Origin of the sequence: Nocardia brasiliensis (genome assembly GCF_042691675.1) — a bacterium.
Lineage (GTDB): Bacteria > Actinomycetota > Actinomycetes > Mycobacteriales > Mycobacteriaceae > Nocardia > Nocardia brasiliensis_D.
On the sequence record NZ_CP170507.1, the window covers coordinates 7638205 to 7695233 of the forward strand.

The 57029-nt window shown below is 66.9% G+C and carries 52 protein-coding genes and 1 tRNA gene (2 of these 53 only partly in view); 17 read left to right on the forward strand and 36 right to left on the reverse strand.

What is annotated here, in order from left to right:
• From ACFK0J_RS35230 to ACFK0J_RS35240, 3 genes are all read left to right on the forward strand, one after another.
• A protein-coding gene (locus ACFK0J_RS35230) for a CPBP family intramembrane glutamic endopeptidase (protein WP_378734024.1) crosses the window boundary here: on the forward strand, positions 1–154 show its 3' portion. The gene continues 716 nt to the left of window position 1, outside the view; 154 of the gene's 870 nt are visible here — the last part of the coding sequence; its start codon lies beyond the left edge, outside the window; the stop codon is at positions 152–154.
• A 104-nt stretch (positions 155–258) separates the two neighbouring features.
• Positions 259–465 carry a heavy-metal-associated domain-containing protein gene (locus tag ACFK0J_RS35235; protein ID WP_378734025.1) on the forward strand — a complete coding sequence of 69 codons (207 nt, stop codon included), beginning with the start codon at positions 259–261 and terminating at the stop codon, positions 463–465.
• A 256-nt stretch (positions 466–721) separates the two neighbouring features.
• Positions 722–2941: a heavy metal translocating P-type ATPase gene (locus tag ACFK0J_RS35240; protein WP_378734026.1), complete on the forward strand. Its 2220-nt coding sequence runs from the start codon at positions 722–724 to the stop codon at positions 2939–2941.
• A gap of 35 nt (positions 2942–2976) precedes the next feature.
• Here the strand turns inward: ACFK0J_RS35240 and rsmA are convergent, their stop codons facing one another.
• From rsmA to ACFK0J_RS35260, 4 genes are all read right to left on the reverse strand, one after another.
• A complete protein-coding gene (gene rsmA, locus ACFK0J_RS35245) occupies positions 2977–3858 on the reverse strand; it encodes a 16S rRNA (adenine(1518)-N(6)/adenine(1519)-N(6))-dimethyltransferase RsmA (RefSeq protein ID WP_378734028.1) in 882 nt (293 codons plus the stop codon).
• A gap of 165 nt (positions 3859–4023) precedes the next feature.
• Entirely contained in the window at positions 4024–5190 is a 1167-nt protein-coding gene (locus ACFK0J_RS35250) for an alpha/beta fold hydrolase (RefSeq protein ID WP_378734029.1), read from the reverse strand.
• 224 nt (positions 5191–5414) lie between these two features.
• Positions 5415–6542, reverse strand: a complete 1128-nt coding sequence (locus ACFK0J_RS35255; RefSeq protein WP_378734031.1) for a transglycosylase family protein — start codon at positions 6540–6542, stop codon at positions 5415–5417.
• 194 nt (positions 6543–6736) lie between these two features.
• Positions 6737–7564: a TatD family hydrolase gene (locus ACFK0J_RS35260; protein WP_378734032.1), complete on the reverse strand. Its 828-nt coding sequence runs from the start codon at positions 7562–7564 to the stop codon at positions 6737–6739.
• 80 nt (positions 7565–7644) lie between these two features.
• Between ACFK0J_RS35260 and metG the strand changes: the two genes are divergently transcribed.
• Complete coding sequence (gene metG / locus ACFK0J_RS35265) at positions 7645–9243, forward strand: methionine--tRNA ligase (protein WP_378734033.1); 1599 nt, start codon at positions 7645–7647, stop codon at positions 9241–9243.
• A 517-nt stretch (positions 9244–9760) separates the two neighbouring features.
• Positions 9761–10429, forward strand: coding sequence for a TetR/AcrR family transcriptional regulator (locus ACFK0J_RS35270; RefSeq protein WP_378734034.1), 669 nt, complete (start codon positions 9761–9763; stop codon positions 10427–10429).
• Between the two features lie 30 nt (positions 10430–10459).
• On the opposite strand, the gene ACFK0J_RS35275 is transcribed toward ACFK0J_RS35270, so the two are convergent.
• A complete protein-coding gene (locus tag ACFK0J_RS35275) occupies positions 10460–11212 on the reverse strand; it encodes an isocitrate lyase/phosphoenolpyruvate mutase family protein (RefSeq protein WP_378734035.1) in 753 nt (250 codons plus the stop codon).
• A 22-nt stretch (positions 11213–11234) separates the two neighbouring features.
• Positions 11235–12095 (reverse strand): 16S rRNA (cytidine(1402)-2'-O)-methyltransferase, encoded by an 861-nt coding sequence (rsmI, locus tag ACFK0J_RS35280; protein ID WP_378734036.1) that lies wholly within the window; start codon positions 12093–12095, stop codon positions 11235–11237.
• Between the two features lie 291 nt (positions 12096–12386).
• Here rsmI and ACFK0J_RS35285 point away from each other — a divergent pair, with 291 nt between their 5' ends.
• Positions 12387–13991 (forward strand): dolichyl-phosphate-mannose--protein mannosyltransferase, encoded by a 1605-nt coding sequence (locus ACFK0J_RS35285; protein WP_378734037.1) that lies wholly within the window; start codon positions 12387–12389, stop codon positions 13989–13991.
• Here ACFK0J_RS35285 and ACFK0J_RS35290 read toward each other — a convergent pair.
• The gene (locus ACFK0J_RS35290) at positions 13988–14347 is read right to left on the reverse strand and encodes a GntR family transcriptional regulator (RefSeq protein ID WP_218471666.1); all 360 of its coding nucleotides are present in this window, start codon (positions 14345–14347) and stop codon (positions 13988–13990) included. The genes ACFK0J_RS35285 and ACFK0J_RS35290 overlap by 4 nt on opposite strands.
• 7 nt (positions 14348–14354) lie before the next feature.
• The gene (gene arcA, locus ACFK0J_RS35295; RefSeq protein WP_378734038.1) at positions 14355–15653 is read right to left on the reverse strand and encodes an arginine deiminase; all 1299 of its coding nucleotides are present in this window, start codon (positions 15651–15653) and stop codon (positions 14355–14357) included.
• Between the two features lie 175 nt (positions 15654–15828).
• Here arcA and soxR point away from each other — a divergent pair, with 175 nt between their 5' ends.
• Positions 15829–16314, forward strand: a complete 486-nt coding sequence (gene soxR, locus ACFK0J_RS35300) for a redox-sensitive transcriptional activator SoxR (protein ID WP_218471667.1) — start codon at positions 15829–15831, stop codon at positions 16312–16314.
• Here soxR and ACFK0J_RS35305 read toward each other — a convergent pair.
• The 6 genes from ACFK0J_RS35305 to ACFK0J_RS35330 form a co-directional block, all read right to left on the reverse strand.
• Positions 16283–17107, reverse strand: coding sequence for an SDR family oxidoreductase (locus tag ACFK0J_RS35305; RefSeq protein ID WP_378734039.1), 825 nt, complete (start codon positions 17105–17107; stop codon positions 16283–16285). The genes soxR and ACFK0J_RS35305 overlap by 32 nt on opposite strands.
• 106 nt (positions 17108–17213) lie before the next feature.
• Positions 17214–18341: a glycosyltransferase gene (locus ACFK0J_RS35310; protein WP_378743256.1), complete on the reverse strand. Its 1128-nt coding sequence runs from the start codon at positions 18339–18341 to the stop codon at positions 17214–17216.
• A gap of 97 nt (positions 18342–18438) precedes the next feature.
• Positions 18439–19464: a GAF domain-containing protein gene (locus tag ACFK0J_RS35315; RefSeq protein ID WP_378734040.1), complete on the reverse strand. Its 1026-nt coding sequence runs from the start codon at positions 19462–19464 to the stop codon at positions 18439–18441.
• Complete coding sequence (locus tag ACFK0J_RS35320; RefSeq protein WP_218479333.1) at positions 19461–21278, reverse strand: bifunctional diguanylate cyclase/phosphodiesterase; 1818 nt, start codon at positions 21276–21278, stop codon at positions 19461–19463. The genes ACFK0J_RS35315 and ACFK0J_RS35320 overlap by 4 nt, the downstream gene beginning before the upstream one ends.
• A gap of 712 nt (positions 21279–21990) precedes the next feature.
• The gene (locus ACFK0J_RS35325) at positions 21991–22425 is read right to left on the reverse strand and encodes an effector binding domain-containing protein (protein ID WP_218471669.1); all 435 of its coding nucleotides are present in this window, start codon (positions 22423–22425) and stop codon (positions 21991–21993) included.
• Positions 22422–22865, reverse strand: coding sequence for a GyrI-like domain-containing protein (locus ACFK0J_RS35330; protein ID WP_218471670.1), 444 nt, complete (start codon positions 22863–22865; stop codon positions 22422–22424). Before ACFK0J_RS35330 ends, ACFK0J_RS35325 begins: the two co-directional genes overlap by 4 nt.
• A 376-nt stretch (positions 22866–23241) precedes the next feature.
• Between ACFK0J_RS35330 and ACFK0J_RS35335 the strand changes: the two genes are divergently transcribed.
• A complete protein-coding gene (locus ACFK0J_RS35335; protein WP_378734041.1) occupies positions 23242–23994 on the forward strand; it encodes a uracil-DNA glycosylase in 753 nt (250 codons plus the stop codon).
• Here ACFK0J_RS35335 and ACFK0J_RS35340 read toward each other — a convergent pair.
• From ACFK0J_RS35340 to ACFK0J_RS35375, 8 genes are all read right to left on the reverse strand, one after another.
• Positions 23960–24898, reverse strand: a complete 939-nt coding sequence (locus tag ACFK0J_RS35340; RefSeq protein WP_218471673.1) for a GlxA family transcriptional regulator — start codon at positions 24896–24898, stop codon at positions 23960–23962. The two genes, ACFK0J_RS35335 and ACFK0J_RS35340, sit on opposite strands and share 35 nt — an antisense overlap.
• A gap of 40 nt (positions 24899–24938) precedes the next feature.
• Entirely contained in the window at positions 24939–26738 is a 1800-nt protein-coding gene (locus tag ACFK0J_RS35345) for an NAD(P)/FAD-dependent oxidoreductase (protein WP_378734042.1), read from the reverse strand.
• An 18-nt stretch (positions 26739–26756) separates the two neighbouring features.
• A complete protein-coding gene (locus ACFK0J_RS35350) occupies positions 26757–27566 on the reverse strand; it encodes a TauD/TfdA dioxygenase family protein (protein WP_378734043.1) in 810 nt (269 codons plus the stop codon).
• On the reverse strand, positions 27563–28582 hold the full coding sequence (locus ACFK0J_RS35355) for an L-tyrosine/L-tryptophan isonitrile synthase family protein (RefSeq protein ID WP_378734044.1): 1020 nt from the start codon (positions 28580–28582) through the stop codon (positions 27563–27565). Before ACFK0J_RS35355 ends, ACFK0J_RS35350 begins: the two co-directional genes overlap by 4 nt.
• Before the next feature lie 527 nt (positions 28583–29109).
• Positions 29110–30312 carry an acyltransferase family protein gene (locus tag ACFK0J_RS35360; RefSeq protein WP_378734045.1) on the reverse strand — a complete coding sequence of 401 codons (1203 nt, stop codon included), beginning with the start codon at positions 30310–30312 and terminating at the stop codon, positions 29110–29112.
• A gap of 33 nt (positions 30313–30345) precedes the next feature.
• Positions 30346–31605 (reverse strand): KasA/KasB family beta-ketoacyl-ACP synthase, encoded by a 1260-nt coding sequence (locus tag ACFK0J_RS35365; RefSeq protein ID WP_378734046.1) that lies wholly within the window; start codon positions 31603–31605, stop codon positions 30346–30348.
• A 29-nt stretch (positions 31606–31634) separates the two neighbouring features.
• The gene (locus ACFK0J_RS35370; RefSeq protein ID WP_378734047.1) at positions 31635–32813 is read right to left on the reverse strand and encodes an acyl-CoA dehydrogenase family protein; all 1179 of its coding nucleotides are present in this window, start codon (positions 32811–32813) and stop codon (positions 31635–31637) included.
• Between the two features lie 10 nt (positions 32814–32823).
• A complete protein-coding gene (locus ACFK0J_RS35375; RefSeq protein WP_378734048.1) occupies positions 32824–33609 on the reverse strand; it encodes an SDR family oxidoreductase in 786 nt (261 codons plus the stop codon).
• A 298-nt stretch (positions 33610–33907) separates the two neighbouring features.
• On the opposite strand from ACFK0J_RS35375, the gene ACFK0J_RS35380 reads away from it, so the two are divergent.
• On the forward strand, positions 33908–35143 hold the full coding sequence (locus ACFK0J_RS35380; protein WP_378734049.1) for a cation:proton antiporter: 1236 nt from the start codon (positions 33908–33910) through the stop codon (positions 35141–35143).
• Positions 35140–35799, forward strand: coding sequence for an HAD family hydrolase (locus ACFK0J_RS35385; protein ID WP_378734050.1), 660 nt, complete (start codon positions 35140–35142; stop codon positions 35797–35799). Before ACFK0J_RS35380 ends, ACFK0J_RS35385 begins: the two co-directional genes overlap by 4 nt.
• Positions 35800–35813: 14 nt before the next feature.
• Here the strand turns inward: ACFK0J_RS35385 and ACFK0J_RS35390 are convergent, their stop codons facing one another.
• The 3 genes from ACFK0J_RS35390 to ACFK0J_RS35400 all read right to left on the reverse strand — a co-directional run bounded on the left by ACFK0J_RS35390 (position 35814) and on the right by ACFK0J_RS35400 (position 38078).
• Complete coding sequence (locus ACFK0J_RS35390) at positions 35814–37040, reverse strand: alpha/beta fold hydrolase (RefSeq protein ID WP_378734051.1); 1227 nt, start codon at positions 37038–37040, stop codon at positions 35814–35816.
• Positions 37037–37522, reverse strand: coding sequence for a MarR family winged helix-turn-helix transcriptional regulator (locus tag ACFK0J_RS35395; protein WP_378734052.1), 486 nt, complete (start codon positions 37520–37522; stop codon positions 37037–37039). The genes ACFK0J_RS35390 and ACFK0J_RS35395 overlap by 4 nt, the downstream gene beginning before the upstream one ends.
• 163 nt (positions 37523–37685) lie before the next feature.
• Positions 37686–38078 carry a nuclear transport factor 2 family protein gene (locus tag ACFK0J_RS35400; RefSeq protein ID WP_378734054.1) on the reverse strand — a complete coding sequence of 131 codons (393 nt, stop codon included), beginning with the start codon at positions 38076–38078 and terminating at the stop codon, positions 37686–37688.
• A gap of 189 nt (positions 38079–38267) precedes the next feature.
• Between ACFK0J_RS35400 and ACFK0J_RS35405 the strand changes: the two genes are divergently transcribed.
• Both ACFK0J_RS35405 and ACFK0J_RS35410 read left to right on the forward strand, forming a co-directional pair.
• Positions 38268–38870 carry a hypothetical protein gene (locus ACFK0J_RS35405; protein ID WP_378734055.1) on the forward strand — a complete coding sequence of 201 codons (603 nt, stop codon included), beginning with the start codon at positions 38268–38270 and terminating at the stop codon, positions 38868–38870.
• An 82-nt stretch (positions 38871–38952) separates the two neighbouring features.
• The gene (locus tag ACFK0J_RS35410) at positions 38953–39804 is read left to right on the forward strand and encodes a GNAT family N-acetyltransferase (RefSeq protein ID WP_378734056.1); all 852 of its coding nucleotides are present in this window, start codon (positions 38953–38955) and stop codon (positions 39802–39804) included.
• A gap of 33 nt (positions 39805–39837) precedes the next feature.
• On the opposite strand, the gene ACFK0J_RS35415 is transcribed toward ACFK0J_RS35410, so the two are convergent.
• Positions 39838–41223: an FAD-binding protein gene (locus tag ACFK0J_RS35415; protein WP_378734057.1), complete on the reverse strand. Its 1386-nt coding sequence runs from the start codon at positions 41221–41223 to the stop codon at positions 39838–39840.
• Between the two features lie 317 nt (positions 41224–41540).
• On the opposite strand from ACFK0J_RS35415, the gene ACFK0J_RS35420 reads away from it, so the two are divergent.
• Positions 41541–42701: an alpha/beta hydrolase fold domain-containing protein gene (locus ACFK0J_RS35420; protein WP_378734059.1), complete on the forward strand. Its 1161-nt coding sequence runs from the start codon at positions 41541–41543 to the stop codon at positions 42699–42701.
• A 93-nt stretch (positions 42702–42794) separates the two neighbouring features.
• On the opposite strand, the gene ACFK0J_RS35425 is transcribed toward ACFK0J_RS35420, so the two are convergent.
• Together ACFK0J_RS35425 and ACFK0J_RS35430 are read right to left on the reverse strand one after the other, a co-directional pair.
• Positions 42795–43838 carry an ABC transporter permease gene (locus ACFK0J_RS35425; RefSeq protein ID WP_378734060.1) on the reverse strand — a complete coding sequence of 348 codons (1044 nt, stop codon included), beginning with the start codon at positions 43836–43838 and terminating at the stop codon, positions 42795–42797.
• A 135-nt stretch (positions 43839–43973) separates the two neighbouring features.
• Positions 43974–45230: a cytochrome P450 gene (locus tag ACFK0J_RS35430; protein WP_378734061.1), complete on the reverse strand. Its 1257-nt coding sequence runs from the start codon at positions 45228–45230 to the stop codon at positions 43974–43976.
• 225 nt (positions 45231–45455) lie between these two features.
• On the opposite strand from ACFK0J_RS35430, the gene ACFK0J_RS35435 reads away from it, so the two are divergent.
• A complete protein-coding gene (locus ACFK0J_RS35435) occupies positions 45456–46394 on the forward strand; it encodes an esterase/lipase family protein (protein WP_378734062.1) in 939 nt (312 codons plus the stop codon).
• Here the strand turns inward: ACFK0J_RS35435 and ACFK0J_RS35440 are convergent.
• Positions 46382–46972, reverse strand: coding sequence for a hypothetical protein (locus tag ACFK0J_RS35440; protein WP_378734063.1), 591 nt, complete (start codon positions 46970–46972; stop codon positions 46382–46384). The two genes, ACFK0J_RS35435 and ACFK0J_RS35440, sit on opposite strands and share 13 nt — an antisense overlap.
• Before the next feature lie 129 nt (positions 46973–47101).
• On the opposite strand from ACFK0J_RS35440, the gene ACFK0J_RS35445 reads away from it, so the two are divergent.
• Positions 47102–47617, forward strand: coding sequence for a DUF3237 domain-containing protein (locus tag ACFK0J_RS35445; RefSeq protein WP_378734064.1), 516 nt, complete (start codon positions 47102–47104; stop codon positions 47615–47617).
• 29 nt (positions 47618–47646) lie between these two features.
• Here ACFK0J_RS35445 and ACFK0J_RS35450 read toward each other — a convergent pair whose 3' ends face one another.
• On the reverse strand, positions 47647–49440 hold the full coding sequence (locus ACFK0J_RS35450) for a sugar-binding protein (protein WP_378734065.1): 1794 nt from the start codon (positions 49438–49440) through the stop codon (positions 47647–47649).
• 238 nt (positions 49441–49678) lie between these two features.
• On the opposite strand from ACFK0J_RS35450, the gene ACFK0J_RS35455 reads away from it, so the two are divergent.
• Positions 49679–50851 (forward strand): serine hydrolase domain-containing protein, encoded by a 1173-nt coding sequence (locus ACFK0J_RS35455; protein ID WP_378734066.1) that lies wholly within the window; start codon positions 49679–49681, stop codon positions 50849–50851.
• 202 nt (positions 50852–51053) lie between these two features.
• On the opposite strand, the gene ACFK0J_RS35460 is transcribed toward ACFK0J_RS35455, so the two are convergent.
• The gene (locus ACFK0J_RS35460; protein WP_378734067.1) at positions 51054–51248 is read right to left on the reverse strand and encodes a hypothetical protein; all 195 of its coding nucleotides are present in this window, start codon (positions 51246–51248) and stop codon (positions 51054–51056) included.
• 98 nt (positions 51249–51346) lie between these two features.
• Positions 51347–52531 carry an alanine--tRNA ligase-related protein gene (locus ACFK0J_RS35465; RefSeq protein ID WP_378734068.1) on the reverse strand — a complete coding sequence of 395 codons (1185 nt, stop codon included), beginning with the start codon at positions 52529–52531 and terminating at the stop codon, positions 51347–51349.
• A 578-nt stretch (positions 52532–53109) separates the two neighbouring features.
• Between ACFK0J_RS35465 and ACFK0J_RS35470 the strand changes: the two genes are divergently transcribed.
• The gene (locus ACFK0J_RS35470; protein ID WP_378734069.1) at positions 53110–53358 is read left to right on the forward strand and encodes a hypothetical protein; all 249 of its coding nucleotides are present in this window, start codon (positions 53110–53112) and stop codon (positions 53356–53358) included.
• A 123-nt stretch (positions 53359–53481) separates the two neighbouring features.
• Here the strand turns inward: ACFK0J_RS35470 and ACFK0J_RS35475 are convergent.
• From ACFK0J_RS35475 to glp, 4 genes are all read right to left on the reverse strand, one after another.
• A tRNA-Ala gene (locus ACFK0J_RS35475) sits at positions 53482–53557 on the reverse strand.
• A gap of 104 nt (positions 53558–53661) precedes the next feature.
• Positions 53662–54873 carry a gephyrin-like molybdotransferase receptor GlpR gene (glpR, locus tag ACFK0J_RS35480; RefSeq protein WP_378734070.1) on the reverse strand — a complete coding sequence of 404 codons (1212 nt, stop codon included), beginning with the start codon at positions 54871–54873 and terminating at the stop codon, positions 53662–53664.
• A gap of 285 nt (positions 54874–55158) precedes the next feature.
• Positions 55159–55809 (reverse strand): GNAT family N-acetyltransferase, encoded by a 651-nt coding sequence (locus tag ACFK0J_RS35485; RefSeq protein WP_378734071.1) that lies wholly within the window; start codon positions 55807–55809, stop codon positions 55159–55161.
• Between the two features lie 12 nt (positions 55810–55821).
• Positions 55822–57029: the 3' portion of a gephyrin-like molybdotransferase Glp gene (gene glp / locus ACFK0J_RS35490; RefSeq protein ID WP_218471705.1), read on the reverse strand. It continues 52 nt past the right edge of the window; the window shows 1208 of its 1260 coding nt (coding positions 53–1260); its start codon lies off the right edge, out of view; its stop codon occupies positions 55822–55824.

The following is a 57029-nucleotide window of genomic DNA, read 5'->3' on the forward strand; positions in this document are numbered from 1 at the left end:
GGTCGCCGCGGTCGGGCACTGGTTGATCAACGTCGGGATCTATTTGACGGCGGGCGACGAGACGCTGGCCCGGCCGCAGGTCGTGTTCGTCGCGCTGGGAGCGGTTTTCGTTGCCGCGGTGACGCTCGCGGTACGAGCGCGGCTCGCCCGATAAACGGCGCACCGAGCACTTGCGCTCCATACCCTGCGGGGGTATGTTCAGTCGTGCCGGGGGTACCCCCGGGTCGTATGATGAGGTAACGAGCGAAGGAGTCGGAGATGCCCAGTTCCACCTACACCGTCACGGGGATGACCTGCGGACATTGCGTGAGCTCCGTCAAGGCGGAGATCGGCAAGATCGACGGTGTCACGAGCGTCGACGTGGATCTCGCCACCGGCGCGGTCAAGGTCGACAGCACCGCGCCGATCGCCGATACCGATATCGCGGCCGCTGTGGACGAGGCAGGCTACGAGGTCGCCGTCTGATGCGGGACCGCCGGATCACCGGACCGGACGGCGCACCAGCCGTCCGGTTCCGGATCCGGCAGCACAAGCTGCCGTTGGACCCCGGGGTCGCGTTCCACGGGCAGCCCCCAAGTGTGGGCGCGGATCGGCTGTATCTAAACTTCTCGCACGGCGGCGCGCTACCCAACGCCGAGTTCACCATGGAAGCAACTATGGTCGAATCATCCACAGGCCCATCCACATCCGGCGGCGCACCGCATCCGGGTGGCGGGCACTGATGTCCGCACCCGCCGACCTGCGCTCGATCGAGCTGACGATCGACGGGATGACCTGCGCGTCCTGTGCCGCGCGGATCGAGAAAAAGCTCAATCGCATCGACGGCGTCACGGCGACCGTCAACTTCGCCACGGAGAAGGCAAAGGTCCGTTATCCACAATCGATTTCGCCGGATTCGCTGGTAGAACAGGTTGTCGACGCGGGGTATGCGGCGCACGTATCCGCCTCGGGCACAACACAAACCGACCAGTACGCGGAGCTGACCGTGCTGCGGCGCAAGCTACTGATCAGCATCGTGCTCGCGGTGCCGGTGCTCGTGCTGGCGATGATTCCGGCGCTGCAATTCCAGAATTGGCAATGGGTTTCGCTGGCGCTCACCACTCCGGTGGTCATCTGGGGTGGGGCCGGTTTCCATCGCGCGGCGTGGGTGAACGCCAGGCACGCCACTGCCACCATGGACACGTTGATTTCGGTCGGCACCCTGGCCGCGTTCGGCTGGTCGGTGTACGCGCTGTTCTTCGGGCACGCCGGAATGGCCGGGATGAAGCACTCGTTCAGTCTGGCGATCCAGCGCTCGGATGCGGCGTCGAGCGTGTATTTCGAGGTGGCCGCCGGGTTGGTCGTCTTTATCTTGGCGGGTCGGTACTTCGAGACACGAGCCAAGGAGCGGGCGGGGTCGGCGCTGCGGGCGCTCCTCGAACTCGGCGCCAAGGATGTGTCGGTGCTGCGCGACGGAACCGAAACCCTGGTTCCGGTAGCGGATTTGCGGGTCGGTGAGTTGTTCCTGGTTCGGCCCGGCGAGAAGGTTGCCACGGATGGTGTTGTGGTCGAAGGTAATTCGGCTCTCGACCAAAGTCTGCTGACCGGCGAGTCACTGCCCGCCGAGGTCGGCCCCGGCGATCCGGTGGTCGGTGCCACCGTGAACGCGGGCGGCCTACTGACCGTGCGCGCCACCAGGGTCGGCGCGGATACCCAGCTGGCGCGGATGGCGGCACTGGTCGAGGACGCGCAGAACGGCAAGGCGCCGGTGCAGCGCCTCGCGGACCGGGTGGCCGGGGTGTTCGTGCCGATCGTCTTCGTCATCGCCACCAGCACCCTCGGCTACTGGCTCGGCACCGGCGCACCAGCGGCCGTCGCCATCGGCACGGCGGTCGCGGTGCTGATCATCGCCTGCCCCTGCGCGTTGGGACTCGCGACGCCGACGGCGCTGCTCGTGGGCACCGGACGCGGCGCGCAGCTCGGCATCCTCATCAAGGGCCCGCAGGTGCTGGAGTCCACTCGGCGCATCGACACCGTGGTGTTGGACAAGACCGGAACGGTGACTTCCGGGCGGATGGCGCTGTCCGACATCGTGCCTACCGAGGGGACCGACGCGGACGAGTTGCTGATGATCGCCGCATCGATCGAGCGCGGTTCCGAGCATCCGATCGCGCGGGCGGTGGTCACGCGCGCGACCGAATGCGGGCTCGTTCTGAAACCGCTTCGACGGTTCGTCAGTCACGGCGGCAAGGGTGTCGAAGGCTTCGTCGAGGAACGCGACGTACTGGTCGGCCGCGCCGAACTGCTTGCCAGTCGGTCGATTTCACTGCCCGACCCACTCGTCGCGGCGCAGAGCGCCGCCGAAGCGGCCGGTGGCACCGTGGTCGCGGTGGCCTGGGACGGCGTGGCGCGCGGCATCCTCGTCGTCGCGGACACGATCAAATCATCCAGCGCTCAGGCGATCACCGAACTCCGCGATCTCGGCCTGACCCCCATTCTGCTCACCGGAGACAACGCCGCCACCGCACGCACCGTCGCCGAACAGGTCGGCATCGACACGGTGATCGCCGAAGTGCTGCCCAGCGGAAAACTCGAGGCGATACGGAACCTGCAACGCGACGGCAAGGTGGTCGCGATGGTCGGCGACGGCGTCAACGACGCCGCCGCCCTGGCTCGCGCCGACCTCGGCATGGCCATGGGCACCGGCACCGACGTCGCCATCGAGGCCGGTGACATCACCCTCGTTCGCGGCGACCCGCGCACCGTCGGTGCCGCCATCCGACTCTCCCGCGCCACCCTGCGCACCATCAAGGGAAACCTGTTCTGGGCCTTCGGCTACAACATCGCCGCCATCCCGCTGGCCGCCGCGGGCCTGCTCAACCCCATGCTCGCCGGCGCGGCCATGGCCCTGTCCAGCATCTTCGTCGTCACCAACAGCCTGCGCCTGCGCTCGTTCCGCTGAACCGACCTGATTTCGGTGGCCGCGAGACCCGGTCGCTAGCCCTGGGCGGCCAGGCGGACGAAGGCGGCGGTGTCGAGGGTTTCGCCGCGGGCGGTCGGGGCGATGTCGGCGGCGAGGAGGCGGCGTTCGGCTTCGGCGGGTGAGCCTGCCCAGCCCGCCAGGGCGGCGCGGAGGGTTTTGCGGCGTTGGGCGAAGGCGGCGTCGACGACCTCGAAGACGCGGCGGCGGTGGTCGGTGTCCATCGGCCAGGGCGGTTCGGGGTAGCGGTCGACGCGGACCAGGCCGGAGTCCACCCGCGGGACCGGCCAGAAGACCTGGGTGCCGACGGCGCCGGCGCGGCGGACGGTGCCGAAGAATCCGGCTTTCACGCTGGGCACGCCGTAGGTGCGACTGCCGGGGGCAGCCGCGAGCCGATCGGCCACCTCCGCCTGCACCATCACCAAAGAGACAGTAATGCTGGGCAATTCGGCGAGCAGGTGCAGCAGCACCGGCACCGCCACGTTGTACGGCAGGTTCGCCACCAACGCGGTCGGCCGCACGGGTAGGTCCGCGGCGGCGACGCGCAACGCGTCCGCCTCGACCACCGTCAACCGGTCGGCCAGCTCCGGCGCCCGGTCCGCGACGGTTATCGGCAGATGCCGCGCGAGCACCGGATCGATCTCGACGGCGACCACCGAATCCACCACGTCGAGCAACGCCAGCGTCAACGAACCGAGGCCCGGCCCGACCTCCAGCACCACATCGTCGCGCCCCACCCCCGCCGCCGCGACAATCCGCCGCACCGTGTTCCCGTCGTGCACAAAGTTCTGCCCGAGCTGCTTGGTCGGCCGCACCCCCAGCCGCTCCGCCAACACCCGCACTTCGGCGGGCCCCAGCAACGCGGCACTTCCACGAGCGGCAACTTCAGGTTCGGACACCTCAAGAACCTATCAACCCCAGGCACCGACCCACGCCACCTCTCCCGTCACCATCGCGTTCCTCCGCCGCCGCACAGGTCCTCGCCCGCTGCGCGCGAACCAGTCAGCAATTGCAGGCGCGGCACGCTGAACGATGCGCGGCGCGAAGACGGACCGGCGGGCGACCTACTGCTGCGGTGGGGTTGCTTTGATGCGGTTCAGAAAGGCGTCGATGGCGTCGTGCATGGCGGGGTTGAGTTGGGTGTGCCTGCCCGTGCCGGTGACGGTGTGGAAGTCGACGGCGTTGGCGGCCAGTTGGGTGGCGAGGGCAGCGTGTAGCGGGGACGGGACGACAGTGTCGGTGATGTTGAGCAGCAAGAGGATCGGGGCGTTGTAGCCGGAAGTGGGGACGGTGAGGTAGGCGTCGAGGGCGGAACGGATGGGCTCGTCGGCGAGGGGTTTCGCGACCAGGTCGCTGACGCCGAGGCCTTTTACGCGATCGGTGATGCCGTCCAGGCACAGCGTGCCGATGCTGTCCAGGACCGCGCGGCCTTGCGGGGTGAGGTAATCGTCGACGTGCACGTCGGGGCGGGCCGCGCGCAGGCCCGCCAGGATGCTGACGAAGAAGCTCATCGCACCGTCACCAGCACGGACGACGGGGATGTTCGGCCCGGCCAGCGGCAGGACCTTCTCCACATCGGATTCGGGATCGATCGCGATGGTGCCGCGGAAATCGAGCTCGGGCGCGTAGGTGGCCTGGAGATGGCCGGTGCCGAGGGCCGCCTGACCACCCTGCGACACACCGAGCACCGCCCAGGTGCGCGACAGCTCGGGATGACTGGCGCGGGCCGCACGCAGCAGATCAATGGTGGCTGTGGCCTCGGTGGCGATCTCCAGATACGGGTGCGGGCCGGTGTCGAAGCGGCCGAGTCCGAGGTAGTCGGGCGCGACCACGGCGAAGCCCTGTCCGACCAGGCGCTGGATCAGCTGCGATTCTTTCGTCCGAATCTGCTGGTACGGATGACCTTCCGGATCGGACTGCCCGCCGCAGCCCGCGCCGAGTCCGCTGGTGCCGTGGTCGTAGGCGATGACCGGCCAGCCGGCTGCGGGCGGCGGGCCCGGCGGGACGAACAGTGCGCCGCTGGCCTGCCGTGGCGTGCCGTCCGAGCCGCGCATCCAGTACTCGACCACCGAACCGCCCGATGTTCCGTGCCAACCGTCCGCCTGCGCGGCAACCGAGATCACCGACCCCGGCACCACCGCCTGCGCGGGAGCAACGTTCACGCACAACGCGGCACCGGCCGACACCGTGGCCACCGCCACTGCCCGCTGGCACACCTGGACAACTCGCACCGAACACCTCACAGACCCGACCCGCACCGTCCCAAACCTGGACGAGTGTACAGATCAGCGTGATGCTGCCCGGCCCTCATGACGAGTCAGCGAATCAGAGGCAACACCCGGGAATCTCGCGGAACAACCCATCCTGCACGTCGCACGTCCTGATTCCCGCATACGGAATCTAATGCGAATCCGTATGCGGGAACTCAGAACTGTGCGGCTGGACGTCGTCGCGCTCAGCTGAGACCGAGTCGGCTGGTGCACGCGGGCCAGGCGCCCCAGCCCTGCCGAGCGCGGGTGACCTCGGCGATGGCGATCTGCTCTTCGCGGGTTGCCAGGTCGGCGCGGGGCGCGTACTTCAGTCCGCCCTGACGTTCCCAGGTGCTCTGGTCGAACTGGATGCCGCCGTAATAACCGTTGCCGTTGTTGATGCTCCAGTTGCCGGTGGATTCGCAGCGGGCCAGCGCGTCCCAGATCGCGCCGTCACGCACCGGCGGCACCTCGGTGCCCGGCTTGGCGCCCTTGCGAATGGTCTTCGGCTGCGCGGTCACCGTGACCGTCGAACTGACCGGCTTTCGCTCTACTTCCTGGCCGTTGACCATGGTGACCGCGAAGGTGACGTCCTGGACGCCCGGCGCACCGGGGGTCTCCACCACCGAGCGGCTCATGTTCATGGTGGGGTCTTCGATCACGTTCTCCGGCGGATCGAGCGGCAGCGTCTCCGTCCGGGTCTCCGTCCGCTTGCGCGTCACCGTGATCCGCACGCCGTCGGTCAGCGGGGTGGACGCCGGGGGTTCCACGGTGTCCTGCTCGATCAGCGGGATGCCCGCCACCGCAAGGAATTCGCCGACCGTCGGCGCGGCGAGCCGGACGTCGACCGGTGCGCCGATGCCGTCGAGCAGCGAAACCGATCGCGGCGTCGCCACCTTCAGCGCGGCACCTTCCAGCGGCAGCTTCGCTGTGCGCGCGGGCGATACGTAGACCTCGCTGGGCATGCTCAGCTGCTCGAGCGCCTCACCCGCGGTCAGCCCGGTGGTCCACACCTTCCGCACCTGGCCGTCGACCATCAGCTCGACCTCACGCGCCCGGTTGAGCGTGATGGTCGCACCGTCACCGATCCGCGCCGCGAGGGCGGGGGCCACCTTGTCACGCTCGGTCACGGCGAACCCGGCGGCCCGCAGCACACCGCGGACATTGAGCGACATCGTGGTCTCGACCCGCTTTTCGCCGTCCACGACGACCGTCACCGTCTTGCGGTTCACGATCGCCAGGCCGGCGCCGACGATCAGTGTCATCAGCAGCGCACCGACCGCCACGTACAGCAGCGGGGAGCGAGACTGGTTGATCCTCGTAAATGGGGACATGGTCACAGTACGATAACGAGGGGGTTGAGGGTCGACAAGCTTCACCAGCTTCAGCTGGGGCTATCAATATCACGAACAGATATCGACGCCGCAGGTTAATGCCGAAATGTGACCATCATAGTGATGTAGGACACACTGGGCATATCCAGCCCCCCTTACGGGTACGCCAAGTGCCGGAAAATAGCGGGCGACGCTCAGATGCCGTACACCCGGCGCGCGTTGGCCGTGGTGATCTTCGCCAATTCGGCGGGGTCCTGTTCGCGCAGTTCCGCCAGCGCGCGCACGGTGTACGGCAGGCAATACGGTTCGTTGGGAGCACCACGGAATGGATGCGGGGTCAAATACGGCGCGTCCGTTTCGACCAGAATCAGCTCGTCGGGCACTACCTTGGCGGCTTCGCGCAACTCATGGGCATTCTTGAAACTCACCGTGCCGGAGAAACTCAACACGTAACCCTCTGCCACGCAGGCCAACGCCATATGGGTGTCCGATGAGAAGCAATGGAAAATAACGGTCGACGGCGCACCCTCGTCCAGCAGCACCGTCAGCAAATCGTGGTCGGCCTCGCGATTGTGGATCATCAGCGGTTTGCCCAGCCGCTTCGCCAGGTCGATATGCCAGCGAAAACCCTCGATCTGCGTCTCGATATCGGCGCAACCGTCGAGCTTGCCCGGCCAGTAGTAGTCGAGTCCGGTCTCGCCGATCGCGACCACCCGAGGGTCGGCGGCGAGACGTTCGAGTTCGGCCTTCGCGGCCTCGTCCAGCGCGTTGGCTCGCGTCGGGTGCAGCGCGACGGCGGCGTACACGCGCGAGTCCCAATGCGCGGCCCGCACCGCCCATTGCGCCGCCGCGAGATCGTCGGCGACGGTGACCACCTGACCGACACCGACCGAGGCGGCGCGATCCATGATCACCGCCGTCGACGCCGCGTCCGTCGCGCCGCAAGCATCGAGGTGGGTGTGCGCATCGACAATCGGTGCCAGCGGTTCCGGCAAGTCCGGCGCCGGGCGCCGCCCGCTCATCGAAAACCGCCGGACACAGCGGTATCGGCACCGGCGGGCAGGGCCGCGGCGCCCCGGGAAACGGCACGGCGGATATTCGCGTGAGCGTTGGAAACCACGCGCATTACAGTAGACACACCATGACCGCAGCTGACCGCCCCGCCTTCTATATCACTACGGCCATCGCTTACCCGAACGGTGCGCCGCACATCGGGCATGCGTACGAGTACATCTCGGCCGACGCCATCGCCCGGTTCAAGCGGCTCGACGGGTACGACGTCTTCTTCCTGACCGGCACCGACGAGCACGGTCAGAAGATGCAGCAGACGGCCGTCGCCGAGGGCATCCCGGTGCAGGAGTTCGCGGCGCGCAACTCCGACGTGTTCGAGGCACTGGACAAGACTCTCGACATCTCCTTCGACCGGTTCATCCGCACCACCGACGAGGATCACCAGGCGGCCTCAGTCGAGATCTGGCAGCGGATGCTCGCCAACGGCGATATCTACCTGGGCAACTACTCGGGCTGGTACTCGGTGCGCGACGAGGCGTTCTACACCGAGGAAGAGACCACGCTGCTCGACGACGGCACCCGGATCTCCACCGAGACGAAGACGCCGGTCACCTGGACCGAGGAGTCGAACTACTTCTTCCGGCTCTCCGCCTACCAGGACAAGCTGCTCGCGCTGTACGAAGAGCATCCCGAATTCATCGCGCCCGCAACGCGTCGCAATGAGATCGTCAGCTACGTCAAGGCGGGGCTGAAGGATCTGTCCATCTCGCGCACCACCTTCGACTGGGGTGTGCCGGTGCCCGGCCATCCCGATCACGTGATGTACGTGTGGGTGGACGCGCTCACCAACTACATCACCGGCGTCGGCTTCCCGGACACCGAATCCTCGGCGTTCCAGCGGTTCTGGCCCGCCGACGTGCACATCATCGGCAAGGACATCACCCGGTTCCACACCGTGTACTGGCCCGCTTTCCTGCTGTCGGCCGGCGTCGAGCTGCCGAAACGCGTGTTCGTGCACGGGTTTCTGTACAACAGGGGCGAAAAGATGTCCAAGTCGGTCGGCAATGTGGTCGACCCACTGGAGCTGGTCGACACCTACGGCCTGGACGCGGTGCGCTTCTTCTTGCTGCGCGAGATCTCCTACGGCCAGGACGGCAGCTACAGCCACGACGCGATCGTCGGCCGGATCAATACCGACCTGGCCAACGAGTTCGGCAACCTGGTGCAGCGCAGCACCAAGCTGGTCGCGCGGGACTGCGGCGGGGTGGTGCCGACACCGGGTGAATTCACCGAGGACGACCGCGCGCTGCTGGACCTCGCGAACGGCCTGCTCGATCGTTGCCGTGCCGAATACGACGCGCAGCAAATGCATCTCGCGCTCGAAGCGATCTGGCTGACCCTCGGCGAGACGAACCGGTACTTCTCCGCGCAGGCGCCGTGGGCGCTGGCCAAGTCCGGCACGCCGGCGGATCTGGCCCGCGAGGCAACGGTGCTGTACGTGGCGCTCGAGGTGTTGCGCATCGTCGCGATCCTGGTGCAGCCGGTGATGCCGGGTTCGGCGAGCAAGATCCTCGATCAGCTCGGCCAGCAGAATCGCACCTTCGCCGATATCGCGACGCCGATCGTACCGGGCGTCGCGCTGCCCGCGCCCGAACCGGTGTACCCCAAGTACATCGAGCCGAAGGACTGACGTACTGGTCCGCGGCGGTGCCGGATCAGGCTGACCGGCGCCGCCGAATCAGGCTGCACCGGTGCCGAACCGGCTGCACCGGTGCCGAACCGGGCTGCGCTTGAACCGAGCTACGCCACTACCGAATCACGCTGCGCCCGTGCCGCGTTGACGGCGGCGGCGCACCAGACTGCTGCGGGCCCGGACGCACTGTCTAGTTGTCGCGTAGGCGGGGCGCGGCGCCGTTCGCCCGAGTCGCGGACGGTGCCGCTCGTCGGGACGGGCGCTGCCGGTCGAAACGAAGCGCGCCAGTAGCGAACGCACCTCTCTTACCGCCTGCCGCAGCAGCTCTCGGATACCCCGCCCGTCGATCAACCCCGTGTACCGCCACGTACTCAACACCTTCCAGAAGGTACATCGCGCAGTCGGGTCACGGACCGAAACGGCCATCGTTGCCCACCGCCGCGTAATCCCCTGGCACACAGCAGGATAATGCAGGGTTACGCATGCTCGTGAACGCTGACCAGGGAGGGCACTCATGCGCGGAGAGCAGACGCCAGGACCGACACCGATACCGCGGACCAGTTTCGCCGACCGGCATCGGGCGGCGCGCGACGCCGTTCTCGTCTCGCAACGGGGACGACTCATCGAAGCGATGGTCGAATGTGTCGACAGCAGGGGATATCCCGGCACGACGCTCACCGATATCGTTGCCCGAGCGCGGGTCTCGCGCAGCACCTTCTACGAACACTTCGCCAACAAGGAGGAGTGCTTCATCGAGGCGGTGCACACCGGTGTCGACATCGTGGCCGCCCGGATCGTCGACGAACTCGCACAGCTCGCGCCGGACGCCGACGTGCACGCCAAGATCGAGTCGATCGTCCTCACGTTCTGCGAAACAGTCGCTACCGAACCGGATTTCGCCCGACTGGTACTCGTCGAATCCTTCAAGGTGAATCAGGCCGCCGTCGACTACCGCGATCTGGCCGTCGACCGCTTCGCGGAGCTGTACCGCATCTTCTACAACCAAGCGCGCCAGGCGAATCCGGCACTACCGAAGGTGTCGGACGAGTTGATCGCCCTGCTCCCCGATGCCATCGGCGAGCGAACCCGCCGAGTCATCGTCTCCGACGGCCCCGAACAGGTCCCCGCCTTGGCTCCCCTGTTCATCCACTTCGTCACCACCACCCTCGGCCTCGCCGCCTGAGCTCGGCAACGAGGGGCACCGGGCGGCGCGCTACTTCCAGCGGGCGAGGAGGCGATCGATTTCGGCGGTGAGGGCGCGCTGCAGGTAGGGACCGAAGCTGATGCGGGCTACCCCCTGATCGGCGAGCACGGCCTTGTCGGACTTGTCGGGGAGGCCGACCATGCTGATCGGTAGCGGCAGTTCGGCGGTGAGGCGGCGCACGTCGGCATCGCCCTGCGCACCCGCGGGGAACAGCACGTCGGCGCCCGCCGCGGCGGCCAGGCGCAGCCGCTCGATGGCGCGGTCGACCCGGTCGGCGTCGTCGCCGTCCTTGCGCAGGAACAGATCGGTCCTGGCGTTGACCACTACGTGCACACCGGTCGCATCGGCGAATTCGCGCAGGCCGTGCACGAAATCGGCGTGTTCCCGCGGGGCACGCAAGCGGTCGTTCTCGCTGTGCACCGTGTCCTCGATGTTGAGACCGACAGCGCCCGCGTCCAGCAACCCCTCGATCAGTTGGGCAGGCTCCAGACCGTAACCCGACTCGATATCGACCGATACCGGCACCTCGACGGCCGCGGTGATCTGGCGCACCCTGGTGAGCGACTCGGCAAAGGTCATCCCTTCGCCGTCGGTACGGCCGATCGAATCCGCGACCGGATGACTGCCCACGGTGAGCGCCGAAAACCCCGCCGCCACCGCGACATTCGCCGACCACGCATCCCACACCGTCGGCAGCACGGCGGGATCGCCGGGGCGATGCAACGCGAGGAATGCCTTTGCCTTGCTTTCGAGAGAAGTCATAGGACGATCATGCCTGGTTCGATCAGTCCTCGCCGCTGCGGCGAGCAGTCAGCACGGCGTCGTAGAGCTCGTTGCGTGAAGCGCCGTTGGCGGTGGCGATCTGCGCGCAGGCGTCCTTGAGCCGGATGCCTGCGGCGGTCAGCGCTTCGACCTCGTCGACCAGGTCGGCGGGATCGGCGGATTTCGGTTGCGCGCCCGCGAGGACGACGGTGATCTCGCCACGGGCGCCGTCCACCGCCCACGCGGCGACCTCGGCGAGGGTGCCGCGGATGACTTCCTCATAGGTTTTGGTCAGTTCGCGGCAGACCGCGGCGCGGCGGTCGGGCCCGAGCACCTCGACGGCGTCGGCCAGGCAGTCGGCCAGGCGGTGCGGCGCCTCGAAGAAGACGCAGGCGCGCGGCTCGGTGGCCAAGGTGCGCAACCACTCTCGCCGCTGACCACCCTTGCGCGGCGCGAAGCCGTCGAAGCAGAACCGTTCCACCGGAAGGGCGGACAGCGCGAGCGCCGTGGTGACGGCCGACGGCCCCGGTAGGCAGGTCACCGGCAGATCCCGCTCCGCACAGGCCGCGACCAGCCGGTAGCCGGGGTCGCTGACCGAGGGCATGCCCGCGTCGGTCACCAGCAGCACCGTGCGGCCTGCCTCGATATCGCCGAGCAGCGCCGGAATCCGCGCGATCTCCACGTGGTCGTAGAAGCTCACCACCCGTCCGGTGATCTCCACGCCCAGTGCCTTGGCGAGCGACTTGGTGCGCCGCGTATCTTCCGCCGCGATGATGTCGGCCGACCCGAGCGCATCCCGCAGCCGCTGCGACGCGTCACCGATGTCGCCCATCGGCGTCGCCGCAAGCACCAGCCTGCCCGGCCCTGTCGCCTCGTCCGCCACCGCACTCCCGTCTCGACCATGCCCGGCAACCACCGAACCTTCGCAGCCTATCGAGCCCCGCCGCCCGCACCCTCGGCCGCGGCCCCAACCCGCGCACACACCTCGGTCACGCGGCCGAAGTCGTCGGGCGGCTATCCGACATGTGCGCGGCGGTACCGCTCTGACGGCAATGGGTCGGTGGGTCGATATGTGATCGTGATAACGCGGGAGTCTGCGGCGTGGTATGTGATTCAGGCGGTGTCGCGTTCACCGATGCGGGGCCGGACGGCGCGCACAGCATACGATCGGGGCGTGACACAGGTGACCGACCAGCGCGTGACCCCTCCGTTCGGGGCCGTGCCCTCCAGGTCGAGCCCCGCGCCGCTGCGCCCCGCACCCGATTTCGGGCCGACCGACACCCTACGTGGCTGGCTGGTCACCGCGTTCCTCACCGCGATCGCGGCGGTCACCCGGTTCACCATGCTCAACTATCCGACGGTCGGCGGCACTCCAGTCTTCGACGAGAAGCACTACGGACCGCACGCCTGGCAGATGCTGCACAACGGCGGCTTGGAGGACAACCCCGGTTACGGGGTGGTGGTGCACCCGCCGGTCGGCAAGCAGCTCATCGCGATCGGCGAGGCGATGTTCGGCTACACCGGCTGGGGCTGGCGGTTCGCCTCCGCGGTGGCCGGGACGGTGCTGGTGCTGCTGGTGATCCGCATCGTGCGGCGGATGGCGCGCTCGACTTTGATCGGGGCGATCGCGGGCATCCTGCTGATCGCCGACGGACTCACCTTCGTCTCGTCGCGGATGAGCATGCTCGACATCTTCGTCGCGCTGTTCGTCACCGCGGCGTTCGGCTGTCTGATCGTCGACCGCGACGAGGTGCGGGCCCGGATGGCGCGGGTCGATGCCGAAGGCCGGATCGAGATGACCCCTTGGGGTCCACGACTAGGGGTCCGCTGGTGGCGTTTCGGCGCCGGGGTGCTGCTCGGATCGGCCTGCGGGACCAAGTGGTCCGGCGTCTATTTCATTGTCGCGTTCGGCATTCTCAGCGTGTGCTTCGATGTGGCGGCGCGGCGTGCGTACGGCGTCCGTAGGCCGTGGTTCGGCACCGCGATCCGGGATGTCGGGCCCGCCCTGTACGCACTGGTGCTGGTGCCGCTCGGGGTGTATCTCGCCAGCTATTGGGCCTGGTTCAGCAGCGAGACCGGCGTCTATCGGTACGCGGTCGGCAATCAGATAGGCACCGGTGGGCCCTTCGGATGGGTCCCCGCGCCCTTGCGCTCGCTGTGGTACTACAGCGGCGAGACGCTCAAATTCCATGAGGGCCTGACCAATTCGGCGGGCAATCACCATCCGTGGGAATCCAAACCGTGGACCTGGCCGATGGGTTTGCGGCCGATGCTCTACCACTACGTCGACACCGGGGTCACCGGGTGCGGGCAGAACCAGTGCGTCAAGGCCGTCATGTTGATCGGCACTCCGGCGATCTGGTGGCTTGCCCTTCCGGTGATCGCCTGGATGCTGTGGCGCAGCGTGGTTCGCCGCGACTGGCGCTACGCCTCGGTGCTCGTCGGCTACGGCGCGGCGCTGCTGCCCTGGTTCCTGACCCTGGACCGGCAGATGTACTACTTCTACGCGGTGGCCCTCGCGCCGTTCCTGGTGATGGGAATGGCCTTGGTGCTCGGCGATATTCTCGGCCCGTCCCGGCGAATACCGGTGCCGCGCAGTCCCGTCGGAACCTACCTACCGGTCGCGCCCGACGAACGACACGCGCTCGGCCTGCTCGCGGTATGCCTCTACCTCGGTGTGGTGATCGCCAACTTCATCTGGCTCTGGCCGATCCTCACCGCACTACCGATCACCCCGGGTAACTGGCACGACCACCTCTGGCTGCCCAGCTGGCGCTAACCCTCCAGTGCCGCCTTGACGTAACGCAGCGCGGCCGCGTCGTCGAGGCCGAGACGGCGGACGGTGGCGACATAGGCGGTGGCGGCGCGGCCCGCGACATCGCGGGTCGGATCGCCGGACGAGGCGATGAAAGAGCCCTGCCTGCCCCGGGTTTCGACCACGCCGTCGGCCTCCAGCTCGCGGTAGGCGCGGGCCACCGTATTGGGGGCGAGGCCGAGTTGGGCCGCCAAGGCGCGGACGGTGGGAATCTTCGTGCCCGCGGTCAGCTCGCCGGAGCGCACCTTGGCGATGATCCCCATGCGTAACTGCTCGTAGGGCGGCACGGTCGACTCGTGCGACACGCTGATATTGAACATTTTGGTCTCACAAGTCATCCCGAGAGAGCGGACAGGACAGGCAGCGGGGTCCGCCTCTACCGGAACCCAATTCGGAGCCCGGGATGCGCAGCACCTCGATACCCGCGTCCTCCAGGCGTGCGTTGGTCATCTCGTTGCGTTCGTAGGCGGCCACCACGCCCGGCGCCAGCGCGAGGGTGTTGTTGCCGTCGTCCCACTGTTCGCGTTCGGCGGTGACGCCGTCCAGCCCGGTGTCGATGACCCTGAGCTTGTCGATACCCATGGCCTTGGCCGCGGCGACCAGGAACGGATCGGGCCCGCTCATCGCCACCCGGCCGTCGCCGTTGCGGCCGCCGTAGTCGTCCTCGCGTTGAATAGTGAACGCGCACAACGAGTCACGCACCGCGGGATACATCACCAGCGCATCCGCGTCCACCATGGTGCAGACGGTGTCCAGGTGCATCGTGGCCCGATTCTGCGCGATCGGGACGACCAGCACAGTGTGCGCGAGATCGTCGTCGAACAGGCTGCGCGCCAACGCTTCCGCACCGGCTGGCGAGGTGCGTTCGCCGACGCCCACCGCGACGACACCGGGCGCCAGCAGCAGCACGTCGCCACCCTCGATGGGCGCGGTGTGCGATTCGTAGGCCCGGCGCACACCGAGGAACCGGGGATGGAAGGCGTAGATCAGATCGGTGAGCGAGGTCTCCCGGATCCGGGCGGGCAGCGCCAGCGAGGTGATCGCCACCCGCGGACCGACCCAGAACGAGGAGTCCCTGGTGAACAGCAGATTGGGCAGCGGATCGATGACGAAGTCGGCACCGTGATGCATCCGCCGCACCAGCGAGGTGGCGTCGGGCCCGAACGGCAGTTCGTCGAACGTCATCCCGGCCATCAGGATGTTGGCCAGGTCCCTGGCCCGCACGCCGCGCAGGAAGGCGGCCAGCTGGTCGGCCAGCGAGTGGCCGAGCCGGCGCGCGTCCACGGCGGCGGAGATCCCCTGAATGCGGGCGGCGCCGCTGACCGCGAGGGTCTCGGCGAGCAGGTCGGCCAGCAGCAGCACCTCGACGCCACGGGCGCGCAGCACGCCGGTGAACGCGTCGTGCTCCTGTTGCGCCCGCTCCACCCAGGGGATGCCGTCGAACAGCAACTGGTCGTTGTTGCGTGGGGTGAGCCTGCGCAGTTCGTCGCCGGGCCGGTGCAGTAGCACCGTGCGCAGCGTGCCGACCTCCGAGGTCACTCGCAACCGGGTATCCGGACTGGCCGGGTCCAGCCCGTCCGCGTCCGAGTCCTCTCCGTGCCGCGCGGGCACAGCGTCTGCTCCCATGCTCAGACCGTAGTTCGCCGCGGCCACAAGAGCACGTAATTCATGGCCTTCGATGCGTTCTTGCCGCGCAACAGCCCCACGCGGCCCGGTTTCGCGGGCCGACGTGCCGTTGCGGCGATTCCTCCCCCAGCTCACCCTAACCTCAAGTATTGTTGAGGGGAATGGAGGAGCGTGCATGTCGACAGCCGATTGGCGAGCAAAGGAGCTGACCCCCGGTCAGCTTTCCGAGCGTAGCGGAGTAGCAGTTTCCGCGTTGCACTTCTACGAACGCGAAGGACTCATCACCAGCCGCCGTACCAGCGGGAATCAGCGCAGATACGCGCGAGAGACACTGCGGCGGGTCGCCTTCATCCGCATTTCCCAGCGGGTCGGCATCCCGCTCAGCGAGATTCGCGCCGCACTCGATCAGCTGCCGGAAGGCCGCAATCCCACGCGGCGCGATTGGGAGACCCTGTCCACCACCTGGCGCGCGGATCTCGACGACCGCATCACCCAGCTGATTCGGTTGCGCGACAACCTCACCGGCTGCATCGGCTGTGGCTGCCTGTCGCTCGGCAGCTGCAAGCTGGTCAACGAGCACGACCGGCTCGGCACCGAAGGGCCCGGCGCGCGCGTGCTCGACGTGCAGCTCAACTGTGCTGCGCGGCCAGCAACCTGCTGAATCGGGCGCTGGCACGGCGCATCACGATCTCGTAGGGCAGCGCGAACTTCCGGGCCCACCAGTAGCCGAATCGGATGTCGAACGACGTGTAGATCAGGAACCGGTTGCGTTCGATGCCGCGCAGGATCGCCGCCGCCACATGCTCCGGCGACACCGCGTGCTTGGTGAACGACTCGGTCAGCCTGCGGATCTTCGGGGACTCCCGGTCGACGCCGACCAGTTCGACGCTGTGCACCAGCGGCGTGTCCACCGCACCCGGCACCACCAGGTGCACCGAGATGCCGTGCTGATCGAGATCGAACCGCAGCACCTCGGAGACGCCGCGGATGCCGTATTTGCTCGCGCTGTAGGCCGCGTGCCAGGGCAGCGCGAGCAACCCGGCCGCCGAGGAGACGTTGACCAGTGACCCGCCGCGACCCGCCCGCACCATGGGCGGCACGAAGTTCTCGATCACGTGGATCGGGCCCATCAGGTTGACGTCGACCATCCGCCGCCAATGCTTGTGCTCCAGGTTCTCCACCGTGCCCCAGGCCGAGGTGCCCGCGATGTTCATCACCACGTCCAGGCTGCCGTGCTCGGCGTGCACCTCCGTGGCGAAGGCGGTGACGGCGTCGTAGTCGGTGATGTCGAAGGCCGCCGCGGCCAGCACGACACCCCCGTCCCGCCGGATGCCCGCCACCGTCTCGTCCAGCCCGGCGGCATCGATATCGGTAAGGACCAGTTTCGCTCCCGCCGCACCGGCGGCCTGCGCGGTGGCCCGGCCTATACCGCTGGCGGCACCCGTGATCAGCACCTTCGCGTCCCGCACGGTCCTGCGGCCCGGTCGCCCACTACCTCGCACTGCGTATCCCCATCTCGAATTGCTCGAATCGGCTCACCGCAGGGTACTTGGACGACGCTCAGCGGCCCAGCACTGCGAGCATTCCGGCCACCGCCCGCGGCCAGGTGTACTGCTCGGCGCGGGTGCGGGCGGCTCGCCTGCGACCGGCCGTCGGCAGCGCGAGCACGTCGGTGACCGCCTGCGCGAACGCGGATCCTCGGTCGTCGGCGACCGCGCCACACTCGGCGGTCACGATGTCGGCCAGCGCCGAGGACCGGCTCGCCACCACCGGCGTGCCCGCCGCCAGCGCCTCCAGCGCGGCGAGACCGAAGGTCTCGTGCGGGCCCGGGGCCAGCGAAACATCCGCGGTGGCAAGGAGTTTCGCCACCATCGTGCGTTCGGAGATGAAACCGGTGAAGTGCACGGCAGCCAGTCCGCCGGTCAGCGGGGGCAATGCCTTCGCTCGGCGCTCCAGCGCGTCGCGCCGCGGCCCGTCACCGGCGACGACCAGCCGGACCTCGGTGCCGGTCGCGCGTAGCGCCGCGACCGCCTCGATGCTGCGCTCCACCCGCTTCTCCACCGACAACCTGCCGCAGTGCACCAGCAGCGGATGTCCCGGCGCACCGAGATCGGCGCGCAGTCGGCCGTCGTGCCTGCGCGGGCTGAACAGCTCCAGGTCCACCCCGAGCGGCACCAGCTCGACGTTCGGGGCACCGATGCGCAGGAACTCTTCGCGGGCGAAGGGGGTGGTGCAGACGACGATGTCGTAGTCGGCGGCGGTGCGGCCGTTGGCCACGTCGGCGCAGCGGCGGGCGGCCTGGCGTGGCATGAACTGACCGAGCAGGCGGTCCAGCCGTTCGTGCGAGATCATCACGCCCGCCACGTCGCGCCGCCGGGCCCAGCGGCCGAATCCGCGCAGGGTCAGGCGGTCGGATACCTCGAGCACATCAGGACGCAGCCCGGTCAGCACGTCGGCGACCCGCCGAGGGTCGGCCGCGCGGTAGCCACCGGTCCACGGAATAGCCAAGGCGGGCAAGGTTATTCGCATGACACCGGTCGGCAGCAATTCCTCGGATCGACGCGCGCCCGGCACGATGAGCAACACCTCGTGCCCGGCCGCCACATAGCCCTCGCCGAGATGATGCAAGGCTGTGCGCAACCCACCCGAGCGCGGGCCGTAGAAGTTCGCAAGCTGAACTATGCGCACCTCGCCGATGGTGCAGCCCATCGGGTTATCTTCGGGACCGATGCGCCGAACGCGGCATGAACAGCCGTGAAAGACCCGGAAAACCGGGTTTCACGGGTCAATTCGCGAGCTCGCGCCACACCCTGATCAGCCCGTGCCCGCTCTCGGCGGGCAGCACCGGCAGCAGCTCGGCGCGCACCGGAATCCAGTCGGTATCGGTGAACCGCACGCGCAGGCGCAGGTGTCTGGCAGCGGCGGCCGCCGCGCGTTCCTCGGCCAGAGCGGCGCAGGCGGCGTGGAAGTCCGCGAGGTCGTCGGGATGCACCGTCGGACGTTCGGTGCCCCAGCGGTCCAGCGGCGGCGTCGGGGTCCGAGTCCATTCGTAGATGAGGCCAGAGCTCAGCCAGATGAAGCCGACCCCTTCGTCCGCGCGCTGCGACACGGCCCGCAGCATCGTCATGTCGACATCGGGTTGCGCCGGTGCCGCATCGGTGAATTCGCGCATCAGCGCCCTGATCCGGCGGGCGACGGGATCGGCCCTGGTCACCATCTGGAAGCTGCGCACCAGGCCGTCGTCGCCGATCATGTCGACGGCACTTTGGTGCCTGCCGTCGAGGGTGCCGACCATCTCGAAATAGTCGATCCGCCCCTCGAACCGCACCATGCGACCGAATGCCTCGGGCGGTGTCCGGATCACCCGGACATCCGCGGGCGCCCGCGCGAACACCAATTCCTCCAAACCCGGCCCGTGGTGCGCCAATTCGGTGTCGGCCTGCCAGTCCCACGCGGCGACCCGAGGACGCTCGGGCAACCGCACATCGTCGCGCCCCGCCCACACCTGCACCCCGTGCACCTCGTCGAACGCGCACCGAATGGGCACGCCGACCACCACCAGCCCGGTCTCGCGGTGAGCCACGAACTCGCCGGTCTCGGCACAGCTCTGCACCACCTCGACGATGCGCTGCGGCGCGGCGGCATTCAGCTCCCGGCGGAGCCGCAGCAGACTTGCCCAGTCCTTGACCTTGGACCCATCGGCGACCACCGTCGGTACCTCGGATCGCCCGGTCCGGGTGCGGCCAAGCGTCTCGATCAAGAGCCAATCATGTTCGGACAGCTTGTGTTCGGGCACACTGCCGTCGGTCATATCCCCGCGGTACCCCGGCTCGCCCGAGGCAGATCGAGATCGAGTGGGATGCGGCCCACCGCCAGATGCGCTTCCACTTCATCGGCGGGCATCGGCCTGGCGATCAAAAAGCCTTGTGCCCGATAGCAACCCAGCCCGACCAGGGTGCGCGCGGCCACTGCCGTCTCGACGCCCTCACCGACCACCCCGAGGCCGAACGAACCGGCAAGTCCGATAATGGATTTCACGATCGCCAGATCGTCGGTGCTGGCACCCAGGCGCTGCACGAAGCCGCGATCGATCTTCACCGCGTCCACCGGCAGCGCCTTCAGATGCGACAGCGAGCTGTAGCCGGTACCGAAATCGTCGATCGCGATCTGCACGCCCATCCGCTTCAGTCCGCGCAGCGTCACCTGGGTGCGCGCCAGATCCTGCACGACGACATGCTCGGTGATCTCCAGGCAGATCGAGCTGCCGTCGATGCCGAACAGCCGCAGAATGTCTTCGATCCGCTCCACGAAGTCCAGGCTGACCAGCTGCACCGGCGAGACATTGATCCGCATCACCACATTCGCGGCGAGTCCACGCCTGCGCCACTCGGCGAACTGGGCGCAGGCCGACCTGATCACCCAGCGCCCGAGCTCACCGGCCAGGTTGGTCGCCTCCGCCACCGTGACGAACGCCGCGGGCGGCAGCAGACCCCGGGTCGGATGCAGCCAGCGGACCAGCGCCTCCAGCGCGACGATCCGGCCGGTCCGCAGATCGACCTCGGGCTGATAATGCAGCAGCAGCGAGCCGTCGGACACGGCGCCGCGCAGATTGAGCTCCACATCGTCTTGCAGTTCGAACTGGGCCCGCATGGCATCGGTGAACACGGCGACGCCGTTGCCACCGCCCGACTTGGCCGAGAGCAGCGCGTGGTCGGCCCGGCGCAGCACGTCGGCGACGGTGGTCTCGCCGGGGATGCCGACGGCGACGCCGATGCTCGCCGCGCGACTCACCGATTCACCGCCCACGGTGACCCGGCGGCCGATGAGTTGCTGGATTCGGGTGCCCTCCTCCTCCGCCGCGACCGCGTCCATCGGTTTGGCGGGCACGATGACGAACTCGTCGCCGCCGAGGCGCGCGATCATGTCGTCCGGATCGAGATGCTCACGCAGCCGCGACGACAGCGTGCGGATGAAGTTGTCGCCCGCGGTGTGCCCGAGGAAGTCGTTCAGCGCCTTGAGCCGGTCCAGGTCGAGGAAGAACGCCGCGACCGGCCCCGGGCTGCCCGGGCGCAGCCGCTCTTCCATGTGCTCGAGCAGCGCGCGGCGGTTCGCCAACCCGGTGAGGTCGTCGTGCAATGCGATGTAGCGCAGCCGCTCCTCCGCGACGACCCGCGCCTGCAGCTGGGCGAACAGCGCGGCGATGGCCTTGAGCACGTTGAGTTCGCGGGTACTCCACTCCCGATCGCCGGTCTTGATGAAGCCGAGGACGCCGGTCGACTCGCCGCGGGAGAGCAAGGGCACCGCCGCGGTCGTGACAACGGGGATGCCGGAGGCCCGGCGCATCGTCTCCTGGTAGTCGGCGAACTCCGGTGTCGGCCGGGCGATCATCGGCTCGGTCGCGTGTTCGAACGCACGGAACACCGGATCGGCGCCCTCGAAGTAGACGATCTCCAGCGGATCCGGATCAGGCACCTGCGGCCGGTGCGGCCACTCCGCGATCAGCACCGAAGCCCGGCGCTCGCGGTCGGTGTGCCGCACATAGCTGAAGTCGACGTCGAAGTATTCGACCAGCTGGGCAAGGACGCGCTCGGTCGCCTCGGCCATGGTGGTGGCGTCGACGCCCATCAGCTCGGAGGCGACCTGGGTCACCAATGAGTCGAGCGTCCGCCGAGGCACCTTGTCTCCGATCACGCTATCCACGGGTGTCCACGCCCGGCATCGGACGCCGCCTGCTACGGAGCTGCCGGTTCCCTACCCGGGTCGCGGCCGAATCGCTCAGGCATAGCACCAACGCCATGGTCTCATGCTCAGGTACTCCGAGTAGGTCCGAGAATCGAAGCGACGCCAGTGTATCCACGAAATCCGGGAAAATCGTGGCCGGTGCGCTGGGGAGTCGCGCTTTTCGGCTGCTGCCATCACCCATCCGTCACCCCACCATTCCGGGGTAGGTATCCGACGCTCGGCGCCCGTGCTGTCCGTCTCGAATCGGCGAACCTTGCAATTCATCGGCAATTGCCCGACGTGGCTGATTATCCCACCAGATCGGTTCGGCCCGGTAGCAATCGTGCGACGCCTCGACAGCCATACTGTTCCTACTCCGTTGCTCCGCATCCTTGCGCGGTCGTCGAACCGGGGCCGACATCTCTACCCGAATCCCGCTTACGGACGAGTTTGCCTAGGGCAGTATCCGTCATCCGGCAAGAATTGACCAGACGTCTGGTTAATCTTCCGAAAACTGGATGGGCCCCCGCAAATTCCCCCTGGTCAGAACCCATCTTGCGGTCGGCCAGCATTTCGGGGGGACCGGTCGGTTCTAGCGCAGCTAACTAGCAGCTAGCTAGACCAGGATGGAGATGAACAGCTCCACCGAATCCGGGCCTTGCCAGATCTCGATCTCTTCCCGGTAGGCGCGGGTGATCTCGGCCGACGCCGTCGCGTCGTCGACCTGGGCCCACACATCCTCGACCGGATCGTGATAGTCCCCGTTCGGCGCGAAGCGGGCGTAGACGCCCTTCGGGACCCGCACCAGGACGTCACCGATCGGCACCGACTCCGGCTCGTGGTACTCGAAGCAGACCACCGCGTTGTAGTTCCCCGCCGGGTCCGGCACGTACACCGTGTACATCGGTCGGTCCGCGCCCTTGCGGTCGCGCAGCCGGTCCTTGAGGAATTCGATCAGGTCGCTGTTGCTGACCTTGAAACTCGGACGCACCCTCGGCACCACCAGGCCGCCGTAAATCGCCTCGTTACGCACTGCGATCGCATAGGTCATCGCGCGTCTACCGCCAAGTACAGCTCGATCTTGTAGGCGTGCGGGTAACACTCGAAGTCACCGGTGTAGGTCCGCTTGATCTGGTTGTGTTCCTCGGCGTAGGCGATCTGGGTCCAGAGGTCGGTCATCACCTGCGGGAAGTTACCCACCGAGGAGAACCTCGCATAGGTGCCGCGCGGCAGCCGGGCCACCAGATGGCCGCGGGTGACATCGGCGAAGGACGCGCACTCGTAGCCGACGATCTGCGTGTTGTAGGTGCCGAGCTCACCGGTGTAGTCGGTGTAGGCACTGGCCAGCGGGCCGCCGAGCTCCTGATGTAGCACGGCCGCCCAGGCGGCCTCCAGGTCGTGGTCACGCAGTTCTCCGAGCGCACGCTTGGGGCTGCGCACCGGCAACCCGGCAACCCACGTTTCGTCCCGCTCGACGATTTCAAACTGCATGGAAAGACTCTTTCGAGGTGAATCCGGGGGCGAAGCCCGCATCCGGTCGGTCAGAAAGGCCATGCTATCAACACAGACCCCGTGGTAACGATCACATGTCCCGGTCGTTATCTATCCTCACGACGGTGCTGAACTGGACAGACGACCTGCGAAGGCGAAATCGGCACCCCCGGATTACCACTGATGCATAGTGGGAATGATCGTCCAGCTCGCTGCTCAACCGGCCGCACCGACGACACCGAATCGGAGTCCTGATGACCGACAGCCCGATCCGCCGCGCTCATCACCGACCACCTTCGATCGCCGCACCTCGACGAGGTGCGCACCGACATCGCGGGACACGGGCTCGTGGCCACGCCCTGCCGCCACACCTAGGGTGAATTCGGTGTGCCATTCCATTGCCGAGCTCGATGCCGCCGTCGCCGACTGCTTCGCCTGCCCGCGACTGGTCGCCTGGCGCGAACTGGTGGCGCGGGAGAAACGCGCCGCTTTCCGTGACGAAACCTATTGGGGCCGACCGGTTCCCGGCTACGGCCCGGATGACGCGCGGTTGTTCGTCGTCGGCCTGGCACCGGCAGCGCACGGCGGCAACCGAACCGGGCGCATGTTCACCGGCGACCGCAGCGGTGACGTGCTCTATGCCGCCATGCACGCGGTCGGCCTGGCCAGCCAGCCGACCGCGACGCATCGTGACGACGGATTGCGCCTGTACGGCGTCCGCGTCACCTCGCCGGTGCATTGCGCACCGCCGGACAACAAGCCGACCCCGGGCGAGCGCGATCGCTGTCGGCACTGGCTGGCCACCGAATTCGCCTTGCTCGCACCGACTGTCCGCGCCGTGGTGGTGCTCGGCGGCTTCGGCTGGCAGGCATTGCTCCCCGTGCTGGCCGAGGCCGGCTGGATCATTCCGCGCCCGCGACCGAAGTTCGGGCACGGCACCCACATCGAGCTGGCGCCCGACGGTGCCGACCGCGCTCCGCTGCATCTATTCGGTTGCTATCACGTGAGCCAGCAGAACACCTTCACCGGCCGACTCACGCCCGCGATGGTCGAGGCGGTGCTCAGCGAGGCGGCGCGGGCGGCAGGACTCGACGTCAGAGAAAGGCTTTCCGATACGACTGGGGCGTGACCCCCGTGGTTTTCCGAAATGCCTTTCGCAGCGCCGCCACCGACGCGAACCCCGCCTGGTCGGCGATATTCTCCATGGTGGCATCGGTCTGCTCCAGCAATTCCTGCGACTTGCGCACCCGCACCGTTTGCAGCCACTCGTTGGGCGTCATCCGCACCTGTTCGTTGAATCGCCGAATGAGCGTGCGCTGACTGACACCGGCCCGTTCGGCGAGATCCGACACGGTAATCCGCGCGCCCAGTGCGGATTCCGCCCATTCCAGCGTGGGATTGATCGATTTGTGGTCGGCCTCCGAGCGCGGGCGGTCGGCGATGAATTGCGCCTGACCACCGTCGCGGGTCAGCGGCATCACCGAAAGCCGCGCGGTTTCCGCCGCGACGGCCGAACCGTAGTCGCGGCGGACCATATGCAGGCACAGATCCAACCCCGCGGCCGCCCCCGCGGAGGTGAGCACACTTTCGTTGTCCACGAACAGCACCGCCGGATCCACCCGGACCAGCGGATAGTCGGCGGCCAGTTCGGCGGCCGCCATCCAATGCGTGGTGACCCGCATGCCGTCGAGCAGCCCGACCGAGGCCAAGGTGAACGCGCCGAGACAGATCGAGGCAACCCGTGCGCCGCGCTCATGGGCGCGGCGCAGGGCGGCTTTCAATCGGTGTGACGGTGCCGAGCGATAGGCGAGCGAGCCGGGAACGATGATCGTGTCCGCCTCGTCGAGGAATTCGATATCCCGAACCGCGGATATCGCGAAGAACCTCGACGAGACATCGGAATTCTCGCCACAGACACGAACGTCGTAGCCCGCGGTGCCATCGCTGAGCCGGGCCCGGCCGAAGATTTCGATCGGGACCGACAGGTCGAACGGAATGACGTCGTCGACCGCAAGGACCGCCACAGACCGCATAGGGCTACCCTAGATCTCCCCTCTGACCAATTTTCGGGTCTCACCCAGCGTTATCGCCTTGACCAGCCGCTTCGATAACAACCAGCCCGGCCCGGAGCAACCGCTTGAGCGCCCGCCCCTGCAGCACCGAGAGTGTCGGCGCCAGCTCGGACCAACGCACCGGTCCACCCGCGAGCGCGTCCCAGAGCCCTTGCCCGCCATCGCGTTCCAAGCACCGCACCTCGATCTCGGGATCGACGCCGGAGTAGAAGCGATGGCACGGCACCGTGTCGGCGAGGGGTTCCGGGGCCGCGTCGGCATTGGCGATGGGGTCGCGCCAATAGTGGCCGAGGCCGTCCCGCACCTCCTGCGGCACCTCGAACGGCGGCGACATGCCTTTGAAGCCGGGCATGTCGGCGCCGAGCCCAGCCCGGATCCGGGTGTGCGGCGCGAGCGAAATCCAGTCCCGCGCACCGAGTTCCACCGCGTCGGCGGCGGTGAGCGCGGTCAGGTACGGGCCCTCGGTCGCCAGATCTCGTGGATCGCGGGTGCCGTTGGTCATCACATTGAGCAGGTCGGGGACCAGCGCGGTGTTGAGCAGCGCCTGGAAGGTGCCCTCGGTGGCGTTCGCCAGTGCGGTGCCGCGCTTTTGGCGCTGCCAGTACATGCTGTCCGGGTGGGTGCGCGAGATCTCGTGATACCACTGGTCGATGCCGAGCGCCCAGGTCTCGGCCATCCCCCGCCATTCGACATCGTAGTCACGCCACAGATCCCGCTTGGTCTGCTCGTCGACGGTGGCGTCGAAACTCTTACGCAGCACCAGCGCAGCCGCCCACGCCTGGGTCACCGCGAACGACATCCCGGACGAGAACAGCGGATCCACGAAATACGACGCGTCGCCGACCGCCAGCCAGCGTTCGTCGTAGGAACCGAAGCAGTCACTGATCCGTGAATAGTTGGTCGCTGTCAGCATGTCCGGCCGGATCGGCTCGGCGTCGGCGATCAGGTCCCGCAGCACCGGGATCGAATGGATGGTCTTGCGGAAGATCTCCGCATCCCGGAGATCCACCCTGGCCAGCGAGTCCGGGTTGGTCACGATGCCGATGGACCAGACGGTTTCGCGTACCCCGTCCACCAGCCGTGGCGTCGGGATGTACCAGACCCAGCCGTGCTCGAACGCCACCGCGTAGATGGGCGACAAGTTGTTCTCCCGGAACATATTCCACTCGCCTGCCGCCTGCTGCGCGGGCAGGCAATTGCGGAAGTGCGACCAGATGGCGATATTGCGGTACTCCGACAACCACTGCTTGTCGCGCCGGGAGCCGCGGGCGGCAACCTGGTTCGCTCGTCCCGAGGCGTCGACGAAGTACCCCGCCCTGATCTCGGCGCCGTCTTCCAGTACGACAGTCGTATGTCCGTCGCGGGGAAAGAACTTGGTGATCCGGACGCCCTGGAACACCTGCGCGCCACTGTCTTCGGCGTGGTCTAGCAGGACGGTGTCGAATTCGGCCCGATTGACATGGATCGACCAGCGGTACACGCCGTCGACCAGGTAGTCGGCATGTTCGAAGAACGACACGAACGGACGATCGTTGTCCCACTGGTAGATTCCGCCGAACTTCTGGATCCAGCACTCGCTCGCGAGCACCTTCGGTAACGCGCCGCTGGCCTGCAGGACCGGCACCAGCGGATGCGCACCGGACTCGCCGATGTGCTCGCGGGGGAACTCTTCTCGATCGAAAACGGCGACGCGCAGATCGGTGTCGCGGCACAGCATGGCCGCGAGCGTCGACCCGGCCGGACCGCCGCCCATGATCACTACGTCGTACTCGGTGGCAATTTCGGTGACAGGTGTTGGCATGACACGTTCCTTCGACGATCAGACGATCTGGATGCGCTGCACGTGGCGCTCGGCGGATCCGCTGAATCCGTTGCGGCCGTGCAGCAGTGCGTGGTTCTCGACGACGACGATGTCGCCGGTCTCCCAGGGGTGCGCGTAGCAATAGCGCGGGTCGTGCAGTCGCTCCCGCAGGTCCTCCATCACCCGGACGCCGTCCTCGGGCTCGATGCCCTCCAGGGTGAGGAAGAGTGGGTTGAGATACTTTGCGGGATCGAGGGGTTCGGCGTAGCGGATGGTCGTCTCACCCGTCACCGGATGGGTCCCGAGCAGCGGCCACTTGGCCAGTCCGCCGTAGTGAGCGAGCTTGTCGGTTCGGTAGGTGATCGTGGTCTGCGCCCACAATTTCCGCAGGTCCTCGGGTGCCTCGCGGTAGACCTGGGTGGTGTCGGAGAACACGGTCTCCCCACCCGCGCCGGGCGCGCTGCCCCGCAGGCATTGGAACAGGAAGAAGCGTGGCACCTGCGCCGCGAAGGCGCCGTCCCAGTGGAACGGCACATCACCCTTGTCGAACAGGTAGTTCTGCGGATCGTCGCGGACCACCAGGTCCAGGATCGTGCCGAAGTCCCACCGCAGCAGCTCGCCCGCGGCCCGGCAGTACCGTTCCAGCTCCGGCTTGTCGAGCAGGCCGTAGCCGCGCAGCACAGTGACCTTGGTGGCCAGGACGGTCGCCAGCAGGTCGTCGATCGGCACATCGGCCAGGCTCTGCCCGGCTGTCGGGGCGGTGACGATCCGGGCGAAGGGTTGCAGGTCGGTTCCAGCCAGCGGAGCCGGCCGCAGGGTGTTTGTCATGATGCTCCTCGATTGGCGAGTACGAAATGGCTCGGCCGGCTGTTGCGCCAGACCAGACGGGCGCCGAGGTCCTCCGCCTTGGCGCGTTTGATCAGCGTGTATTTCGTGCCGTCGTCGAGCACGACGCCGTGCCACGGAGTCAGCCAGTTGTCCTGGGTCCGCAGCAGGTGGAAGCCGATCTTGTCGCTGTGATGGGTTTGCGGATGGATGGACAGCCGCACCGCGTCGGGGAACACGCCGGCGACCAGCCTGCTCCACGCCTGGCTGCGCTGCACCACCTCGTAGGCGGTGTCCTTCGACCTGTTCCGGCGCTGTGTCGCACTCAGTTCCGGCATCAGTGCCGCGTTGTCCTCCACCATGAATCGGTGGATGCCGTTGAACATCCGCCGCATCGCCGGATCGGTCTTGACCGCCTCGCGAATGGCGTCGATGCCGGTGGCGAACTCGTCCAGCAGGGCACGACGCCGCTGGTCCCAAGTCATCTCGGGCATGGCGTCACGCAATCCGTAGAGACCGATCGAGCCACCGCCGGTGGATCGGATCACCCGGCGCAACTCGACGGCATACTCGTCGACGTGGTGATCCGGGATCTCCAACGAATCGCTGAACACGTGGCCGTCGGAGCAGATCGTCACGATCGCGCCGGGTGCGTAGACCGCCGAGACCTGGTCGCAGAAGCCCTGCAGCGATTCGATCGCGAGGGTTTCGGCCATATCCGGCAGTCGCCCAAGGGTTTTACGGCGGTTGCGCGACTTGGCGGGGAAGGCGGGTATCACGAAGTGCACCGGCTTGCCGGCTTCGACGTAGCCGATCACCTTCTTCAGATGGGGTGCGAAGCAGTCGTCGCAAGGGACGACGTCGCAGAGCGTGTCCGGCTCGGCGCACCGTCGCCTGGCGAACACCAGGCGCAGCACATCCGCGGCGATCGCCTCGGTGGGCACCGGGAGCGGCGGCGCCGGCGGCTTCGATAATGGTTGGTGAACGAATTCTGAACTGCTACCGACGGTTGTGCTCATTTACTACCTTCCGGTGACTTATGACAGCACGGACGAATACGGCCGGCACAGCGAGTTCGCGGCTCGCCTTGCGGCGTGCCGCCCGTGTCCGTCCGAGCACCTGTACTGAAAAGATCGCCTGGCCACCGCATGTCGTTTACATCGATATCGGACCCAAGCTGACATCGGCTGCATCCAATATGAAAATGAACGCCGCGGAACCGTCCGCATCAGTTCATCGAGTATCGCGCTGCCTGGGCGTTTCAGTTTTCGCCCAGCTCCGCAAGCGCCTGAACAGCATGCACCGAAGAATTGTCAAACTAGGACTTCGGCCATCGGAGCGCGGGAGATGATCCCGCGTGCGGCCGGAAGACGGCCCCCCAATCTCTACCCGCTAATTTCGAATTACATCATCATCGTAACTCTGTTCGAGTGTGCCTGCAAGCGAGATTCTTTCTGCAATCGGCATTATGAGAACGCCGAAGACCCGGTTTACCGACCGGGTCTTCAGATTTCGCGCACAGCGAACACGGCGTGACAAATACTAACTAATCCCGCACGACGTGCGTTTGCGGTATAGCGGGTTTCACCGGAACGCCGACCGGTACGGACGCGGGCGCCGCGGGCGTCGACTTACGCTTCGGCCTGGCCAGGTGTCGCATGGCCGGCGATTCCACGAAGGTGTGCAGCAGCCAGGCCATCAGGATGTTCAGGAAGAAGAGCGCGAGGATCACCAGTATCGCGATCGGCGCGCTGAATGTCACATCACCCATTTGATGCCGCACGTAGAATAGCGCCACCCCTTGGCAGATGTAGAAGGCGAACGAGATATCCCCGAGCCAGACGACGAACCTGCTGGACAGGAATCGCGACCGGCCCTCGATATCCGAGGTCGCCGCCGCACCGATCAGCAGGGCGAGCGGGATGGCCGTGGCGAGGAAGAACCCCACGACAAACGGGGTGTACATGGCCACGAGGTACCCGGCGAGGCAGCCGAGGAGGGTGGCCCAGATCGGCACCCGGACCCACCGGCCCGCCGCCACGATGCGCGCGATGAACACACCGAGGAAGAACTCGAACAGTCGCACCGGCGGGAACAGATAGCCGAACCACAACTGCAGGACCGGAATGGGCGTCAACTCGGATTTCTCCGAATCGGGTATCAGATGGACGTTCACCAACTCGACCGCCGCCATGCCCAATACCATCGCGGCGGCGCAGTACCAGAGGTATTTCGCGGGTATCCGCAGGATCAACGGCACCAGGAACGGGAACAGCACGTAGAACAGAAACTCGCACGACAATGTCCAAGAAGGGGTATTGACGCCCGCGTTGATGTAGTTCTGCGGAAACCACGCGTGGATGAGGAAGAAGTTCGGCAACCATGACTTCCACGGCGTGATGGCCGCGGCGAACAACACCATGCACACCACCCATAGCGTCAGGTGGTTCGGGAAGATCTTCACGATACGCCGTCGAATGAACAGCAGTTTGCTCTGCCCCTCCTTCCACGACCAGGTCAGCACGAACCCGCTGAGGATGAAGAAGAAGGAAACACCGAGGAATCCTAATTTGCCGACCACGACCGCACTGTTGTGTGCGAGCTCGGGGTCCGCGAAGAAGTTGACCGGCCGAAAGGGTGGTATGGGCGAGTTCGGTAGCATGGCATGAAAGATGAATACCGAGAGTGCCGCGAAGAACCGGAGTCCGGTCAACGACGGCAGCCGTGGGCGATTGTGTACGACGTCCACTGCAGTACATTCCCCTCTTAGCCGGACGTGCGGCTAATACTTCCCGAACAGCACGGCGGCATTGTGTCCGCCGAAGCCGTACGAATTGTTCATGACGAAATTCAGATCGGTGTAGCGCGCGGCGCCGCTGACAATATCCAGATCGACCTCGGGGTCTTGATTCTCCAGATTGAGCGTCGGCGGGATCACCCCGTCGCGCAGGCTGAGCACCGAGATCGCCGCCTCGAGGGCGCCGACCGCGCCCACCGAATGGCCGAGCGCGGATTTGGGTGCGTAGACGGCCGGGTGGGTGCCGATCGCGGCGGCGATGCCCTTGGCCTCGGCCACGTCGCCGATCGGGGTCCCGGTCGCGTGCGCGTTGACGTGATCGACCTCCGAGCCTGCGACACCGGCGGTTTCGAGGGCGCGACGCATGGCGCGCGCATTGCCGCGGCCCTCCGGATCGGGCACCACCATGTGGTATCCGTCCGCGGTCAAGCCCGCGCCGAGGAGTCGGGCGATCGGCTTCGCGCCGCGGGCCCGCGCGTGCTCCTCGGTTTCCAGCACGAGCAGCGCGGCGGCCTCGCCGAAGACGAAGCCGTCCCGGTCCCGGTCGAACGGGCGCGACGCCCGCGCCGGTTCCTCCACCCGCGAGCTCAGTGCGCGCATCATCGAAAACCCTGCCAGCGCAAGGGCATTGATATGCCCTTCGACGCCACCCGCGACGATGATGTCCGCCTCACCGAGGATCAGCGCCCGCCACGCGTGCACCAGCGATTCGCACCCGGACGCGCACGCCGATACCGGGGTGACCACGCTCGCCCGCGCCCCGATCTCCAGCCCGAGCACCGCGGCGGGCCCGTTCGGCATGCTCATCGGCACCGCGAACGGCGAGACCTTGCGGTAACCGTGTTCGCGCATCCTGTCGTGCGACTCGACGATGACGTCGCCGCCACCGAGACCCGTGCCGATCGAGACGCCGAGCCGGTCCTTGTCCACTTCGGGCTCACCGAGCCCGGCCCAGATGCGCTTGCCCATCACATACGCGACCTGCTGCACATACGACATGCGGCGCTTCTGCACCCGATCGAGTTCGTCGGTCGGGTCGCTCATGAACTGGCCGCCGATGGCGATGGGCAGATTGTGCTCGGCGATCTCCGGGTCGTCGAGTGCGGTGATCCCGCTTTCGCCCGCGAGCAGTCCCTTCCAGGTCGACTCCGTATCGGCGCCGAGTGCGGAGGAAACCTCGACCGCAGTCACGACTACGCTCCGGAAGCCACCGTTGCGAGTCGAGAACTCCGTGAGATCGCGCATGCCGGTTGCGGTCCTTTCGTGCTTTTCGCTCAGCCGAGGCCGAGAACGAACGGGAATTCGGGTTGACCACCGAGCAGAAATGCGCCGGTGGACTGGATCACGGCGTCGTGGGCGATGATGTGGGTCGCCATGGTGTTGATGTCGCGCTGCCAGATATCGAGCGGATTCGGCTTGTAGATCGAATCCGTTCCGACCAGCTCGCACAGCCGGGAGATGATGCGGCGGGCGGCGCGGAACGCGTGCGTGCGCGCGAGCGCGGTGCTGATCCGCGCGTCCGGCGACAGATTCGCGAAACGCTCGTCGTCGAGCGAATTCCACAGCGTGTCAATGGTTTCCACGACCGCGCCGCGCGCGACGATGTATTCCATTTCGCATTCGCCGAGGATGTATTGGGCGCGATAGTTGTCCGCCCATTTCTGCCCGGTCGCGGCGACGACCTTGCCCGCGGCGAGGTCGCGCACGTAGTCGAGGGCGGCACGAGCCGTGCCGAGCGGCACGCCGGGCATGATGCGGGCCAGCGCTTCCGGTTCGGCCAATTTGCCTGTGCCGCTCTTGCGTTCGCTGAAGCTGAAGGAATGACGTTCCGGCACAAAGAGGTTTTCGACCGCATAGTCATTACTGCCACTGCCGCGCAGACCCATGGTGTCCCAGGTGTCGAAGACCTCGACCTGGTCGCGGCGCATGAAGAAGATTCGGACCACCGGCTTGCCCGCCGGGGTCGTCTCCATCCGGCCGTCGGTGAGCACGAAGGCGCCGCCGATCACCAAGTCCGCGTGGGTGATCGCGCTGCCGAACTTCCAGCGCCCGGACAGTCGGTAGCCGCCGTCGACGCGTTCGGCGCGCCCGGCCGGGAAGATCAGGCCCGCGGTGACCAAGTCCAGTGTCGGCATCAGCTCGGCGACGGCCTGATCATTCAGGTATCCGGCGTAGATGCCGGTGGCCGCGCCGATCATGGCGCACCAGCCGGTCGCGGTGTCGCCGTAGGAGAGTGCTTCGACGATTTCCAGTTGTTCCAGCGAGGTGAGTCCGGGCCCACCGTGTTCGGTGCTGAAGCACATGCGGTAGATGCCGAGGGTGCGCAGCAGTTCGACGATATCGTCGGGAATGCGCCGCGCCGCATCGATCTCGCTGCGGCGCTCGGCCAGTTTGGGTGCCACCGAACGGGCCGCGGCCAGCAGAGTAGTGGCCGATAACGTTTCTTTGTTCACCGTCGTGTTCCTAATTCTCTTGCACGAGAAGGGCAATCGCCGAGGACGTCTGCTCCGGCCCCAGTGCCGTGTATCCGCCGTCGACGGCCCATTCCGCGCCGGTCACGAAACTCGCCTTGGCCGAGGCGAGAAACGCGGCGACCTCGCCGACCTCCCTCGCGTCGGCCGCCCGGCCGAGCATGTGGAACGGCGCCGCCACGCTGTTCGTGCGCGCCCGGTCGCCGCCGGTGATGTCGTGCATGACACGGGACCAGGTCCAGCCGGGCGCGAGGCTGTTCACCCGAATCCCGTCCGGCGCGTATGCCAGCGCGAGACCGCGGGTGAGCTGCGCGATCCCGGCCTTGCTCACCGGGTACTGCAGGCGGCCGTGCTGGGCGACGTGGCCGCTCGGCGAGGTGAAGTTGACGATGGACCCCGCCGACTCCTTCAGGTATGGCCGCGCGGTTTCGCACATCAGCGCCGTGCCGACCACGTTCGTGTTCAACACCTCGAGCCATTGCGCGCGCGGGTTCGTCGTTTCGTCGTCGCCGTAAACGCACGCGATATTCACCAATGCGTCTATGCGACCGGTATTTCCGGCCGCCTTCGCAATGAATTGCGCTATGGATTCGTCGTCGCGAATGTCCAGGGGTATGAAAGTCGCCCGCTCCCCCACGTCGGCCGCGGCGCGAAGACCCCCGTCTTCATCGATATCCCCGAGCACAATGTCTGCGGACTGAGCGGCGAATACTCGGGCCACTTCGGTGCCGATAATCGTTGCGGCGCCGGTGATCAGAACTGTCTTACCGTCGAACAACTAGTGCCTCCCCTCACTGGGGCAACTCGAGCCTAGGTTCGAAGTATCGCCACTCGGACCCGCCTCTGACCAGCGCGATCCGCGACAAGAAGGTGCAACTTTCCGCCAGCACGGATGACCGAATCCACGACAGTGTGCTGTGAATCACACCGATCCGCGCACTCAGCGATGCACGTTATCGTTGTACCCGGGGAGTCGGGGTCCTAACCGGGAAATCTGGATCGACAGGTCTTCCGGCGCGGCTCCGGCGGAGGAACCGGGCGGCCACGGCGTGCGCCCATTTCGAACGGAGCTGACGTTGTCCAGTAACCAGATGGTGTTTCTGCTGGTGGATCTCGTGCTCATCGCGGCGGCCGCGCGTGTGCTCGGCAGGCTGGCCGAGCGTCTGGGTCAGCCCGCGGTAATCGGCGAAATAGCGGCCGGAATCATCGTGGGGCCCACAATTCTGGGGGCACACTTATCCGGAATGGTCTTTCCACACGACATCCGCTCTTATCTGAGCGCGTTCGCGAATGTCGGCGTGATGATCTTCATGTTCCTGGCCGGGCTGGAGATCGATCGCGGATCGTTCGACGGCAACCGGCGCGTCGTGGCCGCGGTGTCGCTGTCGGCCTACTTCGTCCCATTCGTGCTCGGCTGCGGTGTCGCCCTTGCGGTTCTGTCCCGACACCAGGACGGCGGCGAACTGGGCTTCGCCCTGTTCATCGGCTGTGCACTGGCGGTGACCGCGTTCCCGGTGCTGGCGCGGATCCTGCACGATCGCGGCCTGATGGGCACCCGGATCGGGCAGCTCAGCCTGGCCAGCGCGGCCATCGATGACATCCTGGCGTGGATCGTGCTCGCCTTCGTCATCGGCATCGCCCGACCGGGTGCCAGCGATCAGTGGCGGTTGCTGCTGTTCGTGCCGCTGGTCGCGGCAATGTGGTGGATCGTGCGGCCATTGCTGGCCCGGGCCGCGCGGTCCACCGCCCCGACCACTACCAATACGATGATCTTCCTTGCCGTCTCCGGCGCCCTGCTGTGGGGTGCGGCCACCGAATGGATCGGCCTGCACCTGATCTTCGGTGCCTTCCTGTTCGGCGTCATCTTCCCGCGCACCCACCGGCCGGCCGTGGAAGCCGGTGCGCAACTGCTCAGTTCGGTCTTTCTGCCCGCCTTCTTCGTCGTCGCGGGACTGCAGGTCGATCTCGGCTCGCTCGACCGGGCCGGGGTATTCGAGCTGGCCGCGATTCTGCTGACCGCCCTGGTCGGCAAGCTCGGTGGTACCTATTTCGCCGCGCGCGCCACCGGGATCGAACCGCGCGAGGCCGGTGCGCTGGCGAGTCTGATGAACACCCGCGGGCTCACCGAACTCATCATTCTCAATGTCGGCCTGACCACCGGACTCATCGGCGTGCAGCTCTATTCGATCCTCGTCGTGATGGCGCTGGTGACCACCGCGATGACCTCGCCGCTGCTGCGGTTGTTCGGGGTGACCTCGGAGGTACGGCAGCTCCCCGCCCCCGCCGCCCGCGAGTCGCGGCTGGCGTCATGACCAGTCGGCCGCCCAGCGCGGTGCCTGCGGCATTCGTCGATGTGGACGAGACCCTGGTCCGGGACATCACTTTCCTGTCCCTGTTCGCCTTCGACGCCCACGGCCGGACCGACATCGACGGCGCGGCGACGATCCGCGAGTTCTACGCGCTACGCGCACAAGGCATGAGCCGCGGTGAGTCGCATCGCTGGTTCTATCGTCACTGGGCCGATCGCGACGTGGCGGAGGTCCATCGCGTCGGCCGCGCCTGGTTCACCTCCCGGATCGCGACCTCCGGCTTCTTCAATCCCGCGGTGCGCCATCGCCTGCACGAACTCGCCGGTTCCGGAACCCGAATCGTCCTGGTGTCCGGCTCCTTCGACGCCGCGCTGCGCCCCATCGCGACCTTGCTGCGTGCCGACGCCGTCCTGTGCACCGTGCTCGATGCCGAAAACGGCTGCTATACCGGCGAAGTCATCTCCACCATGGTCGGTGACGACAAGTCGGCGGCACTACGTCGGTACGCCGACCGCGCCGATATCGACCTGGCCGCCTGCGCGGCCTTCGGCGACCATCACTCCGATATCGCGATGTTCGATCTGGTCGGTCATCCGGTCATCGTCGGCAACGCGGACCGCGCACTGGACGACTACCCCGCCGAGCGACTGCCCGGCTGACCGGTCGCGGTCGCTCAACGGCGGTCGCGGAACGTGCGGCGCAGATCGTCGACCCAGGCGTCGGGGAGTTCCCAGGGGATGAAGTGGCCACCGGCTTCGTGGGCCGTCAGATTGACGTGGTTGTACCAGTCGGCGCGGTCGCTGGCGAGCCAGCTCCGCACCCGCTGCTCGGGAGTGGTGACACCGGGCGGGTTTTCGTAGCCGACGAAGGTGATGCCGGTGGGCGCTTCGATGACCGGGATGCGATCGTGCGCGGGAGTCCAGGGGTAGCGGTTCGCGTTGGCGTAGTAGCGGATCGAGGTACTGATGGCGTTGTTGACCCAGAAGATCATGGTGTGGGTGAGGATGTCGTCTTTGGTGAAGACGGTCTCGATGTCGCCGTGGTTGTCGCTCCACTTGACCCAGCGCTCGAGGATCCAAGCGAGCAGGCCGACGGGTGAATCGGTGAGGCCGTAGGCGAGGGTGCTCGGCGCGAGGACCTGCGCCGCCAGGTGAACGGCGAACCGGTGCTCCAAGGAGAGGAGTTGCTGGTACGCGGGCTCGGGTAGGTCCGGCGGAATCGGTTGGCCGCCAGCGAGATCCCAGGCACGGTCGCCGTTGAAGAGGGTGAGTTTCTGGCCGGAGCCGATGTGGATGCCGTGCAGCTCGTCGGCGTATCGGTGGCCGAGCTCACCGGTGACGAGGGCGCCGACATCACAGCCTGCGGCGGCATATCTCCGATAGCCGAGGGTGTCGGTCATCAGTGTGTGCCAGAGGTCGGCGACCTTCCAGAAGTTCATGTCGGGGTGCTTCGGCAGCGGTGTGGAGAAGCCGAAGCCGGGCAATGAGGGGACGATAACGTCGAAAGCGTCGGCCGGATTGCCGCCGTAGGCAGCGGGATCGGCCAGCGGGTCGATCACCTTGGCCCAGTGCCAGAAGGTCCATGGCCAGCCGTGGGTCAGGATCAGCGGCGTCGGATCGGGTCCGACACCAGGTTTACGCAAGAAGTGGATCGGCACATCCTCGACGCTCACGTGGTAGTGCTCGTAGGCGTTGATCGCGGTTTCGGCTGTGCGCCAGTCGTATTCATTCAACCAGTACTCGACGAGTTCCTGGAGGTACCCGCGGCCGACGCCGTAGTACCAGTCGTCGTTGCCCGCGTCGTCCGGCCATCTGGTGAGCCGGAGCCGTGCCGCGAGATCCTCCAGTACGTCGTCGGTGACGTGGATGGGCGCGGCCTCGAGCGGGAACTGCGATGTCATGAATGTCCTTCCGAGAGAGGCGAAGTGGCGGCCGCCGACGAGCGCTGCGAGTCCATCAGCGCGGCCATCCGCTCTAGCGCGGGCAGTGCCGCGCTGATGCTTTGGCGTTCCGTGGGCGTCAACGCCTCGACCAGTTCCGTGATCCGGCGGACCCGCTCCCGATGTCGCGTCTCGACGACCCGCGCTCCGGCGTCGGTCACCTGGACGAGCACCGCCCGGCCATCCGCCGGATCCGGTCGGCGTTCGACCAGCCCGTCCCGTTCCAACCGGCTCACCAACTGCGTGATCGCGGGCTGGGTGATCTGCTCGGTCACCTTCAGCGCGGACAACCGCATCGCTCCCTGATGAACCAGCGTGTGCAACACCGAAAGCGTCGTAAACGTGTGCTTCTCAGCGCTGGGCAGCCGGATGGACGCCCGCGTGAACGCCCCCATCACCCGCACCAGCTCGTCGACCTCGAGTCCGCGCCACTGTCCCGCCACGCCCAAAATATATCACCGATTTATTTAAGTTACTTATCTACTTTACGGCCTGGGTGAGCCGCACACCCTGCATACGGGGTGTGCGGCTCACTCGAAGGGGCGTGCGGTTTCGAGCCGGCCGACCGCGACAGGCAGTGGGCCAGCGGTGGTTCGGGCGATCCGGTCAGTGCGCCTCGCCGAGTGCCGCGAGCATGCCTGGGGTGTCGAGGTAGGTGGTGAAACCGGCGATGCGGGCATCTCGCACGTGCCACACGTGCACCTGGGGGAGGTCGAACGCGACACCTTGCCTGGTGGCGCCGACACCGCGACCGATGACGACCACGTCGTCGCCCGCGGCGAAGCTGCGTTCCGGAATGGACTTGGCTTCGATGTGCGACAGCATCGTGCCGAAGAATGTGGTGGCGCCCTCGTGTCCGACGTGTTTTCCGCCCCAAGGTAATTGAGCGGTCATCGTTATCTCGATATCGGGGTCGAACAGTCGCTCGATGGCCGTGAAATCGATTTCGTCGAAGGCGCGGTACACCTGCGCGACCAGGTCGAGATTGGCTTGTGACACTGAAACGGGCTCCTCGTGGGATGAAACGTGTTGAACACCAACATCATCACCGTCGATCGGCCGCGTCGCGACCGGAAGAAGGCGACACTTTGGTATCGGTTGGCCCAACACGCGCCACGGTCACCCGAATATGCGGAACCAGGGTTTTCCCGGAGGTCTCCGCGCGCCTGCCCTGCCAAGCTTATGAGCGTGAAATCCCCTGGAGTACTGCTGTTTATCGCGCCGCTGTTCGTTTCCGGGTACGGAGTGCTCCGGCTGTTCGGTTTGGCGGATGGTGTTTACGGGCCGGGCCTGGATTGGCAGGCAGCGCACCTCGTCGGCCTGATCGGCATGGTGCTCTTCGTCCCGCCCGTACTCGCGCTCGGGCAGTTGCTCGGCCCCGGCGGCGTGCGGACCGCCGCGGTCACCGTCACCTTGATCGGCTCGGCTACCACGATCGTCCAATTCGGCGCCGACATCGTGTTCGCCGCGCAGGCCGCGGACAAGGCGGGCATGTCCCGGCTCAGCCATGAGTTCTCGGATACCCCCGGCATTCGTCTCGCGTTCTACACGGTCGGGCCGCCGCTGTTCTTCGTCGGCTTGGTCGTGCTGACCATCCTGCTCGCGCGGACCGGACGACTGCCCTGGTGGAGCCCGATCGTGATGACGGTCAGCGCCGTCGCGCCCGTGCTCACGCTGGACCTGATTCCATTGGCCGGTCTGGGCATTCTCGCCGCGGTTGTGCCATTGCGAAGGGCCGGTGACGAATCCGATTCGCTTGCCCGAGCGTTCCGGGACTCGGCCCGGCTGTAGTCGAGCCGGTGCCGTGGGCGGACCGATGGGCCCGCCGAAAAATCGTGCCGGATTTTGCGCTCCACCTGGTAGGAATGCATCCATGCTGCCTGAACTGAGCTTGTTTGCCGGAACCGACCTTTCGGCCCGCATCGAGCGCGTCGAACGATCGATGATGGAGGAGGGTGCCCGCGCGGCCGCACGGCGGAACCCGAAGGAGCAGGTGCTCGTGCACCCCATCGGCAGCGGCCTCGCGGTGTGGGCGGGTGCGGGTTCGCCGCTGAACAAGGTCGTCGGCGTTGGCATGTCAGGCGACTTCGACGACAGTGAACTGAAGGCCGTGGAGCAGGCTTACGCCGAGCGCGACGCGCCGGTGCAGTTCGAGGTCTCGACCCTGGCCGACCCCACCGTCGTGGAACGCCTGACCCGGCGCGGTTACGTGCTGACCGGCTTCGAAAACGTGCTCGCGTCGCGTCTCGACCAAGGCAGGCAGGCGAATACGGCCGAAGGAGTCGAGATCTCCGCCGTCGGCCCCGAACAGTTCGAAACCTGGATGAACGTCTTCATCGACGGTTTCGCCGCACCCGACACCCAGGGCATCACCGCTACCGAGGAGTTCCCCCGCGAAGCCTTCGACGCCGCGATGCGCGACCTCGCCGCGACGACCGGCTTTACCGGTTCCCTCGCCCACATCGACGGTGTCCCCGTCGGCGGCGCCAGCCTGCGCCGCACCGAAGGTGTCGCCCAACTCTGCGGAGCGACAACCCTGCCCGCCTTCCGCCGGCGCGGGGTACAGGCCTCACTCTTGTCGACCCGACTGGCCTATGCCGCCGCCGAAGGCTGCGACCTTGCTGTGGTAACCACGCTGCCCGGCTCGAAATCCCAGCAGAACGTGCAAGCGACCGGTTTCCAGCTCGTCTACGTCCGCGCCCTCCTCGTCCGCGAAGCGCCCTAGCCCGCTTCGAATTCTGTTGAGCGCGTACGATGTTCAGCTGACCAGCACCGTGTGTATGCGGTTCTCCGGATCCACCTTTCGGCGGATCGCGGCGAGCCGGGGGTAGTTGTGGGCGAAGTACCGCTCGAGTGGGTCGCCGCGTTCGAGGTAGTTGACGTAGGCGCCCGCGGTGGCGGGACCGATGAGGCGGTGCGCCTCGGCGATCCAGGCGGCGGCCTCTTCGTGCGGGATCTGCTGGTAGCTGCCCCATTCCACTAGGGCGGCGTGGTTGCGCCACGGGAAGGCGGTGTCGTCGGGACCGGTGTCGCGGACGGCGCCGTCGAGTGAGTTGATCTGGACCCATCCGGTGCCGCCCGCCCGGGAATGCGAGGTGATCGCTTCGACGATCGCGGCGATGGCGTCGTCGGAGAGTTCCGTGACGACGTCGGAGCCGCAGGTGAAACTCGCGCGCGGCTGGGTAGCGCTGCCGCCCGCGAGATGCGTGACCGCGTCCATGTGGTTCAAGGTTCGATACTCGACGTTCAGTGGTTTCGCGGTCGCGGCCAGCAGTGTCACCGCGGCGCGGATACCCGCGGTGGCCGGACAGACCAGCTGTATCCAGCAGGTCAAGCCGCCGCGGCCGTCCGCGTCGACGCTGACGGCCGCCCATTCGCCGTGGTCGGCGGTGCGCAGCCAGTTCGACCACCCGGCAATGACCCGATCCACGAGATCCCCGGGAAATGCCAGTCGTACAACATCTTTCGAGGTCGCAGGACAGGTTCGGTAGGTGAGCGAGGTGACCACGCCGAGATGCGCGCCGCCACCGCGGATGGCCCAGAACAGGTCCGGCCGACTGGTCGGCGACACCTCGGTCACCGTGCCGTCCGGCAGCACCATCGAGGCGGCGGCAAGCCGGTCGCAGGTGAGGCCATAGCGGCGGGATTCGAACCCGAGGCCGCCGCCGAGGGTGAGCCCGGCCATGCCGACCAGCGGGCACATCCCGGTGGGAATCGTCTGCCCGAACCGGTCGAGTTCGCGGTACACCGCATGCAGCGACATGCCGGGTGCCACCACCGCCTCACCCTCGTGATAGCTCAATCCGGTCAGTCGGCGCAGGTCGATGATCATCGCGCCGGTCGCGGCCGAGGCGCCCACGTAGGAATGCCCGCCCGCGCGGGCCGCCAGCACGAGCTGGTGGTCGGCCGCGAAGGCGACCGCGGCCGCGACATCGTCGGCCGTCTCGACGCGCACGACGGCGGTCGGTGTTTCGTTGTCGAACCGGGTGTTGAAGATTTGCTTCGCCGTCGCATAGTCCGGGTCGCTCGCCAACATGACCCGACCGCGCAACCGCTTGTCCAGCCTGCCCCAATCCACTCCTGCCACTGTGCGGCCGGCAGCCAGCGGGGGTGGTTCGGCCCGCGCGACGCGAGCTCCGGACATGCCGGGAAGACCGGCCGATGCCCAGCCGGCTACGCCGATCCCGAGTGCGCTCCGCAGAAACGTGCCGCGCGAGAAGTTGGTGTCAATCGCCCAAGCCTAGGGGTGTGACCACGTAAAACAGCGGCGCGACACCTACTGGCCGAGCTCCGTCCGGCCGCTCTACGGCCGCTTCATCGGTGGTCTGCTCGATGCGGGAAAGCCGCTGATCGTGCAGACGACCACGGTCCGCGTTCGCCGCCTGGTGGAAGTCCTGAAGCGGCGCCGAGCGACCGGCGTGCCGTCGGTGCGGTCGCGGCTGGTCATGGGTTAATGATCGGATGGTCATTCGCTGGCTGGTCGCGGCATCGGCGGCGGTGCTGGCCGTGGTGATGGTCGCGTTCAGCTACGTGATCCTCATGGTGCGGATTCCCGCGCCCTTCGTGCTGCTGACGCACCTGGTGAGCGACTATGGGCTGTACTTGATCCCGCTGGGCTCGGCGGGATTTGTGTTGTCGCTCATCGCCTTCGGCAGGAAGGGACGCATCGGGGTACGCCGGGTGGCGGTGGTGACCGGGCTGGTGTGCCTGCTGGGCGTGGTCGCCGCGGGCTTTCCGCTGGCCGCGTCGTGGGGGATGGCCGTACGGCATGACGCGAAGCTGTCGTTCGGCGATTACGTCACCGGCGGCACGGATACCGGCGCACCCGTCGAAGCGTCGAGCGCCGTGTACAACACGGTCGACGGTGAAGATCTGTGGCTCGACGTGAAGCTGCCCGCGGGCACGGCGCCGCGACCCGCGGTGGTCTGGGTGCACGGCGGTGGTTGGGCCCACGGCGGTCGCGGCGAGGCTCCTGAGTGGCATAAGTGGTTGACCGACAAGGGATATGCAGTCTTCGCCATCGATTACCGGCTCACCCCGCCACCGCGCTGGAATCAAGCGCCCGCGGATGTGAAGTGCGCCGTCGGGTGGGTCAAGCAGCAGGCGAGCAAGTACGGCATCGATCCGGAGCGGGTGATGATCGCGGGCGGCTCGGCGGGTGGCAATCTGGCGCTGATGGCCGCCTACACCGACGACCGAGTGCTGCCGAGTTGCGCGGTGACCGATACCGCCGTCAAGGCGGTCGCGGCGTTCTACCCCGTTCCCGACCTGGCCGAGGCCTGGCGCGATACCGGTCTGCCCGCCCGGATGCACGCGTTTCTCGCGGACTACACCGGCGGGACTCCCGACCAGGTGCCCGACCGCTACAAGGCGGCGTCCCCGGTGACCTACGTCCGGCCGAATGTGCCGCCGACACTGTTGCTGCACGGCACCAGAGACCACGTCGCCCCGTACCGCGGCTCGGTCGAGCTCAACGAAAGACTACGCCGGGCCGGAGTCGAAAGTCAGCTGCTGGCAATCCCTTACGGTGAACACATCTACGACTTCACCTGGGGCGATTGGGGCACCCAGCTCTCCAGGCACGTGTTGGGCAAGTTCCTCGCCGACCACTTCCCGATCTGACGACGGTCCCGCGCGGAGGTTCGCCCGCTGCGCCTGACTTCGCTAGCCAGGATGCGCGCGTGCCGAGAACCATTGCGCTGCCTCGGTCATTGTTCAGGCGGCGTGCGCACTTCGGGTCGGGCGTCCGCCTGGATGACGATGACGCCAGATCCAGAACACCGCGCACGCGACCAGTGCCCAGCCGCCGAGCACCAGGAACGGGAAAAGATGTTGGTGCGCACGGAAATACACCGCGGTGTGCTGCGCATTCACCGATGCGCCAGGCGGCAGCCAGCGGCCGATGTGACCGAGCAGCGAGGGCAGTAGCGGCCAGGAGACCGCGCCGCCGGACGACGGGTTGCCGAGCAGCACCATCAAACCCCAGGTCGGCAGGATCGCCCACCGTCCGACCAGGGTGTTGAACATGGTGAACACCATTCCGGAGGTGAACATCGTCAGCGACAGGATCAACCACGATTCCGCGAACGGCAACCGGACCGCACCCAGCACCCAATCCGCCACCGCCGCAATGGTGAAACCGCCGAACACCGAATAGGCCACGGTGAAACCGATCCGCTCGGCCGGATTCAACGCGGACGCTTGCACACTGAATTGTGTCGCGCCGATGAACCCGATGATCACCGCGGCCAGCGAGATGTAGAAGATAGCCAGCCCGCGTGGATCGCCGCGTTGCAACGGAACGACATCGGTGACCTCGACCGGCACCCCCACGGCCGGACCGGCCTGCTCAGCGGCCCCGCTGAGCAGTTGCGCGACCGACTGACCGGACGCACTGGAAATGTCGAGCCGCACACCGGGCGACCCCGCCCCGACGATGGCAAAAACCTTCTGCTCGTCCACATCCGAGCGTGCCGCCGCCGCACTGTCGTACCCTCGGACGGCCAGCGAATCGTGCAGCGAACGTTGCATCTGCGCCAGGAACTCCCGAACCGGCGGCTCCGGCGCCACCACCGCGACCGGAATCTGGCGCGGCGTCGGATTCGCCAGCGCATACGTATACGACCCCGCGAACAACCCCGCCGCAGCGGCAACCAGCAACACCAGCACGGTCGCGGGCAGGTACGGCGAAGCCCGCACCATCGCCCACCACTCGTCCCAGGTGCGCCGCCGCTCATGCTGACCATGCAGGTTAGCCATCCCCGCACCCTAAGTCCCACCAGCCACGATGCCCCACCACCTGCCCGGCCTGTCGCCGGTCGCACACCCTCTGCGCCAGCCGCACCCTGTATATGCGGTGTGCGGCTGACGCAAAGGAGTTCGGCGCGCGAACTATTACGGCTGCGGTAGGGGTGGGGATTCAGGGAAAGTGACGGGAAGCGCGGTCAAGGCTCGATGGAACGGGCCGGGGCGCCAGGTGAGGTCGGTGGCGGGCACTGCGAGGCTCAGCTCGGGTAACGCGTCGAGTAGCTGGTCGATGGCGTCTTGGGCGATCAGGTAGGCCAGTGAACTGGCAGGGCAGACGTGTGGGCCGGTACCCCAGGCGAGGTGGGATCGGTTGCCCGCGTACTGGTTCGCGGCGATCTCGGGGTCGGTGTTGCAGGCGGCCATGCTGATGACAACCGGTTGGTGGGCGGGCAACCAGATGTCATCGATCAGGATCGGCTGCCTCGGGAAGCTGATGCAGAAGTTCGCCATCGGCGGGTCGTTGAACAACACCTCGTCGAGTGCGTCCCTGGTCGACAGGCTGCCGCCGAGCACACTGCCGCCGAACCGCTCCTCGGTGAGGATCAGCAGCAACGTATTGACGATCAGATTCTGCTGTGGCTCGATGCCCGCGCCGTAGAGCGTGGCCAATTGGTGCACCATTTCGGTATCGCTCAGCCCGGCCGGATGCTGCAGCATTCGGGTGGTGACGTCGTCGCCGGGTTCGGCCCGCTTGAGCTGGGTCAACTCCAGCAGCGCGCCGATGAGCATCTTGTTTCCGCGGTCGGCGTCGACGCCCTCGAAAATCGCGGCCATACCGGTCGCGGCTTGCTGCGCGATCTCGGCCGGACAACCGAGCAAGGCGTTCAGGACCGCGAAGGCGAGCGGAAAAGCGTACTGGCGCACCAGGTCCGCCGAGCCGTCCGCGCAAAACGAATTGATCAGCGGTATCGCGACCTCGGCGACGGTGTCGTGCAGGCCGTATTGATCGACCTTGTCGAGTCCCGCGGTATTGGTTTGCCGATAGCGAGCATGCTCGGCGCCCGCGTTGCGTAAGGCATTCGGCCGCCATTGCATCATCGGCAACACCGGGCAGTCGGCCGGAACGCTCTGCTGCCAGGTGCGCGGATCGGCCGGAAAATGGTCCGGATCATTGAAGATCCGCACCGCGGTGTAATACCCGATCACCAAAGTGGCCGGCACGCCCGCCGCCAATTCCACCGGCACCAACGACCCGTATCGTTCGCGCATCTGCCGATAGGCGCCGTGCGGATCCGCCGCGAACTCCGGCGAATACAGCGACACCCGCGGGCCGTCGGTGTCGATCGGCGAACCGGGCGGGGCGGGCACGGCCCGGCTGTGCGCGGTGGGCGGGGGCAACGTCATCGCAGAAAACTCCAGGCGGTCGAACAACAAGCTTCGTGAGCCTATGCAGCGGATAGATCGCGTGTACCGAAAACCGCTCGGTCGCCCGGGAATCCTTTTCGCGCCACTCCGGCAATGTGTTTGCCACCTATTCGCCCAAATGGTTCCATGAGGTCGCAGCACCTGGTGACGGTATTGGCATCGAATTTGCCGTGCAGATCTTTTGATGAAAGGAACCGTGCGTCGATGCCTGCGCGTGCATGCCGCCGGGGAATCCCCGGTCTCACTGTGACGTTCGTGGTCGCGGGAATGGTCGCGGCCGCTCCCGCGTGGGCCGATATCAGTCGGGATGGCGTCTTCGCGCCCGCGGGCGCGAACGACTGGGGGTGCGTCCCGACATCGGCTCGGCCGGAACCGGTGCTGCTCGTGCACGGGACGTGGGGCAATCAGAACTCGTGGGACACACTCGCACCGCAGCTGAAAGACCTTGGGGTATGCGTTTTCTCGCTCAACTACGGCCACGCGCCGTTCAGCGTGCGCGGTTCCGCTCCCGGCGTCTTCGGCACCGCGGATATCCGCTCCTCCGCGAGGGAACTCGCGGCGTTCGTCGACCGGGTGCGCCATGCCACCGGCGCGGCGAAGGTGGATATCGTCGCGCATTCGCAGGGCGGTCCGCTGGCTCGGCAGTACTTGCGGTTCGAGGGCGGCGCGTATCGCGGCGATCCGAGCCGTAACAAAGTCGGGCGACTCGTCACCATTGCCGCCACTCACCATGGCACCACGGCCGATGGACTGGGCACGCTACTACCTACCGGGAGCGCATCCGGAATAGCGGACGGCGTGATTGCCGGGGTGCTCGGTATCGCGGCGGCGCAACAGCTGACCGGCAGCGAATTCATCCGTACCCTCAATGCCGCGGGCGACACCGAGCCCGGCATTCATTACACGGTTATCGCGACACGCGTCGACCACGTCGTCACCCCGCCCGAAGCGACCTTCCTCCGCGCCGGTCACGGCTCGACCGTCGACAATGTGTGGGTCCAAGACGTATGCCCCACTGATTCTTTCCACCACGGCGCCCTCCCCGACTCCCCCGCGGTCGCCCTTCTGGTGCACCGGGCCCTCGGCCTGAATTATTCCGGCGACCCGTGCCCCGATGGCGGGTCAGTCCCTCATACGCAGTAGTGGCACACGCCGTTGGCGGGGAGTTGGATGAAGCACTGCGCGCATACGGCCGCACGCGTCGGCTGCGGCTTGACTTCCACCTGCGCGGTGCCGCTCGTCGAACGGCGGCCCGCCACCTTGGGCGTGAGCGGTGGCATAGCCATATCGGAAGGCATTGCGGCGCCGTAGAACTCGTAGCACTGCCAGCGGGCGTAGGCGGCGTGTAATTCGAGGTCGTCCGGAATCGGCAATCCGGCAAGCTCCAGCACGTACTTGTAGGTGTCGCCGACGGTGTGGTTCTGCCGCACACACAGCGCGGTGAGGGGCGGCTCCCCCGCCTTGTGACAGCGGCGGGCGATCTTGCGCAGGATGGCGTCCATCCAGGTGCGCGTCGGCGCCTCGGTATGCACCCCCGAGGCCTCCTGCACCCGATCGGCCAACTCGTTGACGGTGATGAAATGCCCGTACCCCGTGGCGATCTCGGACAGCTCGGCATGTGCGGCCAGCGCCCACGCCACCGTCGCCGCACGCAACGACACCGCGGCGCCGTCACCCGCCCGCCATGCTCCCGCCGTCGTGGGTACCGAATTCCTGATCACGCGACCAAGTTATCGCGACACCCCACGAAAAGACGAATGCCCCGGCGACCTGCGCGCATGCACCGAGGCGACCGGCGTCTGCGGCAACAACCCCTTTACTAACTATACGGTCGACCGTATGCTCAACTTGTGACTACCAAAAGCACTGACATGACGCCGGATTCACGAGTGAAGGCCGTCGCCGAGATCCAGACGACGCACCTGTTCGACATGGCCATCGATTTGAATCCGCCACTGGACATCGGGAAGGGCCCGTTCGGTCATCGGATCCTGTTCGGCGCCGCGGGCGGATCGTTCGACGGGCCGAAGCTGCGTGGCGAAGTACTGCCGGGCGGTGGGGACTGGGCGTTGTTTCGTCCCGACCGAACAATGACCCTCGATGTGCGGCTCACGCTACGCACGCACGACGACGCCCTGATCCAGGTGACCTACGGGGGACGCTGGGTCATTCCGCCCGAACTGCGCGCCGACCTCGCCGATCCCGTCAAGAGCCGCCAGATCGACCCGGCGCGTTACTACTTTCGAACCGCTCCGCTCTTCGAAACCGGCTCGGAGCGATACGCGTGGCTGAACGACATCGTCTGCGTCGGTTCGGGTTATCTGATCGACGGCGGGGTCGCTTACCAAGTCTCGCAGGTTGTTTGAGCCCAGCCGGGTCCGCGCGGCAGCTTCGGCTAGCGGGCGGTTCCGTGCCTCGGGCCGCCCGCGATCGGCACTCCGGTGCGCCTGGCCTGAGCCAGTGCCGCGGCCGAGTCGGCGCTGCGGGCGGCGGTCCGCGGGATGACGGGCGGCGCCCCGGTCGGCACGACCGCTGGTCGGCGATAGTGCGCGAGCTTTGCGGTACCCCACACGTACGGGTCTGCCTGCGCACTACCGAATGGTGACCACGCCAGGCGGGTCTGGCCGGTCTTGTCGTCGGTATCGGAGTCGTAGACCAGGATATTCATCGCGAACCTGTCGGGATCGACCGCCGCGGGAAGCTCGGTGAGCGGGATCTTCACCTCGACCGTGTACCCCCGGTACGGTTCGGTGACCACTGCCGCCACCCGCATCCCCGAAGGTGCCGGGCCCTGATGATTGTCGGCGTCGCGCTCGGCCGCCGGGCCGCCTGTTGCCGAGTACGGCAGGATGCCGGTCTTGAAGGTGGTGGCGGTGTCGTCGGAATCGCCACGTGGATCGAGGGCGATCTCGACCGAGTCGGTGCGCCAATGCCGCTTGATGTCGTCGGCCGCCAGTTCGGCGCCCCTGCGGTCGTCGGTCACCTTGACCAGGACGTACAGATCGTCGTTGTGCCTGGCCAGCTTCGCGGTCGCGGCGCACCCGCCGCCGCCCTGCCAGACGGCGAGCGGCAGTTCCGGTCCCGGATACTCCCCTGGTCCCTCAACCGCATCGACGACCGGTGCGACGGCCACGACCGGAATCGTCGTGCTCGGGTTCGGCGGGTAGTCCGGCTGGACCCGGTTGGCCAACCACGGCAGCCCGACTCGGTCGGCCCACGCGGCGAATTCGGCGTACAGCGGCTTCAATCCGGTTTGGCGGTGCACCGTCACCTCGACGAACCGGCCGTCCTCGGCCAGCACCGTGAACCAATCCGAACCGAGCTGCCGCGCGTCCGAGGGCACCCGCGCGGGCATCGCGGCGAAACCCTGTGTCAGATATAGCCGGGCCGCGTCGCGTTCGACCTGCGCCCAGGTCGTGTTGTGGACGCGCGAGCGGACACCGGACCACACGCCGGTGACCGGCAGCCCGGTGTCGGGATCGGTGCGTTGCCGTTCGGGTGCTTCGGGTCCGAGGAGCGAGTCGAACCCATAGTTCTGGGCGAGCAGCCTGGTTGGCTGCCACGGTGTCAGGCCCTCGTCGACGAGCTGCCCGGGAAATGCGTTCGGGTCACTCGCCAGCCGGAACGCCTCGATTCCGAGGCGTGCCGAGAGTTGGTGGCCGCCATGCTGGTTGAACGGACGCGGATCCATCACCACGATCGTGTGCGGCGTGGTCAGGCGGACCAGGCGCACCAGCCTGGCCATGGTGTCCTGTTCGTCCCAGATGCGCGCGGTCAGCGGCGCGGACAGGGTGTACCAGAAGTCCGGCTTGTCGAGGTAGTAGATGTTCTCGATCCCGGCGAACGCGGTTGCGGTCCGCTCCTCCGTCTCCCGGATCAGACCCAGCTCGGGTCCTTCATCGAGCCCGACGGCATTGCCGCCACCCTCGCCACGGGTGACGGTGACGACGCCGGTACTCCAGCCACGGTCTTCGTGCCATTGCCCGAACGTGGAGAGGTTGCTCGATTCGTCGTCTGGATGCGCACCGATGAACAACACGTCGGTATGCGCCGGATCCCGGCTCGCGTCCACCGTGTTCCGGCGGCCGTCGCGCCGAGCAGTGTCCGACGGAATGCCCGCCACCAGCCCGGTGACCGCCAGGCCCGAAGCAAGAACCGCACGCCGACTCAGTTTCCTCGCTCCCGCCACCCGAACCTCCAGTCGTCGCGGACCCGCTACCTGCGAGATCTGGTCACCCTAAGGGACCAACGCGACCGCGGCGGACTCATGTTCTGTTCCGACGCAGAGCCAACCGGTTTGCCGCTCGGCACCTACCTCGAGGCGGATCAACAAGATCTCATCACCCAGTCGGATACTGTTTGGGCGCGAAGGGGTTTCGCCTGGCCGGTGCACCCGTTGGATCTCGTCGAGGAGGCTCGAGGCGTTGGTGGAGGGGTTTGTCGAGCGGAAGTTCGAGGGGGTTCGCGACGGCTTCGCGCGCGCACACGATGGTGATGAAGGCGCCGCGCAGCTGTGCGTGTATCGCCAGGGGCGCGTCGTAGTGGATCTTTGGACGGGGCAGGACCCGGAGTCCGGGAAGACGTGGGACGCGGAGTCGTTGACCGTGCTCATGTCGGTGTCGAAAGGGATGACCGCGACTTGCGTGCACATCCTTGTCGATCGAGGCCAGCTCGACCTGGAGGCCCCGGTTCGGGAGTATTGGCCGGAGTTCGCGGCCGGGGGCAAGGCCGAGATGACGGTCGCCGACGTGCTGTCGCATCGAGGGGGACTGTCCAGCTTCGATGCCGAATCCCGTATCGGGGCCCGGGATCTGCCGGACTGGTCGGCGTGCGTGTCCGCGCTGGAGTCGATGACTCCCCTGTGGCAGCCGGGAACCGCGTTCTACTACCACTCCCTCACGTGGGGCTATCTGGCCGGCGAGCTGATCCGGCGGGTCACCGGCAAGAGCGTAGGTGAATTCCTCGCCGCCGAGATCGCCGAGCCGCTCGGATTGAGCCTGTGGATCGGCCTGCCGGAAAACCAGGAACACCGTGTGGTTCCGCAGTTCAGCCGCCGGTACCTGCCCGGTGCCGCCGACGTGGAAGCGGTGCTGATCCGCATGGGGGTCGACGTCAGCACCCGGCTGATTCGCGCGACGCTCGCGACCGTCGCGACGAGGGATGAGGGCCTCGCGCTGCTGAATACCCGAGAGGGGCACGCGGCAGAAGTCCCGTCCGGCAACGGGATCGGGAACGCGCGGTCGGTGGCGCGAATGTTCGCTGCGACGATCGGTGAAATCGACGGCATCCGGCTCCTCACTTCGGAAGCGGTAGAGCGGGCTCGCCAACCCCAAACCGAGGGCCTCAACCACCCCGCGCCGCTGGACGTGCTGCCGCGAAATAACTACTTCGCCCACGGCTACGAGCTCACTCGCCCCGCCCAGCTCCTCGGCGACGGAGCTTTCGGACAGGTGGGCACCGGAGGACGAATCGGCTTCGCCCACCCGGAATCCGGCACCGCCGTCGGCTACACCTGCACCAACATGGTCGGCGACGACACAGGAGGCCCCGACCCCCGCTGGCTGCCGTGGTCCGAGCCCCTGCGCAAAGCGCTCGCCTGACCTGCCCGAGGACGTGCGGGTGCGGCGCTCGACGGCCCGTTGTACGTCCAAACCCGCAACGGATGTCTACCGCCGCCGACAGCGTCCCCGGCCGCATACTTCATCACCTGCTGACCAAACCTGCTGACCCGCACGGCATAAGTCACCAATCGCCCCATCAGCTGGTCGGAGATGTTGTTATGTTCGCCCGAACAGGGTGAATTCACTTCACCCAGTAATCCGTGCCGTTCTTTCCTGCCTCTTCCGCCTCGTCGAGAGCGGTAAAAGCCTCACTCTTCTCTTTCTTGACCTTCTCGAGGTCCGTCCATTGCTCGCCGTACGACGGAGGATTCGAGACACCAGCCGTCGTTGGATGGGGCAAAGCAACGGGAGCACGGAAACGCAACCGGCGGGCCATGGCCGCCAAACGACAGGAGGTGCCTCATAGAGGGCGGAAATTACCGGCGAGAGCAACCAGTGCCCGAGTTCTGTCAGGCCTTCTCACAGCTTGGCACGTCAACTGACACCACCTTCGGTGTTCAGGTACACCACGAGGTCGCGGGGCAGGCCATGGGTGTCGTGCAGGTAGTGGTAGTCGTCGTCGGTCAACGGGCCGGTGAAACGGCTGTGGGACAAGACCTTTCGTCCCCGCTGGAGCAGCAGATCGAATTTGCGTTCCTCGTCGAGCAGGATGGTGCGCACTTCGTGGGAGGGAACAGATTGCCGGAAATGCCCGAGGGTGTGTTCCACCAGCTCAACCGGCAGGTCGGACAGGGTGCGAGTCGAATCGTCGCGCCACAGCGTGGTCAGGGTGCGGCGGATCAAACGGCGGAGTACGTGACCTCGACCGGACGGGGATGGCGTGACCCGGTCGCCGATGACGACGATGCTGGATCGCAGATGGTCCGACAGCAGTCGCAGTGACGGCTCGTCCAGCGGGCCCCAGATTCGGGGCAGCGTGGTCAGCCAGGGCTGGAAAACGTCGATCTCGAAGACGGACTGCGTGTTCCGCAGGATTCGCACCAGCCGTTCGAGGCCAAGGCCGGTGTCGATGCTGGGCCGGCGTAATGGCTCGAGGCTGCCGTCGGGATGCCGGACGTATCGCATCATGACGTGATTCCACACCTCCACCCACCGATCATCGGATGTCGGTGTGCCCCGCGGCATGTGGTCTCCCGTCCAGACGAAGATCTCGGAATCGGGCCCGCAGAGTCCGGCCGGGCCGTTGGACCACCAGTTCTCGTCAGTGGTCGGTTCGACCGGTAAGCCCAGCTCATCGCACGTACGCCAGGACTCGTAGTCAGGTTCGACCTGATCGCCGCCGCCGAACACCGTGACGTGTAACCGGCCGGGGTCGATGCCGAAACCGTCGCGCAGCAGTTCGAATCCCCACCGCAGGCTCTGCGGGCCGCTGTAGTCGCCGAGTGACCAGGACCCGAGCATTTCGAACACGGTGAGGTGGGTGTCGTCACCGACCTCGTCGAGATCGGTGGTGCGCAGGCATCGCTGCAGGCTGGTGAGCCGCTGGCCCAGCGGGTGGGGTCGACCCATCAAATATCGGGTCAACGGGTGCATCCCGGACGTGGTGAACAGCACCGGGTCCCCGGGCCAGGGAATAAGCGATCCGCCCGGCGTGAGTTCATGCCCGCGTTCGCGGAAGAAGTCGAGGAAGGTCTGAACGGTTTGGCCTGTGGTGATCATGGTGGTTGCTCCATCGATGTGAAATCGACCGGAAGCGACCGCACATGGCAAGTCCGGCAACAAGACCGACGCACACCAGCGGACCGTTTCCGGTCGCCGGTATGGAAGAAAGGTCAGGCGGCAGCGACCGGCGAGCTGAGAGCTCGTGCGGCCGCGGCAGCGATTCGTGAATTGACCTTCATGACTGCACGGTAGCAACTAGGCCATGCGGAGCGCGACCGATTATCGCCCGGGGGTGATCGGCGCCCGCTCCGAAATCAGCTTCACCGACTGGTCTCGGACGAACCAGGCCGACTCCAGATTCCTTGACTTATCCGCTCACACCGCTGGATACGCATTGATCAGCCGTCCAAACTGGTTGGCTGACAGGACCTCTCAACGAACCCTCATGCCGATGTGCACGCGTATCAAGCCCTGTGCGTCTAGACCATTCCCTTGGGCCCAATGGCTTCGGCATCCCGCAGAAACCTGACGAGCTCGTCTGAGACGTCGGCTGACATAGCGTGTGTCGATGTATCGCAGAATGCCACGGTCGCGCAGGACACGACGCAGAGTCAATTCCGCGGCCCGGAAGGGAGTTGGGCATCAAGGACGCGGACCTCGTCGTAGAGCAGGATTGCGCAGAGCAGTGTCGAAAGGTGTATCGACCGCTCAGCCATGCGTGGCATTTGTTCGTCGTGGAGATGCTGAAACAGCGGCGCAAGAACCTGGCGGCGCGGAAACTCGCATCTCCGCCGATCGAGGAAGCTGTGCTCGATCTGGTGTTCCTTCGACCGTGTGGACGCTGCGTGATCCTCAGAACGTCGGGCATGAATGGCAGCTGCTGAAGCCCTCGACAAGGCGGTGGGCGGTCAGAGGTGATCAGAGCCGAATTAGTTGGGACTTGGTTGGAAGATCAGCCCACACGAGGGCAGTCCAGAAACCAAAAATCCCAGCCTGAGCTGGGATTATGGTGGAGCTAAGGGGAATCGAACCCCTGACCTTCTCGATGCGAACGAGACGCGCTACCAACTGCGCTATAGCCCCGTGCGGCTCCGGGGAACCGCGCTGTGTCACTCTAGCAAAAGATGTTGCGAGACTCCGAATCGGGCGGGTGAGCTGGGGTTATTCGGAGTTACGCGGGTGTGGTTCTACTCGCCGGCGGCGCGGCGCATGTCGCCGCCGCCGGTGCGGTCGCGGAGGGCGCGGGCGGTGGCGGGGTCGAAGGGGTCGAGGTGGTCGAACATGGGGTCTTCGTCGTCGACTTCGAGGAGGGCGGAGCGGCGGCGGAGGGCGCGGGCGGTGTCGCGGTCCATGCTGGCGCGGGTGGCCTGCGAGGGGCGCGGGCCGTGGTGGTGTTCGCCGAGTTGTTCGGCGCGGCTGAGGCGGGCGGCGCGGCGGCGGCGGATGTCTTCTTCGATGCGTACTTGCCGACGCAGGTAGGTCAGGTAGCCGACGAGCACGACGCAGGCCAAACCGCAGCCCCACCAGAATTGAGGTGTCATGGCGACGGCGAGGCCGCCGCACAGTAGGGCAGCGAGGACGAGGCCGAGGACGGCGCGCTGACGGAAGGTGTAGCGGGCGGCGCGGGCAATGGCGTCGGCTTCGGGGTCGTAGCCGCCGCGGCCGCGCCGGGTGGGAACGTAATCGAGGTCGTCGGAATCGGTTTCGTAGTCGTCGTAGTCGCGATGCGCGCCGGGTTCGTCATCGTCGTAGTCGCGATGCGCGGCGGGTTCGTCGTCGTCGTAGTCGTCGCTGACGCGCGCGGGCGCGGTGGAGCGCGCGGGGGGTATCCGGGCTGCTGCCGGTTCGGTGCGCTCTTCGCCCACCTCGTCATCATCGACCGCGTCGTCGTTTCGCGCAGCGACTTCGTTGTCCGCGTTGTCGGATTCGGTGTCTTCCGGTCCCGCACTTACCGATTCGTTATCGGACGCTTCGTCCGCCGCGTCATCTAGTCCGGCGTCGTCCAATTCGACCTCATCGAGTTCGACCTCATCGAGTTCGGCGTCAGCGAGTTCGGCGTCAGCGATGTCGGGATCGGGGTGGGATGCCGCGGATTCGGCGATCGCGGTCATGTCACCTTCGGTGACGGGGTCGTCGGCCGGTGTTGTCATCCGGTCCTCCGCATCATCGCTGTGGGAATACTTTCTCTGTGCGCGGCGTGGCCGCCAGTTGGGGTCGGTTTCGTGGCCTGCGGCCGGTCCACTCCTGGTGCGCCGCTTGGAATCACCGCGGTGCAGCACGCGCGTCGCGAGGGCGGCGTCGGTGGTCCGCCGGATCCTCGGGTGCCGGTCGGCGAGTATCGGGAACAGGACGAAGACCCAGAGCACGACCAGTCCGATCCACAGGATCGAATTCGGCATCGCGGTCAGCACCTCCGTCCCGGCCTGGATTGGTCCGTTCGGCCGGCGAGCGGTGCGCAGCACGCCCCGCGTCCGCCCGGCGTTCATCCGCCGGTGCGGCGAGCACGCCGGTCGCCTCGCAGGCTCCCTGCCGAGGGTGCAAGACGCACCTCCGACGTCCGTAGGTTAATTCCGTGACGCGTCGAGATACGGCAGGCGCGCCGTGCACATCTGCCACACCTGTCACAAAGCCACCAATTCTGCCGCGCGTCGGATGCGCCGGGCGTGTCCGGATTGCACGAATAGCTACAGCGGGGTGGCCCGGCCCTCACGGATCAGCCGGTCGACGACCGTGCCCACGACCTCCTCGACGGTGATGCCGACCAGCAGGTGATCGCGCCACGCGCCGTCCACGTCGAGGTAGCGGCGCAGCATGCCTTCCTCCCGGAAGCCCACGTTGCGCAGCACCGCTTGGCTCGCCAGGTTTTCCGGCCGCACCGTCGCCTCGACCCGGTGCAAGCCGACCGGCCCGAAGCAGTGGTCGAGACCGAGCGCCAGCGCCGCGGTCGCGACACCCTGGCCGCTGAGGTCCTTGGCTACCCAGTAGCCGATCCAGCCCGAACGCAACGCACCCCGCACGATATTGCCGACGGTCAACTGCCCGCTGAACGCGCCGTCCACCTCGATCACCAACGGAATCATCGCGCCCCGCCGGGCTTCGGCCTTCAGGCTCGACCACAGCGATGGCCAGTTGGACGCGTGATTACGCGCCTCCCACGCGCCCCGGCCGGTAGGCTCCCACGGCTCCAGGTGCTCCCTGTCCCGCAGTCGGATTCGGCTCCACGCCGCGGCGTCGCGCAGGCGCACCGGTCGCAGGGTCACCTGCCCGGCCGCGACCCGAACCGGACCGAGCCGCGCGGGCCATCCCGGATGCTGCGTCACCCGGAACACGCTCATCGCCTCCACGCCTCAGCCGCGCTGGGCGAGGAAGGCAACCCGGACCTCGTCACCGGTGCGGATCTCGGTGTCGTCGGGGTCTATCACGATCAGACTGTTGGCCTCGGCCAAGGTGGCGAGCAGGTGCGACGACGCGCCCGCGCCACCGCCGAGTGGTTGCACCAGGTAGTCGCCGGTGGCCTCGTCGCGCATGAGTTGCGCGCGCAGGTAGCCCTTGCGACCGGCCATCGAACTGATCGGGGTGATGGTCCGCGCCATGATGATCCGCCGCATGGGATGCCTGCGCCCCAAGGCGATTCGGATGAGCGGGCGCACCATCACCTCGAACACCACCAGCGCGCCGACCGGGTTGGACGGCAGCAGGAAGGTGGGCACTTCGTCGCGACCGAGCCGACCGAAGCCCTGGACCGACCCGGGATGCATGGCCACCCGGGCGATTTCGAGCTCGCCGAGCCCCTCCAGCGCCTCCCGGACCTGATCCGAAGCCCAGCCGCCCACCGCGCCGGCGATGACGACGACCTCGGAGCGCACCAGCTGTCCCTCGACCACATCGCGCAGCCTGCGCGGATCCGCGCTCACGATGCCGACCCGGTTCACGTCCGCGCCCGCGTCCCTGGCGGCCGCGGCGAGGGCGTAGGAGTTCACGTCGTAGACCTGGCCGGGCCCGGGGGTGCGATCGATGTCGATGAGTTCGCCGCCGACCGAGATCACCGACAACCGCGGCCGCGGATGCACGAGCACCTTGTCCTGACCGACCGCCGCTAGTAGTCCCACCTGGGCCGCGCCGATGATGGTGCCCGCGCGCACCGCTACATCACCGGGCTGTACGTCGTCGCCGATGCGCCGCACGTAATCGCCGGAGCGGACCGGTTCGTAGATCTTGATCTTCGCGCGGCCGCCGTCGGTGAAGTCCAGGGGCAGCACGGCATCGGCGAGCGTCGGCAGCGGAGCGCCGGTGTCGACCCGGACGGTCTGACGCGGTTGCAACCGGATCGGCTGGCGCGATCCGGCGATCACCTCGCCGACCACCGGCAGTGTCAGATCGACCAGTTCGTCGTTCTCGTTGCGAATGTCGGTGCCCGCGGCGGCCACATCGACGCTGCGCACCGCGTAGCCGTCGATCGCCGCCTGGTCGAATCCGGGCAACGGTCGTTCGGTGACGACGTCCTCGGCACACAGCAGGCCCTGGGCCTCGGATATCGCGACCCGGACCGGCCGAG

What these genes read in the sequence shown, in the direction of transcription:
- ACFK0J_RS35235 (WP_378734025.1), top strand. Translation starts at nt 259, where the DNA reads ATGCCCAGTTCCACCTACACCGTCACGGGGATGACCTGCGGACATTGC.
- ACFK0J_RS35240 (WP_378734026.1), top strand. Translation starts at nt 722, where the DNA reads ATGTCCGCACCCGCCGACCTGCGCTCGATCGAGCTGACGATCGACGGG.
- ACFK0J_RS35255 (WP_378734031.1), bottom strand. Translation starts at nt 6,542, where the DNA reads ATGTCCCCATTTACGAGGATCAACCAGTCTCGCTCCCCGCTGCTGTAC.
- ACFK0J_RS35260 (WP_378734032.1), bottom strand. Translation starts at nt 7,564, where the DNA reads ATGAGCGGGCGGCGCCCGGCGCCGGACTTGCCGGAACCGCTGGCACCG.
- ACFK0J_RS35270 (WP_378734034.1), top strand. Translation starts at nt 9,761, where the DNA reads ATGCGCGGAGAGCAGACGCCAGGACCGACACCGATACCGCGGACCAGT.
- ACFK0J_RS35275 (WP_378734035.1), bottom strand. Translation starts at nt 11,212, where the DNA reads ATGACTTCTCTCGAAAGCAAGGCAAAGGCATTCCTCGCGTTGCATCGC.
- ACFK0J_RS35290 (WP_218471666.1), bottom strand. Translation starts at nt 14,347, where the DNA reads ATGTTCAATATCAGCGTGTCGCACGAGTCGACCGTGCCGCCCTACGAG.
- arcA (WP_378734038.1), bottom strand. Translation starts at nt 15,653, where the DNA reads ATGGGAGCAGACGCTGTGCCCGCGCGGCACGGAGAGGACTCGGACGCG.
- soxR (WP_218471667.1), top strand. Translation starts at nt 15,829, where the DNA reads ATGTCGACAGCCGATTGGCGAGCAAAGGAGCTGACCCCCGGTCAGCTT.
- ACFK0J_RS35315 (WP_378734040.1), bottom strand. Translation starts at nt 19,464, where the DNA reads ATGACCGACGGCAGTGTGCCCGAACACAAGCTGTCCGAACATGATTGG.
- ACFK0J_RS35320 (WP_218479333.1), bottom strand. Translation starts at nt 21,278, where the DNA reads ATGGGCGTCGACGCCACCACCATGGCCGAGGCGACCGAGCGCGTCCTT.
- ACFK0J_RS35325 (WP_218471669.1), bottom strand. Translation starts at nt 22,425, where the DNA reads ATGACCTATGCGATCGCAGTGCGTAACGAGGCGATTTACGGCGGCCTG.
- ACFK0J_RS35330 (WP_218471670.1), bottom strand. Translation starts at nt 22,865, where the DNA reads ATGCAGTTTGAAATCGTCGAGCGGGACGAAACGTGGGTTGCCGGGTTG.
- ACFK0J_RS35340 (WP_218471673.1), bottom strand. Translation starts at nt 24,898, where the DNA reads ATGCGGTCTGTGGCGGTCCTTGCGGTCGACGACGTCATTCCGTTCGAC.
- ACFK0J_RS35345 (WP_378734042.1), bottom strand. Translation starts at nt 26,738, where the DNA reads ATGCCAACACCTGTCACCGAAATTGCCACCGAGTACGACGTAGTGATC.
- ACFK0J_RS35350 (WP_378734043.1), bottom strand. Translation starts at nt 27,566, where the DNA reads ATGACAAACACCCTGCGGCCGGCTCCGCTGGCTGGAACCGACCTGCAA.
- ACFK0J_RS35355 (WP_378734044.1), bottom strand. Translation starts at nt 28,582, where the DNA reads ATGAGCACAACCGTCGGTAGCAGTTCAGAATTCGTTCACCAACCATTA.
- ACFK0J_RS35365 (WP_378734046.1), bottom strand. Translation starts at nt 31,605, where the DNA reads ATGCGCGATCTCACGGAGTTCTCGACTCGCAACGGTGGCTTCCGGAGC.
- ACFK0J_RS35385 (WP_378734050.1), top strand. Translation starts at nt 35,140, where the DNA reads ATGACCAGTCGGCCGCCCAGCGCGGTGCCTGCGGCATTCGTCGATGTG.
- ACFK0J_RS35390 (WP_378734051.1), bottom strand. Translation starts at nt 37,040, where the DNA reads ATGACATCGCAGTTCCCGCTCGAGGCCGCGCCCATCCACGTCACCGAC.
- ACFK0J_RS35410 (WP_378734056.1), top strand. Translation starts at nt 38,953, where the DNA reads ATGCTGCCTGAACTGAGCTTGTTTGCCGGAACCGACCTTTCGGCCCGC.
- ACFK0J_RS35415 (WP_378734057.1), bottom strand. Translation starts at nt 41,223, where the DNA reads ATGTCCGGAGCTCGCGTCGCGCGGGCCGAACCACCCCCGCTGGCTGCC.
- ACFK0J_RS35420 (WP_378734059.1), top strand. Translation starts at nt 41,541, where the DNA reads ATGGTCATTCGCTGGCTGGTCGCGGCATCGGCGGCGGTGCTGGCCGTG.
- ACFK0J_RS35425 (WP_378734060.1), bottom strand. Translation starts at nt 43,838, where the DNA reads ATGGCTAACCTGCATGGTCAGCATGAGCGGCGGCGCACCTGGGACGAG.
- ACFK0J_RS35430 (WP_378734061.1), bottom strand. Translation starts at nt 45,230, where the DNA reads ATGACGTTGCCCCCGCCCACCGCGCACAGCCGGGCCGTGCCCGCCCCG.
- ACFK0J_RS35435 (WP_378734062.1), top strand. Translation starts at nt 45,456, where the DNA reads ATGCCTGCGCGTGCATGCCGCCGGGGAATCCCCGGTCTCACTGTGACG.
- ACFK0J_RS35460 (WP_378734067.1), bottom strand. Translation starts at nt 51,248, where the DNA reads ATGGCCCGCCGGTTGCGTTTCCGTGCTCCCGTTGCTTTGCCCCATCCA.
- ACFK0J_RS35465 (WP_378734068.1), bottom strand. Translation starts at nt 52,531, where the DNA reads ATGATCACCACAGGCCAAACCGTTCAGACCTTCCTCGACTTCTTCCGC.
- glpR (WP_378734070.1), bottom strand. Translation starts at nt 54,873, where the DNA reads ATGCCGAATTCGATCCTGTGGATCGGACTGGTCGTGCTCTGGGTCTTC.
- ACFK0J_RS35485 (WP_378734071.1), bottom strand. Translation starts at nt 55,809, where the DNA reads ATGAGCGTGTTCCGGGTGACGCAGCATCCGGGATGGCCCGCGCGGCTC.